Genomic DNA, 54299 nt, shown 5'->3' on the forward strand with positions numbered 1-54299 from the left:
CGAAGGTTCGAATCCTTCCTCCCCAGCCAAATAAAAGCGTGTAAGTTTTCTTACACGCTTTTTTACGCTAAGGGAAAAATAACGCTGAAAAACTTTTTTTTACCCGTCTTTACGCGTATAATCGCGAAATTAGTGTCTTGGACATAGGGCAAAGGGAAGCGTAATGTTTTCTGAGCGTAAATCAAATCTAGAATCAGGTGAAGATATGGCTGCTTATGACAGTTTAATGGTGTTTACCGGTAATGCAAATCCGGAATTGGCGCAACGCGTTGTCAAACATTTGGATATTTCACTCGGCGAAGCCACCGTTTCCAAATTTTCAGATGGCGAAGTGGCCATTGAATTGTTGGAAAATGTACGTGGTCGCGACGTGTTTATTTTGCAACCTACTTGTGCGCCTACCAATGACAACCTGATGGAAGTTTTGACTATGGCCGATGCACTCAAACGTGCTTCTGCTGGTCGTATTACTGCCGCGATTCCTTACTTTGGCTATGCGCGTCAAGATCGCCGTCCACGCTCTGCCCGTGTACCGATTTCCGCTAAATTAGTAGCGAATATGTTGTACTCAGCCGGTATTGACCGTGTGTTGACTGTTGACTTGCATGCCGACCAAATTCAAGGTTTCTTTGATATTCCGGTAGATAATATTTACGCTACCCCGATTTTGTTGAACGACATTAAGCAACAACGTATTGACAATCTGACTGTTGTCAGTCCTGATATCGGTGGTGTTGTACGTGCACGTGCTGTTGCTAAATCTTTAAATGCTGATTTGGCCATTATCGATAAACGCCGTCCTAAAGCCAACGTGGCTGAAGTGATGAACATCATTGGCGACATTCAAGGCCGTACTTGCTTGATCGTAGATGATATGATCGATACGGCAAATACTTTGTGTAAAGCAGCTGTTGCCCTGAAAGAGCGTGGTGCAGATCGTGTATTGGCATACGCCAGCCATGCAGTATTCTCCGGTGAAGCAGTGAATCGAATTGCTTCTTCCGAAATTGACCAAGTAGTTGTAACAGATACAATTCCGTTGTCTGAAGCAGCTAAAAAATGTGAACGCATCCGTCAAGTAACTATTGCCGGTTTGCTGGCTGAAACGGTACGCCGTATCAGTAATGAAGAATCCGTCTCATATCTTTTTAATGAAGAAGTGATGACAGGCAGCATGTTGCTGCCATAACCCCATGTCGTCTTAAGCTGGTCGCGGCCGATGACGACGATTTTATCTAAATTGGAGTATTAAACATGACTTACGAAATTCAAGCCTCTGTACGCGAAGCCCAAGGCACTGGTGCGAGCCGCCGCCTGCGTCGCGAAGGCCAAATCCCTGGCATTCTGTACGGTGAAGGTCAAGAGCCTGTTGCTATCGCTGTAGACCACAAAACTGTATTTTACGCATTGGAAAAAGAATCTTTCCATACCGCTTTGATTAAACTGTCTCTGAACGGTGAAACCAAAGACGTTATCGTGCGTGACTTCCAAATGCACCCGTTCCGTCGCGAAGTTCAACACATCGACTTCCAAGCTGTGAAAGCCGATCAACCTGTACGCATCCGCGTTCCTCTGCACATTGTTAACGCTGAAAACTCTCAAGCTGTTAAACTGCAAGGTGGTCGCGTATCTCTGTTGAACACTTCTGTTGAAGTAATTGCTTTGCCTGCAAACATTCCTGCTTTCTTGGAGCTGGATTGTACATCAGTAGTTGCCGGCGACATTCTGCACTTGTCAGACATCAAACTGCCGGAAGGTGTTGAAAGCGTTTCTCTGAAACGTAACGAAAACCTGGCTGTTGCTACTGTTACCGGTAAAAAACGCTAATCGTAGTGAATATAAGAAAACCGTATCAGATAAGTCTGATACGGTTTTTGTTTGATGTAAGCGGTGATAAATTCCAAATAATGGAGATAAATCCAAAGTACCTTATAAAGTCATTTGCTATAAAACTTGGGTATAGCGTAAAGCGATACGTTTTATAAGATTGAAGCAATTTCTTTGCGAAGCTTATTAAGAAAGCGTCCATGCCGTACCCATTGTGCAGCTGATTCATAATCCTGCTGTTCAAATGCTTGTTTCAAATCTTGATATAGGCTGCTTTGTGCATTTTGGATTTCTTGATCCAATGCTCGGATAGCATCATGGTTTTGTTCCATCTGAGCATCCATTAATGTTTCTCGCCATTCCATTTGTTGCATGAGGAATTCTGGAGAGAAAGAAGTATGTTCAGGTGCGTCAGCATCGATACCTTGCATTTTCAACAGGTACGCAGCGCGGTCAATGGGATTTTTTAAGGTACGGTAGGCTTCGTTGATGGTGGACGACATCATCACTGCCTGCTTTTGCTCGAAGGCGGAGGCTGAAGCGAATTTGTCAGGATGGAAACGGGCAGCCAAGGCGCGGTAGGTTTGCTCCAAGTTTTCGGCGTCGATATCGAAAGCGGGTTCAAGCTGGAAGAGTGTGAAATATTGAGACATAGCGGGATAATTAATGTGAAATTTTCGGCAGAAACCTGATTTTGCCTTATAATCCGCTGATTCTTAATCAAAAGGACTGAATATGAGCAGTAAAGTGCAACACAATAAAGGCAAAATACGCGACAATGCTTTAAAAGCCTTAGTGAAATCCGATTTGTTCCGACACAAGGTGGAACGGAAAAGAAAAGGCAAAGGCAGCTATAACAGGCAGGAAGCGAAAAAATGGCGGGATGGTTTTGATACTGTCCCGCCATTTTTATGTCTTAAACGTGGAAGCTCTCGCCGCAGCCGCAAGAGTCTTTGACATTCGGGTTTTCAAATTTGAAACCTTCCTGCAAACCTTCTTTGGTGTAATCGACTTGCGTGCCGTCCAGATAAACCAAGCTTTTTGGATCGATATAAACGCGCGCGCCGTGTTCTTCAAAAATCAGATCATCCTCGTTCACTTCATCGACAAATTCAAGGTTGTATGCCATGCCCGAGCAGCCGCTGGTTTTCACACCCAAGCGCACACCCAACCCTTTGCCGCGTTTGGTCAGGTAGCTGTTGATGTGTTTGGCTGCGTTTTCTGTGATAGTAATCATGCTTTTTTCCTCATTTCGCAATCATTTTCTGTTTTGCCTGCTTTTTTATTTCAGACGGCATCTTGATTATCAGGCCGTCTGAAAACGCTGTTTTGCCCACTCTATTGCGGCGGCAATGGCAGCTTTAGCCTGCGGACTATTTCTCCAACAGGTCGAGCCGGTTAATTGTGCGCCCCGTTCCAAAATATCGTCTAAATCTGCCGCCGCCAGCTTGGCAATATCATCTAATCCCATTTGCTGCAAACGCTGCAATATGGTTTTACCTATGCCTTCGACAGCAAGTAGGGATTGGACTTCTTCATCAGTAAAAGGCATTTCGCCTCCTTTGATTTTGCAGGTATAACGACTAAATTAAATATAAGCTGCGATTTATTGCCCTCTCCCTAACCCTCTCCCGCGGGGAGAGGGGATAGATTGGCAGGCAGTCCCAAATTTGGCGGCAACTTCAAAAGGATGAAGTTTCTGTGCTCTCAATTCACCCTGTCTGCTTAAGAGGAGAATAAATCACCAGATTTGCTTTTCTCGAAGACTCGCTAGGAGTCTTGGGCACCTGCCGACAAGGGGTCGTTGAATTCGGTTATTTGTTTTCCTGACGTTTGCGATAGTCGGCAACGGCTGCTTTTACCGCATCTTCAGCCAAGATAGAGCAGTGGATTTTAACTGGAGGCAATTCCAACTCTTCGGCAATTTCGCTGTTTTTGATTGCCAGTGCATCGTCAAGGCTTTTGCCTTTCACCCACTCGGTAATCAGGCTGGAAGAAGCGATGGCGGAGCCACAACCGTAAGTTTTGAATTTGGCGTCTTCGATGATGCCTTCATCGTTTACTTTGATTTGCAGGCGCATGACGTCGCCGCAGGCGGGTGCGCCGACCATGCCGGTGCCGACAGACTCGTCGTCTTTGTCGAATGTGCCGACGTTGCGGGGGTTTTCATAGTGGTCAATTACTTTATCGCTGTATGCCATGATGTGGTTTCCTTTATGTTTTTTGATGGTTTAAATGGTTTGTTTGCCGGTTTTCAGACGACCTGAAATTCAGATTTTGCACGCGCCGCCTTCGCAGCCGTCATCGTTTTCCGAATCGACGCCGCCTTCCACGGTAACGCCGTCAAAATCTCCAAGCAGGCTGTCGAGATTGTCGAGGTCAAGTTCTTGTTCGTTCATGGGCTGTATCCTTGATTTTAATGTGGTGGCTTTTAGGTCGTCTGAAAAGGTTTTTTGGGATTTTCAAGACGACCTTTTTATTTATTAGGTAGGTTTAGTTGTTAAGCCCAACATTTCGGGTAGATTGATAGGCTTGTTGGGTTTTCAACCCAATCTACGCTTGCTGATTTAATTTTTTGATATAAGAAATAATCTCACTAAATTCAACTGGCTCATATCCATATGATTTTACAAATTCCACACAAACAGTAACCCACCGACTTTCTCGAAAGAAAGCTAATACAACAGATTTAACCTCTTGATAACCAAGATTTAAATCCTCATTAAAATCTTTTTCCATCAAGGAATGTAGATTACCGTCTAGTCTTCCTTCAAGTATTTTCTTATCATATTTTTCAAATATATCATGGGCTTTATCTAAATCTTCTTCAGACCAATCAAACTCAATAACTAACGATCCGATCGGATTATTCGAATAATTTTGATAGCTATTCAACATGCTTATATGGAATTTAATTTTTGCAATTTCTTCCTTTTGGTTTTCTAGAAGTTTTTGTACGTCAAAATACTGTCTATCGTCTACCATCATAAAATCCTTTTATCTTTTTACCCTATTATTTTATTGCCATTTGAAATCATTAATGCAATATCCGATTGCAAGGCATGTTTAATTTCCAGGATAGACTCTTCCGCACTTTTTTGTTCATAATAGCGATTGTATTTAGAGAGAGTATTCTTCCAACCATTGATCTTTTGTCCCAGCACAGGATTCGAAAATTTATCATCACTAGCAATAGCTAATTGCGATACTGCTGACATAAGTTTCTCAATTTCTGCGATCTCTGCATCAATTTTTACACCTCGTAAATGTCTAGCAGGTAACTTCCCAATTTTTTCATAACAATAGCGTAGATTTAAAACCATATCATGCAAATCTCTACGATTAGATATTTCATCTCTTAATTTCTCTGTTTGTTTTTTCAATCCCCATGCTTTAACAGCCGATACAATGCTGACAATACCTGCAATAATATTGATAAAAGTATTTATTTTTTCCATTTGTAATCTGTGTTCAAAAAATTTTGATTCAAAATTAGTCTATTTTCAGACGACCTGTATAGGCCTATATGTTTAGAGATCGTCTGAAGTTTAGTCAGCTAAATATTTGTACCTTTATCAATGCGCCGCCCATTCAATCGAATTCAAATCAATCCCATCTTTGAACATTTCCCACAGGGGCGACAGTTCGCGCAGTTTGCCGATTTTGGATTTGATTAGTTCAGCGGCGAACTGCACTTCTTCTTCGGTGGTCATGCGGCCGAAGGTGATGCGCAGGGATGAGTGTGCCAATTCGTCGTTGCGGCCGAGTGCGCGTAAAACGTAGCTTGGCTCAAGGCTGGCGGAGGTACAGGCGGAGCCGCTGGATACGGCGAGTTCTTTCACTGCCATAATCAGGCTTTCGCCTTCGACGAAGTTGAAACTGACGTTTAGGTTGTTCGGGGCGCGGTGTTCGAGGTCGCCGTTGATATAGACTTCTTCGATGCCTTCGATACCTTTGAGGAAGATGTCGCGCAGTTTGCGGTAGTGCGCCATGTCTTGCTCGAGTTCTTCTTTGGCGATGCGGAAGGCTTCTCCCATGCCGACGATTTGATGGGTCGGCAGGGTGCCGCTGCGGAAGCCGCGTTCGTGGCCGCCGCCGTGCATTTGGGCTTCGAGACGCACGCGTGGTTTGCGGCGTACATACAGGGCGCCGATGCCTTTGGGGCCATATACTTTGTGACCGGACATGGACAGCAAATCAACTTTGGCGGCTTCAACGTCGACAGGCACTTTGCCGCATGCTTGCGCGGCATCGACGTGGAAAATGATTTTGCGTTCGCGGCAGATTTCGCCGATGGCGGGAATGTCTTGCACCACGCCGATTTCGTTGTTTACCCACATTACGGAAACGAGAATGGTGTCTTCGCGGATGGCGGCTTTCAGTACGTCTAAATCAACCAAGCCGTTTTCTTGTACGTCCAGGTAAGTTACTTCAAAGCCTTGGCGTTCGAGTTCGCGCATGGTGTCGAGCACGGCTTTGTGCTCGGTTTTGACGGTGATGAGATGTTTGCCTTTGGTTTTGTAGAAGTTTGCCGCGCCTTTGATGGCGAGGTTGTCGGATTCGGTCGCGCCGCTGGTGAAGATAATTTCTTTGGGGTCGGCGTTAATCAGGGCGGCGATGTCGGCGCGGGCTTTTTCGACTGCCTCTTCTGCTTCCCAGCCGAATGCGTGGCTGTTGGAAGCGGGGTTGCCGAAGGTTTCGGTCAGGTAGGGAATCATTTTTTCGGCAACGCGTTTGTCAACGGGGGTTGTGGCGGCGTAGTCGAGGTATACAGGGGTTTTGACGGTCATGGTTTGCTCTTTCGTTGGGTCATCTGCCTGCGGTCTTTGCCGTAGGTCGGTTTAATGAATGTGTGTAAAGGTAACGACATGACTGCTGTCGCTGCAGTTTTTTTGTTCAATGATGCTTTGCAGCGTAACGCCGCTGAGGTAATCATTGATGGTTTTGTTTAAGTTTTCCCAAAGGTCATGGGTCAGACAGGGGGCGCCGTGGTGGCAGTTTGCTTTGCTGCCGCATTGTGTGGCATCCAGTCGGTCTTCGGCTGCGGAAATGATTTGTGCAATATTGATTTGCTCGGCGGGCGCGGCAAGGATGTAGCCTCCGCCTGGGCCGCGTAGGCTTTCAACCAATCCGGCACGGCGCAGCTTGCTGAATAATTGTTCGAGATAGGAGAGCGATATGCTTTGTCGTTCGCTGATGGCACTGAGTTTGACAGCACCGGTTTGCGCGTTCATCGCCAAATCTATCATGGCGGTTACTGCAAATCGCCCTTTGGTAGTCAGTCTCATGGTGTGGTTGCCTGTGTGGGCGTTTTTATTAGTGGGGGAATTGTCTAATATCTGAGTGTTTCAGTCAAGTATGTGGCGGCTCGGTTTGATTGTTTGTTTAAATGGTGGCATGGGTTGATTTTTAAATCGGAAAATATTTTCTTTATTTTTCTGTAATTTGGATTTGAGGCCGTCTGAAAAAAGGCTATCAACCCTACAAATATCAGGGTTAAAATGTTTTGATTTAATATTGATAGTAATATAGATTATCAAAATTATTCTTAAAATTTAGTTGTTTTGATGGAGCAAAGTGAAGGGTTGTTTGAAATGTTCAGACGGCCTGAACCATCCGTCTTTACCTTAACAGAGGCAATCGACAATGAAATGTGATTTAAGCAAAATAACCTGTATCGAAGACTTGCGCCTTATTGCCAAACGTAAAATGCCGCGTATGTTTTATGACTATATTGACTCAGGCTCTTGGACGGAAACCACTTATCGTGAAAATACTTCGGATTTTAAAGACATCCGTTTCCGTCAAAAAGTATTGGTTAATATGGAGGGACGCAGCCTTGAGACCAAAATGATCGGGCAGGATGTGAAAATGCCGGTAGCGATTGCACCGACCGGTTTCACGGGTATGGCGCACGCCGACGGCGAAATCTTGGCGGCGCGGGCGGCGGAAAAATTTGGTATTCCGTTTACGCTGTCGACCATGTCCATTTGTTCGATTGAAGATGTGGCTGAAAACACCAGCGCGCCGTTTTGGTTTCAGCTTTATGTGATGCGCGACCGCGAGTTTATGGAAAACCTGATTAAGCGTGCGAAAGATGCTAACTGCTCGGCTTTGGTTTTGACAGCCGATTTGCAGGTTTTGGGTCAGCGCCACAAAGACATCAAAAACGGCCTGTCTGCGCCGCCGAAACCGACCATCGCCAATTTAATCAATTTGGCGACCAAACCGGAATGGTGCATGAAAATGCTGAATACGGAACGCCGCACCTTCCGCAATATTGTCGGTCATGCGAAAAACGTGGGCGATTTGTCTTCGCTGTCTTCATGGACTTCCGAACAATTCGACCCGCGCCTGAGCTGGGACGATGTGGCGCGCATTAAGGATTTGTGGGGCGGCAAGCTGATTATCAAAGGCATTATGGAACCTGAAGACGCGGAAAAGGCAGCGAAAAGCGGTGCGGACGCATTGGTTGTTTCCAATCATGGCGGCCGTCAGCTTGATGATACCGTATCCGCCATCAAAGCTTTGCCTGATGTAGTCAGCGCGGTGGGCAGCGATATCGAGGTTTGGATGGACAGTGGCATTCGCAGCGGTCAGGATATTTTGAAGGCTTGGGCTTTGGGTGCAAAAGGTACGATGATAGGCCGGGCGTTCCTGTATGGTTTGGGTGCGTATGGTGAAGAAGGCGTAACCCGTGCGCTGGAAATCCTGTATAAAGAAATGGATATTTCCATGGCGTTTACCGGTCACCGCAATATTCAAGATGTGGATTCCAGCATTTTGCGTTCTACGCGTTGGACTCAAGATGAATTTTAATTTTTAAACATAAGAAAAGGCCGTCTGAAAATCTGTTTTCAGACGGCCTCTTTATAGACTGCTATTTCTCGTTTTTGCGATACCATTCGATGAAGGCATCAGGTTTGACAAAGCCTAATAAGGCTTCGCTATGACTGCCGTCGGCGCGGACAACAAACACGCCCGGAGGGCCGAAGAGGCCGTATTCTTTCAGTAAGGCCTGATGGCCGGGAGTATTGGCAGTCACGTCGATTTGGAAGAAGCGCTGCATATCGACCGCTTCGTGTACCTGCGGCTGGTTGAGCGTGTAGGCGGCCATTTCTTTGCAGGATACGCACCAGTCGGCGTAGAAATCAATCAGCACGGGCTTGCTTGGATCGGCTTTCAAGGCGGCATCCATAGCGGCTTTGAGTTCGCCGACATCGGTAAACATCTTGCCGTGGTCGGTTTCTTGTCCGTCTTCTGATGGAGGAACCAGCGTTAGGAAGTGGTGCAGGGCGGTGGTTTGTTTATTGAAGCTTTGCCAGCCAAACCACGAGCCGCCAATCAGCAGTAAAAAGCCCAATACGGCGGCAACTGTTTTCAGACGGCCTTTTTGTTTGCCTGATTTTGCCAAAAGCATCAGGGCGGGAACAATCATCAGCAAGGTGTAGAGGCCGACTACTGCGAAATAGGGCAGATGCGGCGTGGCGAGATATACGGCAACGGCCAGCAAAATGAAGCCGAATGCGTATTTGATGCCGTTCATCCAGTCGCCTGCTTTAGGCAGGATATGGCCGCCGAATGTGCCGATGATAATGAGCGGTACGCCGGTGCCAAGTGCCAAGACGTAAAGCGCGAGGCCGCCCAACACGGCATCGCCGGTCTGGCCGATATAGCCCAAAGCAAATGCCAGCGGAGGCGCAACGCACGGGCCGACAATCAGCGCAGACAAAATACCCATGATGAAGACGGAAACGATTTTACCGCCGGAGAGTTTGCTGCTTTGATTTTGGAAATAGGATTGGACGGAGTTGGGCAGCTGGATATTGAAGAAGCCGAACATCGACAGCGCCAATACCACCATCAACGCAGCGGCGGCAAGTACGACCCAAGGTTGTTGCAGCCATACGGTCAACAGCGCGCCGGTCAAACCGGCAATCACGCCGACCAAGGTGTAGGTCAATGCCAAACCTTGTACATAAACCATAGACAAGGTAAACGCGCGGCCTTTGCCGGCTTTTTTATCGCCCACGACAATACTGGAAACAATCGGCAGGAGCGGATACATGCAGGCAGTAAAGCTTAAGCCCAAACCTGCGACAAAAAACGCCAACAGGTTGGCGTTTAAAGTATCCCAAGAGAGCTTGAAGCGGCTGCTGTCGGGATTGTTTGCACTAGGCTGGGCAGGCATTGGGCCGTCTGAAGAGGTGGACGGTTGTAAAAAGCGGTCTTTGGCAGAAACCGGCTCATCGCTTTGCGGCTGGTAAACCCCGTTGCCTTTTACGTCAAACTCAGTATCCACCGGCGGATAACACACACCGGCCTCGGCGCAGCCTTGATAAGTCAGCGTCAGTTTGTATTGCGGCGCGGCTTGTTTGTAAGGCAGGTCAACCTGTGCGGTATGGTGGTAAACCGTTTGTTTGCCGAAGAATTCGTCTTCTTTTTCTTCGCCTTTGCTGAATTTGGGTTTACCCAAGACTTTGTCCGGATCGGTTGCTGCAACGATTTTGGACTGGTACATATAGTAGCCGTCAGCGATTTTGAACTGCACGCTGACGCCTTGATCAGTTACATTGACTTGAGGCACAAAGGCTTGCTCGGGAGGCAGCAAATCATTGGCATCTACTGCGAATGCGAAGCTGCTCAAGCCTAAAAATGCAATGAGGAAATAAAGGAATTTTTTCATAATATCCACGGATATGCCGTTGAGAAACCGTCATTATAAATGATGGGAAAACAATCGGCTTAATTTAAGTTAAAGATTACGCGAGTTGTCTAATTCTTTTGAATTATATCGGATTACAGTTAACCGTACATGAGCGATAGTCTCATGTTATCGTTCAATTTATGCCAAAGGCCGTCTGAAACGTTCAGACGGCCTTTGTTGCTATTCGGCTTAACTTTAAGGATAAGCGATATAAGCGTAAGCGGAATGGTTGTGTATCGATTCGAAGTTTTCGCTTTCGACGACGAATGATTCAATGCGTTTGTCGGCTATTAACACCGTGGCCACATCACGAACCATGTCTTCGACAAACTTCGGATTTTCGTATGCTTTTTCCGTTACATACTTTTCGTCAGGGCGTTTGAGCAAGCCGTAGAGCTGGCAGCTTGCCTGTGCTTCAACGTAATCGATGATTTCTTCAATGCCTACATCCGCATTCGCAATCAGACTGACGGTTACATGCGAACGTTGATTGTGCGCGCCGTATTGGGAAATTTCTTTGGAGCACGGACACAAGGAAGTAACCGGAACCATCACTTTCAAGCTGTGGCTGTATGTACCGTTTTTGGTTTCGCCGGTCAGGGTAACATCATAGTCGAGCAGCGATTGGATGCCGGAGACCGGCGCGCTCTTCTTGCGGAAAAACGGGAAGGACACGCTGATTTTGCCGGAATGCGAATCCAGCAGGGCAACCATGTCGGCAGTCAGCTTGTGCAGCGTATCGAAATCCAAAGCATCGGTTTGTTTTTCCATCAGGGCGACAAAGCGCGACATATGCGTGCCTTTTTGGTCGGCAGGCAGGAAAACCGTCATGGTCAGGCGGGCGACGGTGGATTGTTCGCCTTCTTTGCTTTTGAGGGAAATCGGAAAGCGCAGGTCTTTGATGCCGACCTGATTAATCGGCAGGTTGCGTAAATCGCGGCTGGATTGCACGTCTGCAATGGCGTTCATGCGTTGTATGTCCTTCATGATAGGATTGTTGAGATGCGTGTAGGGGAATCGGCTCGTGTCGGCCGATTTGCAAATGCGAGATTATATCACTTGCTTTATCCGCCTGCATTGATTGTTTCTATTTTTCAGATAGTGATAAAATCTTCGATTATTCACATCTACATAGGCAGAGACCCAATGAAATTCGCCACGAAAGCCATCCATTCCAGCTACGATTGCGACGAACACAACCGTGCGCTGATGCCGCCGATTTATCAAAACAGTATGTTTGCGCTGCACGAAATCGGCGAGCAGGTTCCTTACCGCTATTCGCGTCTGAGCAACCCGACCCGCCAAGTCTTGGAAGATACCGTTGCCGATTTGGAGCACGGTGCGGCCGGTTTTGCGTTTTCCAGCGGCATGGCGGGGATTGATGCCGTGTGGCGCACTTTCCTGCAACCTGGCGATACCCTTGTTGCCGTCGCCGATATTTACGGCGGCGCTTATGATTTATTGGTCGATGTTTATCAAAAATGGGGTGTGAACGTTATTTTTGCCGATTTGGGCAATCCGGATAATTTGGACGAGCTGCTCAAAGCACACAATGTCAAACTGGTTTGGTTGGAGACTCCGTCCAATCCGCTTTTGCGCTTGGTAGACATCAAAGCGCTTGCCGAGAAAGCCAAAGCGGCCGGCGCGCTGGTCGGCATCGACAACACCTTTGCCACGCCGTATCTGCAACAACCCTTGGATATGGGTTGCGATTTTGTGTTCCATTCCGCTACCAAATATTTGTGCGGCCATTCCGACGTATTGATGGGCATCGTTGTGGCCAAAACCAAAGAACTGGCACAGCCTTTGCACGACATGATGGTGCATACCGGCGCGATTGCAGGTCCGATGGACTGCTGGCTGGTGTTGCGCGGTATCAAAACACTGGCTCTGCGCATGAATGCCCATTGCCAAAACGCACTCGAAATCGCGCGCCGTTTGGAAGCTCATCCTGCCATTGAAAAAGTGTTCTATCCCGGCCTGCCGTCGCACGAATATTACGAACTCGCCAAAACACAAATGCCCAAAGGCATCGGCGGCGTGGTTACGGTTTATCTCAAAAACGACACGCGTGAAGCGGCCAATAGCGTGATTAAAAACATGAAACTGGTCAAAATGGCTTCCAGCCTCGGCGGCGTGGAAAGTCTGGTCAACCATTGCTATTCCCAATCCCACAGCGGCGTGCCGCATGATGTGAAAATGGAAATGGGCATCAAAGTCGGCCTGCTGCGTTTCTCTGTCGGTATTGAAGATGTGGACGATATTTGGAACGATATTTCCAAAGCATTGGATACGACTTTGTAAATAAGGCTTAAAGGCCGTCTGAAGGTGGATGGTTTTTCAGACGGCCTTTAGCAATAAATTAGGAATGGATATGAAAACATTATTCGGCGCATTAATGAGTATGGTGGTTTTGGCAGCTTGTACATCTCCTTCAGCGTCTCAGGCTGAACAAGCCTCTAAAGTGCAGGTGCAAACTCAACAAATGGCGCAGCCTACTTTAGCTGCCAAATGGCGTGTTGTTGCTTTCAATAAATTCACTGAAAAAGAATTGGCCGGTACTGATGCCTATCTGGATTTGAGCGAGATGCCTAAGGCGTATGGCAAGATGGGTTGCAACGGTATGATGTTTCAAGCCAATACGATTGGTTCGGACAAAATTGATTTTGGCCATATTGCGGTAAACATGATGCTGTGTGAAGACATGAAGTTGGAAGATGCGTTTTTGCGCAAACAAAGCGTGTGGAACTATCGTTTTGACGGTAACGATTTGATTTTGGAACAAAAAGGCATCAGTATCCGTTTGCGCCGTGAATAATCTTAAAGGCCGTCTGAAAATAAATATTTCAGACGGCCTTTTGAATCTTTATAATAAGCCCTATTTGAAACTGATACCGCATATCAAGGAAACCTATTATGGCAGCTTCTCCAGAAGCCAAGTTTACCGAAGAAAAAGTCTTGTGGGTCAAACACCATACGCCTAAGCTGATGACTTTTGCCATCAGCCGCCCCGAGTCCTACCGTTTTTCGGCAGGGCAGTTTTCGCGCCTTGGTTTTCGTGACGGCGAGGGCTTTATTTGGCGCGCGTATTCTGTCGTTTCTGCCGAATACGCCGATACGCTTGAGTATTTCGCGGTGTTAATCGAAGGCGGCCCGATGTCGGCACGTTTTGCTGCGATGAAAGAGGGTGACACTATTTTGCTGGATAAAACGGCTACCGGTTTCCTCTTGCCCGAGCGTTTCCCCGACGGTAAGGATTTGGTCATGCTCTGCACGGGTTCCGGCATTGCGCCTTTCCTCTCCATTATCGAGCAGCCTGAAATTTGGCAGCGTTTCGACCGTTTGGTTTTGGCGCATTCCGTCTCTTATGCCGACGAGTTGATTTTCAACCAACGCCTTGCCGATTTGAAAGAGCATCCGCTGATTGAAGAATATTTCCATAAATTCACTTTTGTTCCGGTTACCACGCGTGAAGAAACGGAAGGCGCATTGAGCGGCAAACGGATTCCCGAATTGCTGAAGAATGGCGGTTTGGAAGCAAAAATCGGCTTTAAGTTCACCAAGGCCGATACGCGCTTTATGGTTTGCGGCAATCCGGCAATGGTCAAAGACACTTTCCAAGCCCTGATGGATTTGGGCTATGCCATGCACCGCAACCGCATCCCCGGCGAAATCATGATGGAAAATGGTTTTTAACAGATAAATGGTCAAAGGCCGTCTGAATATTTCAGACGGCCTTCAATATTAAATATAAACCGAAAAACAGAGAAAATATGAATATCAAACAACTTATCCAAGCCCTGCCCAAAGCCGAGCTGCACGTCCATATCGAAGGGACGTTCGAGCCGGAATTGATGTTTGAAATCGCCAAGCGCAACCGTATAGCGATTCCTTATGAAAATGTCGAAGCGGTACGGCAGGCTTATGATTTTCACAATTTGCAGTCGTTTTTGGATATTTATTATGCCGGTGCCGGCGTATTGTTGCAGGAGGCGGATTTTTACGATTTGACCCGCGCGTATCTTGAGCGTTGCCGTGAAGACAATGTCGTGCATACGGAAATATTTTTCGATCCGCAAACCCATACTGCGCGGGGCGTGGCGTTTGAAACCGTGATTAACGGCATTGTTCGCGCCTGCCGTGAAGCCGGGCAGCAATGGGACATAAGCACGCGTTTGATTATGTGTTTCCTGCGGCATTTGTCGGAAGAAAGCGCATTTGAAACCTTAAATCAGGCTTTGCCGTATAAAGAACACATCATCGGCGTAGGCTTGGATTCGAGCGAACTGGGGCATCCGCCGTCCAAGTTTGAACGCGTGTTTGCACAGGCGCGGACGGAGGGTTTGTTGACAGTGGCGCATGCCGGAGAAGAAGGCCCGCCGGAATATGTTTACGAGGCTTTGGACTTGCTGCATGTCCGCCGTATCGATCATGGCGTACGGGCGGAAGAAGACGAGGCATTGATGACGCGTTTGATTAAAGAGCAAATGCCCTTGACCGTGTGCCCGTTGAGCAATTTGAAATTGAAAGTATTTCCGGAGATGGCAAAACACAATTTGCGCCGTATGTTGCAACGCGGCGTGTTGATAACCGTCAATTCCGATGATCCGGCGTATTTCGGCGGCTATATGAACCGCAATTTTGAAGCGCTTGCCGAGGCATTGGATTTGAGTGCGGAAGAAATCAAAACCTTGTGCGCCAATTCGTTCCGCGCTTCGTTTTTGAACGAGGCGGAAAAGGAAGAATGGATACGGAAGATTGAAGGTTTTCATGTTGAATCATGATAAAAGGCCGTCTGAAAGTTTCAGACGGCCTTTTATCATGACGGTTAATAGTCGACTTTGATTTTAGGCGTTTCCTGCGCGGCTTTGTATTCTTCTTCCAATTCAAAGCGCAGTGGATACAAATTCAATTTTTCCATCAGCAGGCGGTCGCCGTCTTCGTCCGGATTGCCCGTAGTCAGCAGCTTGTCGCCGTAGAAAATCGAGTTTGCGCCAGCCATGAAACACATGGCCTGCATGGATTCCGGCATATTGCTGCGGCCTGCGGAGAGGCGGACGTAGCTGTGCGGCATGGTAATGCGCGCGACGGCGATGGTACGGACAAATTCCGTCCAGTCCAAATCTTCGGCATCGGCCAGCGGCGTGCCTTCCACTTTGACCAACTGGTTGATCGGCACGCTTTCGGGTTGCGGGTCGAGGTTGGCAAGGCTGGCAATTAGGCCTGCGCGTTCGGCGCGGGTTTCGTTCATGCCGACGATGCCGCCGCAGCAGACTTTCAAACCGGCATTGCGGACTTTGCCCAAAGTATCCATGCGGTCTTCGTGTTTGCGGGTGTGGATGATGTCGTTGTAGCGTTCGGGGTCGGTATCGAGGTTGTGGTTGTAGTAGTCCAGGCCGGCTTTTTTGAAGTCTTCCGCCATGCCGTCTTCGAGCATGCCGAAGGTGCCGCACACTTCCATGCCCAAGCTTTTTACCGCGCTGATGATTTCGGAAACGACAGCCACGTCTTTGGGTTTGGGGCCGCGCCATGCCGCGCCCATGCAGAAACGGCTGGCGCCGCGCGACTGGGCAATTTTGGCTTTTTCGACGATTTCATCTACATCCATCATCTGCTCTTTGCCCAGATTAGTGTTGTGGTGTGCCGATTGCGGGCAGTAGGCGCAGTCTTCGGGACAGCCGCCGGTTTTGATGGAGAGCAGGGTGGAGAGTTGGATTTCGCGCGGATTGAAGTTTTGGCGGTGGATTTCGGCGGCTTGGAAAACGAGGTCGAGAAAAGGCAGTCCAAACAAAGCCTCGACATCGCATTTTTTCCAATAACGCGCAGTCGGATGCGGCTTGCGCTCGGTTTGACGGCGCAAGGCTACGGGAGATACGGTCATAGTGTGTTCTTTCGTGTTTACAGCGGCGCAGTGTCGCTGACGGCTTGACTGCCGGCGCAATGACGGCAGCAGCAGGTTTGAAATCAATATAAAAGGCCGTCTGAAACGGCGCAGCAAGTGTAACGCTTTTGATAATGTAGAGCAAATGTTTCAGACGGCCTGAAATATGGTCTGCCCGGGTTTGCTATAATCGCATTTTTAATTTTTCCGTTTTCTTATGAACGCGCCCAAAGCTTTCGCCGTACTCGGCCCGACTGCCGGCGGTAAAACCGCACTGGCCTTAAATATTGCCCGATCGTTGCCGGTGGAAATCATCAGTTTGGACTCCGCGCTGGTGTATCGCGGCATGGACATCGGTACGGCCAAGCCGACTGCCGAAGAGCTTGCCGCCGTACCGCATCATTTGATTGATATTATCTCGCCGCTGGAAAGTTACAGTGCGGCGGATTTTGTCGGCGACTGCGTGCGCTTGGTGAACGAAATACATGCGCGCGGACGCTATCCGCTGATTGTCGGCGGCACGATGATGTATTTCCACGCGCTGACGGAAGGCTTGAACGATTTACCCGGCGCGGATGCGGCGGTGCGCGCACAGCTTCAGGCGGAAAAGAACGAACACGGTCTGGCAGGCCTGTATCGCCGTTTACAGGAAGTTGACCCGATTACGGCAGGCCGTCTGAAAGCCAATGACAGCCAGCGTATTGAACGCGCTTTGGAAGTCTATCTTCTGACCGGAAAGCCTTTGAGCAAACATTTTACAGAGCAGAAGCAGGCCGCGCCTTTATTGGATTTATGTACGGTTGCCCTGATTCCCGAAGACCGTCATTTGTTACACCGCCAAATCGAAAAACGCTTTTTAAATATGCTGGAACACGGTTTCCTCGATGAAATGCACACCTTGCGCCGCGATTATCCGCAACTGCATGCGGATATGCCGTCTATGCGCTGCGTGGGCTACCGTCAGGCTTGGGATTATCTCGTAGGCGAAACCGATTATGAAAGCTTTGTCGAAAAAGGCATTGTTGCCACGCGCCAGCTTGCCAAACGCCAGTTGACCTGGTTGCGGAAAATTCCTTTGGCGCACACGTTAGATCCTTACGCAGACAGCGATTATGTTCAGACGGCCTTAGCCTTGGCGCGACGGCATTTTCAGGAATAATCCATGCTGACCACGCCACCACTTTCGCCTAAAACATTGACCGCGCTAAAAGAATTGGGTATTTGTACACTGGAAGATTTACAAAAAATCGGCGCAGTCCGCGCATTTCTATTGCTGAAAGCATCGAGTTTGACCGTAACCAAAAGCACCTTGTGGCAACTGGATGCGTTGGTTTCAGGTGTGGATGTCCGGCATATTTCCGAGGAGGGAAAGACGGAGCTGGGCGAGGCTTTGAAAAACCATCCGCCTGTTGCCGTTTTCCCTTTGCAAAACGATATGGAAGCCTTTATGCGGCTGGCGATAGAACAGGCCAGACAATCAGCGGCATTGGGCGAAGTGCCCGTTGGCGCGGTCATCGTATATCAAGGCAAGGCAATCGCAGCGGCACACAATACCTGCATTGGCGACCACAATGTCAGCCACCATGCCGAAATCAACGCGCTTGCCGCCGCAGGCAAAGCCTTACAAAACTACCGCTTGGAAGATTGCGACGTATACATCACCTTAGAACCTTGCGCCATGTGCGCCTCTGCCTTGATACAGGCACGGGTCGGGCGCGTGATTTATGGTGCGGCCGAACCCAAAACCGGCGCGGCAGGCAGCGTGGTCGATTTGTTTGCCGACAAACGTCTGAACAAGCATACCGCAATTTTAGGCGGCATATTGGTAGAAGAATGCCAAAGCGTATTGCAGGATTTCTTTGCGGCCAAACGGAAGGCCGTCTGAATTTCAGACGGCCTGTCAGCAAAAATACTTTATTTTAAATTTTCGGATTTCCCATGTCAGTCAATCATTACGAAAACTTCCCAGTCGGCTCCATTGTGTTGCCACGCCGTTTGCGTAAGCCGGTTCACGCCGTTTACGCTTTTGCGCGGACGGCGGACGATATTGCCGACGAAGGCAACGCCGAAGCAGCCGAGCGCCTGCACCAACTGGACGAACTGAAATCAGAGTTAGACCGCATTGCAAAAGGTGGGAAACCGCAAACGGCTTTGATGCAACGTTTATATAACGAAGCGATTGTGCCGTTTCAATTGCCGTTGCAGCCGTTTTATGATTTGCTGGCGGCGTTCAGTCAGGATGTGGTCAAAACCCGTTATGAAAACTTTGGCGAATTGATTGCCTATTGCCGTTTGTCCGCCAATCCGGTGGGACGTATTATGCTGCATTTGTACGGGCAAACCGATGAAGTGAGCATGGCGCAAAGCGACGGCATTTGCACTGCCTTGCAGCTGATTAATTTCTGGCAGGACGTGGCGGTAGATTGGCAAAAAGGACGCGTGTACATCCCTCATGAAGATTTGCAGAAGTTCAAAGTCAGTGAAGAGCAGATTGCGGCCGGCAAAGCCGACTTTGCTTTCCAACGATTGATGGCGCACGAGTGCCAACGTGCTTTTCAAATGCTGAAGGCCGGCTCGCCGTTGGGCAAAACCCTCAAAGGACGAATCGGTTTTGAGTTGCGCATGATTATTGTCGGCGGCCAGTTGATTTTGCAGAAGCTGGACGGTTGCAAATATGATGTGTTTAACCAGCGGCCGTTGTTGGATAAGAAAGACTGGATAATTATCATCAAACGGGCTTTGCTGAAGAAATAAAAAAAAGGCCGTCTGAACTTAATGTTTCAGACGGCCTTGATGTTTTCGATTAGCGGTTTTTCAAACGGCTGATACGGTTGTCCAATGAAGGATGGGTGCTGAACCAAGAGTCTTTGGCATCGCTGGCAATGCCCATTGCCGTCATGGTTTGCGGCAAATCGCTGGGGTTGCCTTTCAAGCGTTGCAGGGCGGCAATCATTTTCGGCGCGCCCACCAGTTTTGCAGCACCCGCATCGGCACGGTATTCGCGTTGGCGGCTGAACCACATCACAATAATGCTGGCAAGGAAGCCGAATACAACCTGCAAGACCATGCTGACCATGAAATATGTGCTTTGAGAAGTGCTGCCGTCATTGTTTCGCGCCACCATGCTGGAAATGATACGCGCCAAGAAGACGACAAAAGTATTCACAATACCTTGAATCAGCGTCAGCGTTACCATATCGCCGTTGCCGACGTGTGCCATTTCATGCGCCAAAACGGCTTCGACTTCATCGCGGGTCATGTGGTCGAGCAGGCCGGTGCTGACGGCGACGAGCGAGCTGTTTTTGGTCGCGCCGGTTGCAAAGGCGTTAGGCTCGGACGAGTTGTAAATGGCGACTTCCGGCGTTTTCAGATTCCATTGGCGGGCTTGCGCTTCAACAGTTGCCAACAGCCAAGCTTCTTCTTCGCTTTGGGGCTGGTCGATGACGACGGCGCCGACCGAATGTTTGGCAATGGTTTTCGACATCAGCAGGGAGACAATCGAGCCGCTGAAGCCGACGACTGCGGAATAAGCCAACAGACTGCCGACTTGGTTGGTACTGTTGATGCCCAAGATGGCCAAAACAACACGGATGACAACCAAAACGGCGATATTGGTTGCGATAAATAAGAAAATGCGTTTCACCGATTATTCCTTTTTAGTGCGGTTTGTGAGGTGATTTTTATATGGGCGCATTGTCTCAAAAACTCTATAGAGATGAAACAGCATGATAGGCAAAGGTATGCAAATTCAAAGCAATTGAAGCAAAGGCCGTCTGAAAAGGTAGTCTCAACCAGTGAGAATCGCTTTTCAGACGGCCTTTTATAGGTAAAACTATCTACCGGCTTCTTTTAGCCAGTTGCGCGGTATGAGGAATTGATTGAGGCGTGCTTCGGGCGAACCTTCTTCCGGCGCATATTGATACTCAAAGCGCACCAAAGGTGGCATGGACATCAAAATGCTTTCCGTGCGTCCGCCGCTTTGCAGGCCGAACAGCGTGCCTCTGTCCCAAACCAAGTTAAATTCAACATAGCGTCCGCGACGGTAGAGTTGGAAGTCGCGTTCACGTTCTCCATAAGGCGTGTTTTTGCGTTTTGCCACAATCGGCAGATACGCTGCGATATAGCCTTCTCCGACTGCCTTGATAAAATTCAGGCAGGTATCGAAATCCCAGCGGTTTAAATCGTCAAAAAACAGGCCCCCCACGCCGCGTGTTTCGTTACGGTGTTTCAAGTAGAAATATTCGTCACACCATTGTTTGAATTCAGGATAAACCGATTCGCCAAATGGCGCGCATACGTCTCGCGCTACGGTGTGCCAATGCACAATATCTTCTTCAAAAGGGTAAAACGGCGTCAAATCAAAGCCGCCGCCAAACCACCAAACCGGCTCGGCATTTTCAGGATAGGCAATAAAAAAGCGCACGTTCGCATGGCTGGTCGGTACATACGGATTTTTCGGATGAATGACCAGCGACACGCCCATGGCTTCAAACGCTGCGCCCGCCAGTTCAGGACGGTGCGCCGTCGCTGAAGCAGGCATTTTGCTGCCTTTCACATGAGAAAAATTCACACCGGCCTGCTCGAATACTGCGCCGTTTTTCAATACGCGTGTTTCGCCGATGCCCAATTTCCCTGTCCATGCTTCATGCACAAATTCGGCTTCGCCATCTTCTTGCTCCAACGCGGCGCAGATTTGGTTTTGCAGGGTTTTGAGGAGGGTTAGAACGGATTCTGTGTGCATGATATATCCTTGATGGTGTTTGTTATGGGCAAATTTTTGCACAGGCCTATCTTGTAACCAAGCTTCATTCATCAGCAATAGATTGAAAGGTATCGATGATATTGCGATACCTTTCAGACGGCCTTGATTTATTCAGTAAAAAAAGTATGTGCGCCCAAATAGTTTTTGGCGTAAAACGGGGTGGAAAGTTTTTCGGTTTTGATGGTTTTGCCGCTGCTGGGGGCGTGAATAAATTCGCCGTTGCCGATGTAGAGGCCGACATGGGAATATGTGTGTGCACCGCCGGTATTGAAAAAGACAAGATCGCCGGCTTTCAATTTGCCGTCGGGAATTTTCCGGCTGGCTGCGGCCATATCGCGTGCGGTGCGTGGCAGATTGACGTTGAGGGCGTTTTTATAGACGTATTGGATCATGCCGCTGCAGTCAAAGCCTGTGGCTGTGGTGCTGCCGCCCCATTTGTAGGGTGTGCCGATCAGGCCTAGGCTGTGAAGCATCAATTCCTGCGAACCTTGGGTGTGGTCGATATGGGAAATACGGACAGGTTGGACCGTTCTGGCGGTTGTTTGCGGCTTGTGGGATTTATGCTTGCCAGTGGTGCCGCAGGAGGCCAACAATAGGCCGGTGGTACAAACAAATAGGGTTTTGCAGATGAGTCGAGACATGGTGAATTCCTCCGGCCGCATGATTTTTGTTTTCAGACGGCCTCTATAATAATCCTTCTATGGGCAGAATGGACAGGATTTTTGAAGTCATCCGTTTCCAGAACTTGGCTTCGGGCTCGTGTGCGTAAGTTCGTTTTTCGCTCGGGTCATACCAGTATAGTTTATTGTAATTGCCAAGCGTTACCTGATAGGCGTAGCTTGGGGTGGTCGTTACGAGGGTGCGCTGCATTTGGCCTGCGATTTCGGGGCTTTCGATGACGACACCCATTTCGGTATTGAGGCGTGCGGAGCGTGGGTCGAGGTTGAATGAGCCGATGAAAATGCGTTTCTCGTCCACGATGAATGTTTTGGCGTGCAAGCTGGTGGCGGAGCTACCGGTCAAGCCGCGGTCTTTGGAGGTCGGAACGGCGTGGTTGGGCTGGAGCTCGTAAAGTTTGACCCCGGCTTTAAGCAAGGGCTTGCGGTATTTGACGTAGCCGGAATGGACGGCGGCAACGTCGGTCGCCTGGAGGGAATTGGTCAGGACGGTAACGTCCACGCCGTTGTGTATCAGCTTTTCTATGGCTTTGACACCTGATTTTGTGGGTACAAAATAGGGCGAGACAAGGTAAACGCTTTTTTCGGGTTGCTTGAGGGCGTCTTGTAGGCGTTCGGAAATAGGCGGTTTATGCCGGTCGCGGTCTAAGCCTTTGGCCGGATCGTCGCTGATTAAACGTGTGCTGACGCTTTGCCACTCTATAAGGTTGCTCTGCATTTTTTGATAGAGGCTGGAGTGTTCGATGCTTTGGCGATAGCGGATGAGCGTTTGATTTTTATCTTGGTCGGTGTAATTAAGTTCGGCCAGTCCTTTTTGCAGGTTTCCCCGTTTGATGACGCTGGTCGCATTATAGGCGGAATGGCTTGCCCAATAGCGGTCGAAGTCTTGGGAAACTTCGGTTACTACGCGGCCTGTGGCGAGGATATCGAGGTCGGCAAAGATGGTATCGTCGTTAACCTTAAAATATTCGTCGCCGATATTGCGGCCGCCTAAAATGGTGGCACGGTTGTCGGCGGTAAACGATTTATTGTGCATTCGGCGGTTAAGTCGCGGAAAGTCGGCAATATAGCCGAGTGCACGCCATTTTCTGAAAATAAAGGGATTAAACAGACGGACTTCGATATTGGGATGATTGTCAAGTGCCAGCAGGAGATCATCCATGCCGTTGGTGTTGTTGTCGTCCAAAAGCAAACGCACACGGACGCCGCGTTCGGCCGCGCGATGAATCAGGTTGAACAAAAGCTTGCCGGAGATGTCGTTGTGCCAGATATAGTACTGTAAATCAAGGGTATGGTCGGCGGCTTCAATTAAGGCTGCTCGGGCGACAAAGGCTTCATGGGCATCGTTCAGCAGATAGATATGGGAAATATCGGCCTTGGAGGGGGCGGAAGGAATACCTAAGGTGCTGTCCAGCCGCGGCGTTGAAGGGATGTCAAGATAACTGCTTTGGGTGCGTTCGTCCAATGATGGCAAAAACGCGGCGCAACCGCCCAATAGCAGAGTATAAAGAAGAGGAAGATGAAATTTCATGGGAAACCGGTACAAACAATCCCTACCTAAATGACATTTAGGCAGGGATTGAAGTGAAATTAGGTTGCTTGAATCAGCTTAGAAGGCAACATAATTTGCCGGATTGACCGGTTTGCCGTTTTGACGGATTTCAAAGTGCAACTGGGTGCGAGATGCATCGGTATTACCCATGTGGGCAATGGTTTGGCCGCGTTTCACGGTTTGGTTTTCATTAACCAGCAGGCGTTGGTTGTGGCCGTATGCGCTCAAGAATGAGGAGTTGTGTTGGATGATGACCAAGTTGCCGTAACCGCGCAAGCCTGAGCCTGCGTAAACGACTTTACCGTCTGCCGCTGCAACGACAGGCTGGCCTTGAGTACCTGCGATATCCACGCCTTTGTTGCTGCCGCCGAAGTTGGCGATAACGTTACCGGTAGTCGGACGCTGCCATGTGATGCCGCTGACGTTGCGGCTGCTGCCGGTAGATACGGTTGGTGTATTGGCAGGCGTGCTTGGGACCGGAGCAGTGGTTGTAGTTGTTGGCGTCGAAGGTTTGCTTGCAGAAGCTGCAGGTGCAACGTAGCCTTCAGGTTTCACGCGCAGGGTTTGACCAATGCTGATGGTGTTGTCGGCCAGGTTATTCCATGCACGCAGATTGTCTTGGGTAATGTTGTAGCGTTTGGAGATGTTGTAAACGGTATCGCCACGAACAACAGTATGTGTCGCTGCATTGATATCGACAGGCGCATAAGAAGGCGTGTAAGTGCCGGTGCTGCCGCTGTTGTACGTTGGGGCAGGTGTACTTGCCGGCGGAGTGTATGGCGCATCTGCCGCAGGGCTGGTGTTGGTATTGTAAGGCGCGGCACCGTAAGGATTGTCAGCGGTAGAGCTTGTTGTTGAACCACCGCTTTGTGTGCCGACGACTACAGGAGCCGGTTGTTGGCTGGCACAGGCTGCAAGTAATAAAACCAAAGCTGCCGATCCGGCATAAGATACACTTTTTTTCAACATGTTAATGACTTTCGTATTCGGGTAATTGTTCTCGTCGGGGCATATCATAATAAAAATATGCTTGATTCTCAAGTGTTCGGCTGTTAGGGACTGTTAAGGCGCAGGGATTTCTGACCAAAAGGAAGCGGTTTGCTCCATTTGTCCGTAGGCAGTCAAATCGACTTGCAGGGGGGTAATCGTGATGAAGCCGGCCGCGCATTCGCCAAAGTCGGTACCTTCTTCGCTGTCGGAAACATCGCCGACCGGCCCAATCCAATAAATTTGTTCGCCACGTGGATTATACATGGGAACAATGCTTTGTTCATGATGGCGACGGCCGAGCCGTGTTATTTTTATGCCTTGGATATCTTCAGGTGCGACGGCAGGGATATTGATGTTCCATAAGATGGGTTTGGAAATAGGGCGTTTGAGAAAGTAGGAAAGCAGCATCCAAGCGGCTTTTTCTGCGGTTTCCCAATAACGGCCGCTGGAATCGGCAAGCGAAAAGGCAATAGCGGGAATGCCCATCAGATAGGCTTCCGTCGCGGCGGCAACCGTACCGGAATAAAGCGTATCGTCACCCATGTTTGCGCCGTTGTTAATGCCGGATAAGACTAAGTTGGGTTTGAAATCGGCAAGGGCATGCTGGCCGACATGAATGCAGTCGGTGGGCGTGCCATTCACATAATAAAACCCGTTTTCCGCCTGTTTCAGTTGTAAAGGACGGTCTAAAGTCAGGGAATTGCTGACGCCGCTGCGATCGCGTTCAGGCGCAACCACCCTGACATTGGCAAATTCTGCACATACTCTTGCCAAAACTGCCAAACCGGGCGCAAGATAACCATCGTCGTTTGAGATTAATATGTTCATGTGACAATATTGTGTCTATCGGTAAGATGGACGGTATTGTACTGGTTTGCTTGAGCGATTGTCCATGAATCGGCAACGTTTGGGCGGAAAGGATAATAATGAAACATTATGAATTAGACCCCAAAGCTTTATTGGGCGGCGTGATTGCTTCAGACGGCAATCAGGAGATTGTTCAGCTTTCACTGCAGAAAAATAATGAAATTCCGGCATATGAGACGGATGCGATTATTTTGCTTTTGGTTTTAAACGGCAAAGCCGAAATCAAAACGGTGGACGAAGTTTTGCAAACCGAAGGCTTGCAAGTTATCCGACTTGAGCCGATGGAGGCGCACAGCATTCGCGCGTTGTCCGATAACACCAATATTTTGGTTATCAAACAATTGATTCATGAAGCCGGTCTCAGCAAACGTTTGAGATTTGGAAGTTGCTGTCTGTAATGTAATAAAGGCCGTCTGAAAAATTTCAGACGGCCTTTTTAAAATCAGCTAGGTTTATTTCAAACCTTTTTTCACTAAGTCTTCATAACCGCCGTGGTTGGTTACATTGGTGTAGCCGGCTTTTTTCAGTTCGGTCAGTGCGGCTTCTGCTCGGCGACCGCTGCGGCAGTAGAGGTTGACCGGTGCGTTTTTATCCGGGCTGACGGATTTGATGCGTTCAACGATTTGGTCGTGCGGAATATTGAGCGCACCTTGCAAATGGCCTTCTTTGAATTCTTCGGCAGAGCGGACATCAATCCAAACGCCTTTTGCTTTTGCAGGTTGTGCCGCGCTTTTTTCAACTTTAGGCATAGAGGCAGCGGAAGCGGCCAAAGGAGTGGCGATAGCGGCGGCAAAAAGTACGGCGGTCAGCAGTTTCTTCATGATTCAATCTCCTGTTAGATAGAAAATAATATAATAACTATATTAGTTTAGCATTTCATCAGGCCGTCTGAAAGGGGAGTTGTCTTTCAGACGGCCTGATTTTACAAGCTGATTAGCGTTGGGTTTCTACTGCTTCTAAGGCGCGCAAAGCATATGTATAAGCAGCACCTGCGTTTAGAGAAATAGCGGTGGCCAATGCGCCGGCGATTTCGCTGTCGGTTGCACCTGCTTTGGCAGCGGCGGCTGCGTGCACGCTGATGCAGCTTTCGCAACGTGTGGTAATGGCAACGGCAATGGCGATCAGTTCGCGTGTTTTGGCATCCAGTGCTTCGGCAGCGGCTGCTTGTTCCAGCGCGCCGTAGGCTTGCAGCATTTTAGGATGGTTTTTACCCAGTTCGCCGAATGATTTTTTTACCAAGGCGGTATGTTCAGGCCAGTCTTTAAACATGATATGTCCTTTCTTAATGTGAGTGGATAAGATAAAAAATCCTATCCGTTTGTGTTTGGTGTGTGTATTATTGCAATAATTGGAAGATTTTAATCGTCAAAACATCTCATTTATTGGTAAAAAAACACTATGGATATTTTAGATAGGCTGGTCGAATTGGCGCAGATAAAGGGCAGTGTGGATGTTCAGTGCCTGTTTCAAGGGGAGTGGTATGTGCGGCATGAGCCCAAGCGTGCGCATGGTTTGGTGCATATCGTAACTGCCGGTTCGGGCTATATCCGAATTGATGGAGAGAAAGAGGCCAGGCTGCTGAGTGCGGGGGATATTATTTTCTTCCCGCGCAGCGTTGGGCATACTTTGAGCAGCGACAGCAGTTGTGAAAATTTCGGTGTTCGCGTGCTGACGGCTGAGAATGGTGCATTTAAAGTCAAGCAAAGTCATGCCGGTGGAGAGGCGGCTTTGCATCTTTTTTGCGCAAGGTTTGAATATGAAGCGCAGGCGGATATGATGACGGGGCTGCCTGATACCGTTTTATTGAACATCAACCATCCGTCTTTGCAGTATTTGGTGACCTTATTGCAATATGAGAGCAGTCAGGCTTTATCCGGCTCGGTAGCGGTTGTGAATGCATTGGCTTCGGTATTGCTGGTCTTTCTGCTTCGTGCCTGTTTGGAGAAAAATGAGGAAGCGCAATTAAGCGGTTTGCTGAATGGTTGGCAGGATAAACGTTTGCGGAATTTGCTTCAGGCAGTCGTCGAAAAACCGGAAGAAGAATGGAATATTGAGAAAATGACTGCGATGGCCAATTTGTCCCGCGCCCAATTGATGCGGGTATTTAAACAGCAGACGGGAACAAGCCCGCATGCCTTTGTTAACAGCATCCGCTTGCAGCAGGGGGCGTTATTGTTAAAGCAGACGGCGGATTCGGTTTTATCGGTTGCGCTTTCGGTCGGTTTTCAATCGGAAACGCATTTTGGTAAGGCATTTAAAAAGCAATATGGGATATCGCCGGGGCAATATCGTAAAAATGACCGACCTGATGAAGCGGCGGTGCAGGCGGAAGAAATGTCGATTTACTTTATTTAAACAGATGATAAAAGGCCGTCTGAAAGTGTAAAAGTGAAATCTAGGATTTCCAAAACACTTTTCAGACGGCCTTGATTTTAAAGTATGTCAATCAAACAGGATTAGTCCAGTTTTTTGAAATGGCGGCGACGTTCCAACTCGCTCAGGTAACGTTTGCGCAGGCGGATGGATTGTGGCGTGATTTCAACCAGTTCGTCATCGTCGATAAACTCAACTGCGCCTTCCAAAGTCAATTTAATAGGCGTGGTCAGGCGGACGGCTTCATCTGTACCGCTGGCGCGGATGTTGGTCAGTTTTTTGCCTTTCAGAGGGTTTACCACCAAGTCGTTATCACGGCTGTGGATACCGATAATCATGCCTTCGTAGACTTTATCGTTTGGAGAAACGAACATACGGCCGCGGTCTTCCAAGTTCCACAGGGCGTAAGCAACGGCTTCACCTTGCTCTTGAGAAACCAATACACCATTGTGTCGGCCTGGCATATCAGGTTTAACCGGAGCATAGTCGTCAAAAACGTGGCTCATCAAGCCGGTACCGCGGGTCAAGGTCATAAATTCACCTTGGAAACCGATCAGGCCGCGTGCAGGAATATGGTATTCCAAACGCGTACGACCGTTACCGTCGCTTTCCATATTGGTCAATTCGCCGCGGCGGCGGCCGAGTTCTTCCATGACCGCGCCTTGGTTTTCATCCGGTACGTCCACAGTCAGATTTTCGTAAGGCTCGCATTTTTGACCGTCAATTTCACGGAATACCACGCGCGGTTTGCCGACCGCCAATTCAAAGCCTTCGCGGCGCATGTTTTCCAACAAAATGGTCAAGTGCAATTCGCCGCGGCCGGAAACGCGGAAGACATCGGCATCGGCAGTATCTTCAACACGCAGGGCAACGTTGGTCAGCAATTCTTTTTGCAGGCGGTCGCGGATTTGGCGGGAAGTTACGAATTTGCCTTCAGTACCGGCCAGAGGGGAAGTATTGACCATAAAGTCCATGGTCAGTGTCGGCTCGTCCACGCTCAACATCGGCAAGCCTTTGGGATTGTCTTTGTCGGTAATGGTTACGCCGATACCGATGTCTTCGATACCGGAAATAATCACGATGTCGCCGGCTTCAGCTTCTTCCAAAGGTACGCGTTCCAAGCCTTGGAAGCCCAACAGCTGGTTGATGCGGCCTTGGGCGACTTGTTCTTCATGATTCATGACGGCAACGACTTGGCCGGGTTTGATGCGGCCGTTCAGGATGCGGCCAATACCGAGGCGGCCGGTGTAGTTGTCGTAGTCCAGTTGGGAAATTTGCAATTGCAGCGTTTCGTCCGCGCTGCCGCTTGGTGCAGGCGTGTGTTTTAAGATGGTCTCAAACAGAGGACGCATATCGTTGCTCTCGTCGGTTTCTTCCAATTTGGCAAAGCCGGAGAGGCCGGAAGCATAAACAATAGGGAAGTCCAATTGTTCGTCTGTTGCACCTAAGCTGTCGAACAATTCGAATGTTTGGTCGATAACCCAGCTTGGACGGGCGGACGGTTTGTCGATTTTATTGATGACGACGATCGGTTTCAGACCCAAAGCCAAGGCTTTTTTGGTCACAAAACGGGTTTGCGGCATAGGGCCTTCTTGTGCGTCAACCAACAGTACGACGCAGTCGACCATGCCCAATACACGTTCCACTTCGCCACCAAAATCGGCGTGTCCCGGGGTATCTACGATGTTGATATGGTAGCCTTCGTATTCGATGGCGGTATTTTTAGCGAGAATGGTAATGCCGCGTTCTTTTTCAAGATCGTTGCTGTCCATGACGCGTTCTTCGACTTGCTGGTTGGAACGGAATGTACCGGACTGGCGCAGCAATTGGTCAACTAATGTGGTTTTGCCATGGTCGACGTGGGCGATGATGGCAATATTGCGGATTTGTTTCATGATAATTTATAAGGTTTAGCTGGTTGCTTAAAAAAAAGATAACTGGCAATTATAGCACGATTCGCAAGTGATGACGGAATGGGTGATTCAAAAAAATAAGGCAAAAGCAGTTGAGAATAATTCATAATTAAATTTGATTGATTTTGTCGGATTATTTGCTTTTATTTATGGTTAACGAATGTAAATGTTTTTGAATAATGCAATGGATTCTTAATACTAATGTCAAAAAAATATTATTAAAAACAGGGGATTAATTTTTCAGACGGCCTTTTGGGTGGGTTAAATTTTTTGATAATTGTTTGTATTTTAAATAAAAAATTTGTCAAAACCGCTACTTGTGCATACAATTCACTCATTCCGTAACAACACACGAATCTTCATTTCGTCATCATCAATTTTTAAAAGAAAGAGAAAGAATTATGCAAGGCAACCAAGCAGTTATTGATTACATGAATGAATTGTTGTCCGGTGAGCTGGCTGCTCGCGACCAATACTTTATCCACTCTCGTCTGTACTCTGAATGGGGTTACAACAAACTGTTCGAACGTTTGAACCACGAGATGGAAGAAGAAACTACTCACGCTGAAGATTTCATCCGTCGTATCCTGATGTTGGGCGGTACTCCTAAAATGACTCCTGCTCCAGTAAACGTAGGTACTGACGTTATTTCTTGCCTGAAAGCAGACTTGAACACTGAATACGAAGTACGCGATGCGTTGAAAAAAGGCATCAAACTGTGTGAAGAAGCTCAAGACTACGTTACCCGCGACCTGATGATTGCTCAGTTGAAAGACACTGAAGAAGATCACGCTCACTGGTTGGAACAACAATTGCGTCTGATCGAGTTGGTTGGCGAAGGCAACTACTACCAAAGCCAAATGTAATTAAGCGTTTAACTGAATAAGGAGCTGAATATGAAAGGCGATCGCTTAGTTATCCGCGAATTAAACAAAAACTTAGGTTTGTTGCTGATTACCATTAACCAATACTTCCTGCATGCCCGCATTTTGAAAAACTGGGGCTTTGAAGAATTGGGTAGTCATTTCTACAAACAGTCCATCCGCGAAATGAAATCCGCAGACGATTTGATCGAGCGTATTTTGTTCTTGGAAGGCCTGCCTAATCTGCAAGAATTGGGTAAATTGTTAATCGGTGAATCTACCGAAGAAATCATTGCCTGCGACTTGAAAAAAGAGTATGAAAAACATGATGCTCTGGTTGCAGCCATCGCCCTTGCAGAAGAGCAACAAGACTACGTCAGCCGTGATTTGTTGGAAAAACAAAAAGACATCAACGAAGAACACATCGACTGGCTTGAAACCCAGCAGGAATTGATTGGCAGAGTTGGTCTGCCAAACTACCTGCAAACAGGGGCGCAAGAGGACTAAAACACAAACCACTGCCAAATATAGCAGTCCCTGCTGCTCCCATCGACGGCATATCTTTACGGATATGCCGTTTTCTTTTATAAAAATGCTTAAAGGCCGTCTGAATGTTCAGACGGCCTTGATTTTATTTTGTTTTCAAACGGTACAGATAGGTAGTTTCCTTATTTCTGGCAAATGCCAAAGGATCGGATTCATCAATTGCTTTTTTATGTTGCGGCTTGGTTTTCAGAATATCGACGACATCGAGTGAGGCCGTTTGAAAGCATTGGTTTAAGAAGTCTTTATCGCGTAAATGCAAGTGTTCTGCCAAGTCGGAAATAATCAGCCAGGCTTCGCCGTTTGGATTTAAGTGGTGACTTACGCCGTTGAGGAAGGCTGTCAACATGGCATTGTTTGGGTCGTAAAGTGCAATTTCAATGGCGGAGGTCGGTTTTGCCGGCAGCCAAGGCGGATTGCAGACGATAAGGTCGGCACAAGTTTCGGGAAATAAATCAATCGATTGGATGTTGACAGCTTTATCTAAGCCTAGACGCTCAAGGTTTGCTGTGGCGCAGGCTATTGCTTTTGGGTTGGTGTCTGTGGCGATGATGTCGGGTATGCCTCGTTTGGCCAAAATTGCGGCAATAACGCCTGAGCCGGTGCCGATGTCAAAGGCCGTCTGAATATTGGGAGCGAGTGGCGCTTGTGCGATTAAATCCAAATACTCGCCGCGCAGTGGAGAGAATACGCCGAAAGGAACATGGATTTTTCCGTCTAGCTGCGAAATGTCTATGCCTTTTTTGTGCCATTCGTGTGCACCGATAAAGCCCAGTAATTGATTCAGCGGCAAAAGAAACGGTTTGTCGTTTGGTGTGTCGTAAACATTGTGCAAGGCGGCGTAGATATCGGGTGCACGCGCATTGTCCAGTTGAAAATTAGGTTGGATTTCGATGGCAAGCATATTGAGCAACCGGCTTTGTTGCGCTTGTTTCATACGGTGGGCATGAAAGGCCGTCTGAATATCGGCAGGTGCGCCTTTCTTTTTTTCAGACGGCCTGCGGATACGTTTTTTCATTGCAGATAAGACTTGCTTGGCATTATGAAAATCACCAGTCCAAACGGTTGCAGTTTGCGCGTGGGCATTTTTTAAGATTTCTGCTGCGCCTGCTTCTTGTATGTAAACAGCCTGCTTAGGCGGCTTTTGTGTGCTTTCGTTGCGCCATTCGATGTCGGAACGGTCGGTAGGGATGGTGTGGGGCATAGTGTGTTTTAAATCGGGGAAATAGGGGATTAGTTTACTATATTTAGGATGTGTTCGGTTTGAGAGGGGCTTTTAATAGTTCAAATTAGACAAAATGTATAAAAATTTCTCAATTTTTAAAATTTACACCAATTTTTTGATAAAAATAGATTGTCGTTTTGTCTAAAATAAGTATAATGCAAAACCTAAACACAATAATCTTAATCAGATTTGGACAAGGAACATCATGCAATTAGACATTGACCGTTTGGTTGCCTATTTTGGCGGCGTAAACGCGCTGGCCGAAGCCCTGAAACAGCATGACCCGGAAAATGCTGCAACGACGGCGGCTATCTATAAATGGCGTACACGCGGTTCCCTGCCTTTGGCTCAGTTGCAAAAACTAACCGCTTTGGCGGAAGCGCAAGGCAGACCGCTTGATTTGAATGCTTTTTTACAAAAAAACGAATCTCTGGAGAGAACAGAAATGACACAAACCAACCGCGTTATCATTTTCGATACCACCATGCGCGACGGCGAGCAGTCGCCGGGTGCATCCATGACCAAAGAGGAAAAAATCCGTATTGCCCGCCAGTTGGAAAAGATGGGTGTCGATGTGATTGAAGCAGGTTTTGCCGCAGCCAGTCCGGGCGATTTCGAGTCGGTTAATGCGATTGCCAAAATCATCACCAAATCTACAGTCTGCTCGTTAGCGCGTGCCGTTGAAAACGATGTGCGTAAAGCAGGCGAAGCTGTTTCCCCCGCGCCAAAAAAACGTATTCACACTTTTATCGCCACCAGCCCCATCCACATGGAGCACAAACTGAAAATGAAGCCGCAGCAAGTCATCGATGCGGCGGTCAAAGCGGTGAAAATCGCCAAAGAATACACCGATGATGTGGAATTTTCCGCCGAAGACGCCGTGCGTTCGGATTTGGACTTCCTCGCCAAAATCTTTACGGCGGTTATCGAAGCGGGCGCAACCACCATCAATATTCCCGATACTGTCGGCTACTCCATCCCTTCCGTATGGTACGAGCGTATCAGCAACATCATCAAAAGCGTGCCCAACGGCGACAAAGTAGTCTGGTCGACCCACTGCCACAACGACTTGGGTATGGCGGTTGCCAACTCGCTGGCTGCTGTTCAGGCAGGCGTGCGCCAGGTGGAATGTACCATCAACGGTTTGGGCGAACGCGCAGGCAATGCCAGCCTTGAAGAAATTGTGATGGCGTTGAAAGTGCGCCACGACCTTTTCGGCTTGGAAACCGGCATTGATACCACGCAAATCGTGCCGGTATCCAAACTGGTGTCCACCATTACCGGTTATCCGATTCAGCCAAATAAAGCGGTAGTCGGCGCAAACGCCTTTGCACATGAATCAGGCATCCACCAAGACGGCGTGTTGAAACACCCTGAAACCTATGAAATTATGACGGCCGAATCAGTCGGCTGGTCAACCAACCGCCTGACTTTGGGCAAATTGTCCGGTCGCAGCGCATTCCGCAGCAAGCTGGCAGATTTGGGCATCGAGTTGGAAAGCGAAGAGGCGTTGAATGCGGCATTTGCACGCTTCAAAGAACTCGCCGACAAAAAACGCGAAATATTTGATGAAGATTTGCACGCTTTGGTGTCTGACGAAATGGGCAATATGAATACCGAAAGCTACAAATTCATTTCTCAAAAAATCAGCACTGAAACCGGCGAAGAACCGCGCGCCGATATTGTGTTCAGTATTCGCGGTGAAGAAAAACACGCTTCCGCTAGCGGCTCAGGCCCTGTTGATGCCATCTTCAAAGCTATTGAAAGTGTGGCGCAAAGTGGCGCAACCTTGCAGATTTACTCTGTCAATGCGGTAACTCAAGGTACAGAAAGCCAAGGTGAAACTTCCGTCCGCCTGCAACGTGGCGACCGTGTGGTCAACGGCCAAGGTGCAGATACCGACGTGTTGGTGGCAACCGCCAAAGCCTATTTGTCTGCGCTGAGCAAACTGGAATTCGGCCAAGCCAAGCCAAAAGCGCAAGGCAGAGGCATGATTTAATGTTTTGAACAAGTAAAAGGCCGTCTGAAAACGTTGTGATGCGTTTCAGACGGCTTTTTTATTAGTCCGAAGAACCAGCTCGATTATTGAAGTTTCAGCAGCCTATCTTGTTCGACGGACAATACGCCGTTTACCTTTTTGAAATAGGCAATGGAATCTTCAATCTTGGTCTTGGAAGACGGACGAATAGCAATGCCGTTCAGGTTTTTGTATTCATAAATCAAACTTGCGCCGGAGGCTTTCACTGCTTTTAACAATGGCGCAGAACCGGTCTGTGTATCATAGAAGATAATCAGGTTGCCGGTAGTATCTTGAGCTTTTTGCTGAGATGGAATGGCGGTTGATTGAGCAGGAATACTTGGGCTTTGGCAGGCACAAAGTAGGGTGGAGAGTAGGACGAATAGCGGCGTTTTCATGATGTTGATTTAATTTGATCAATAAACAAGGCCGTCTGAAAAGCGTAAAACGAAATCTAAGTTTCCTTTTACAACTTTCAGACGGCCTTAGTCCGTTATGCTTCAGGCAATTCCATGGCTAAAACGGTTTGTTCTTGTTTGGCACGGAAAGCCGCCAATTTTTCAGCCAATTCAGGATTTTCGTTGGCTAAAAGTGAAATGGCAAACAGCGCTGCATTGGCCGCGCCTGCTTCGCCAATGGCAAATGTGGCAACTGGAACGCCTTTAGGCATTTGTACAATCGAAAGCAGGGAGTCTTCGCCGCGCAGATATTTGCTGGGAACGGGTACGCCCAAGACGGGGACGGTGGTTTTGGCTGCGACCATGCCCGGCAAGTGCGCTGCGCCGCCTGCACCGGCAATAATGGCTTTGATGCCGCGTTCGCGTGCGGTTTCGGCGTATTCAAACATCAAATCAGGCGTACGGTGTGCAGAGACGACACGCGCTTCGTATTCAACGCCGAATTCTTTGAGAAATTGTGCTGCCTGCTGCATCACCGGCCAATCGCTGTTGCTGCCCATAATAATGCCGACTTGGATCATGAGGAGTTCCTTTTGCTTGAATGGATTAAGGGTAAAAAATATTCAGACGGCCTTGGGGATGACAAGGCCGTCTGAACGTTTATCTTTGTTTAAGACTGATGGAAGCGCGTTTTGCCGCTTCGCTGTTGGGGAAGCTTTGCATCAGTTTGCGCCATGTGCTGCGGGCAATGTCTTTTTGTTGCAGTTTGTATTGGCACTGGCCGATGCTGTACATGGCGTCAGGGGCTTGCGGGCTGTTGCGGAATCGATTCGCATAGCGGTTGCCGATTTCGATAACGGATTCGCAGTTGCCCAGACGCTGTTGGCTTTGCAGAAGTAGATACATATTGCGGCGGGCAATTTCGCTGCCGTTGCCGCCGTCGGCTTCTTTCAAAATGGCCACTGCGGCGGAGAAGTTGTTGCGCTGATAGTATTTTTGCGCCTGGTTATAAAGGCGCAATTCATTTTGTGCGGCTGAGTCTGTTTCAGACGGCACGCCGCCGCCATTGGCCAAATAGTTCATTTTCAGCTTGCGGTCGTCCAAACGCTGGGCTTTGGGTTTGGGAGCTAAAGGAGTTGGACGTTTGATGGTTCGCTGTTGTTCCAATGTGTGCAGGCGTTGGTTTAATTCTTCAACGGTGCGTTCCAGTCGGGCGATTTGTATGCCCAAGTGGTCAATCTGGGTTTGTTCATCCAAGCGCGGATAGGGAATATTTTTTTCAGGCAAAGGCTCGCGCGGAATATCCGGCAGGACAAAGTTGGCATTGTCGGCAGGTTGATGGGGATGGGAAACGGCGCATGATGCGGCCAATAGAGTAAGCAGTAAAAGAAACAGGGAATGTGATAATGTTTTCATCAGATTGTGTCGTTTTATTTTTTTAGCAGCAGTGTCAAACCGTCGCCGATAGGCAGGGTAATGGGAATAATGCGTGTATCATGCGGCAGGTTTTGGTTGAAATGGCGCAGGATATCCAGGCTGGGCGGATCGTTTTCGGCAGCTTCATTCATGACGCGCCCACCCAATAAGATATTGTCGATGGCAATCACGCCGCCACTCCGTACTAGTTGTAAACAGCGTTCAAAATATTTCGGCGTAGGCGGTTTGTCGGCATCGATAAGCGCCAAGTCGTAGCTTTCAGATTCGCCTTGCGTTATCAAATCGTCCAAAGTCAGCAAAGCCGGCTGCAGATGAAGCGAGATTTTATGCGCTATGCCTGCTGCCTGCCATGTTTCGCGGGCAATATCGGTAAAGGTTACATTGATGTCGCAAGCCATGATTTTGCCGTCTTCGGGGAGGGCAAGCGCTATGGCGGTGCTGCTGTAACCGGTAAAGACGCCAACTTCCAAATATTTTTTGGCATTCAATAATTTGGCCAACCACACCAACATGGCTGCCTGCTCTTGGGCGATGGCCATCTTTCCCAGACGATGTGATTGGGTACGCTCGCGCAATGCGGTCAAAACGGGATGTTCGGATTGACCGATGCTGTTGAGGTAATGTTGTAATGCCGGATCGGTATTGTGCGTGTTGGTCGTCATGCCGATGCGGGATTAGTCTTGATAGTAGGTGTAAGGTTTTTTGTTGACTTTGGCCGCTTCAAATTCAGCCTGTTCGGCCGGATTAAGGGTTACATCCCACAGTAAATGGCGGTTTTCGAGGCGTTGCGCTTCTAATTCGGGATGATCGGCCATGAGTTTGTCGAGGAATTGGGTAGCTTCGGATTTGTAGTGGTACATGATGTTTTGCCTGAATCGTTGTCAGACCGTCATTATAGCCGATATTTTTTGTCAATACGCTAATTAATCGAACTTCCATAAGGTATAATGGCACGTCTTTTTTAGGCCGTCTGAAGCCTTTGCTCAATGTTTTGTCTTTATCTACGGCAGGATATTGTGCAAAGGCTTAAGCCGGACAAGTTTCAGACGGCCTTTTTTATTGTGAAAAGAGCTGCTTATGTTAAAAAAATGGCTGCATAAAGTGTTGCCTAAAAAACACGTCAAGTCGTTGCCCGAAAAGGAGATTATTCCGCTTGAGCAACATGGTATCCATGCGGATATGTTGAGCTTTGCCGCTGAGAAAATTGCCAAACGCCTGCATGAAGCCGGTTTTCAGGCTTATGTTGTAGGGGGAGCCGTTCGGGATTTGTTGCTCGGGGTTGAGCCCAAAGATTTTGATATTGCAACCGATGCCACACCGGAGCAAATCCGTAAAATATTCCGCCGCAGCCGCATTATCGGCCGCCGCTTTCAAATCGTTCATGTGATGATTGGTCCTGAAACTATTGAAGTGACGACGTTTCGCGGTGGCGATAAGGTTCAGCAAAATGCGCAAGGCCGCATTATGAAGGACAATACTTACGGCAGCATTGAAGAAGATGCCATGCGCCGCGACTTTACTTGCAACGCGCTGTATTACGACCCGATTAAAGAGGAAATTTGGGATTTCCATCAAGGCGTGGCTGATGTTGCCGATAAGAAATTGGTGATGATAGGTAATCCTGCCGAACGCTATCAGGAAGATCCCGTCCGTATTCTTCGCGCCGTCCGTTTGTCGGGCAAGTTGGGCTTTGAAGTGGAAGAGCAAACGGCTTTGCCGATTGCCGAATACGCAGGCCGTCTGAAAAATGAGCCGGTGGCCCGTCTTTTTGACGAAATCATGAAAATCCTGTTTTCCGGCCATTCCCGTGCCTGTTTGAAACGGTTGAACGAGTTGGGTATTCCCGAAGGCATCCATCCGCTTTTAGATGCCTTGAAAACTGCCGAAGCAGCCGACAAACGTATGATTATGTTGGCCTTGAAAAATACCGATGAGCGTCTTCGTGCGGATAAGTCCGTTTCCGTCGGTTTTGTATTGGCGGCGGTATTATGGCCGACACTAAACGCCATTTGGCAACGCAATCAAAGCCATGGTCAAAAACCTGTCCCTGCGCTGATGGATGCGATGAACACCATGCGCGATACGGTGGAGAAAGGTTGGGGCGTACCGCAAAGATTCTCTGCAACCATGCGTGAAATCTGGCAATTTCAGCCGCAATTCGACAATATGCGCGGCGCGCGCCCGTATCGTCTGTTGGCGCAAGCCCGTTTCCGTGCTGCTTATGATTTCCTGATTTTGCGTAGTGAAGTTGGCGAGGTTGATAAAGAGGTGGCTTCTTGGTGGACAACTTTCCAACATGCCGATGAGGAAACCCGCCAGCAAATGACTGCGGCCAATGATCACAAACGTCAGAAACAAAGTGGATCAACCGATGGCAAACCTAAACGCCGCCGACGCCGTCCGAAAAAGAAAACCACTGAAGCTGAATAAAATTTAAGGCCGTCTGAAACGATTAAATCTTTTGAGATTTGGTTTTCAGACGGCCTTTTCGTATTCCAATAAAAACCGCAGGCTTTTCAACCTGCGGTTTGCTTTTATGATTTGTTTTCTTCGCTGTCGAGGAAGCTGCGGAGGCGGTCGCTGCGGGTCGGATGGCGCAGCTTGCGCAGGGCTTTGGCTTCGATTTGACGGATACGTTCGCGGGTTACGTCAAATTGTTTGCCGACTTCTTCGAGCGTGTGGTCGGTATTCATATCGATACCGAAACGCATACGCAACACTTTGGCTTCGCGCGGTGTCAGGCTTTCGAGGATTTCTTTGGTTACTTCGTGCAGGCTGGTGTACATCGCAGCTTCTGCCGGCGCAACATTGTTGGCATCCTCGATGAAGTCGCCCAAGTGCGAATCGTCGTCGTCGCCAATCGGTGTTTCCATGGAAATCGGCTCTTTGGCGATTTTCATGATTTTGCGGATTTTGTCCTCCGGCATTTCCATCAACTCGGCCAGTTTGGCGGAATCAGGTTCTTCACCGGTTTCTTGCAGGTATTGGCGCGAGATACGGTTCATTTTGTTGATGGTTTCAATCATGTGAACCGGAATGCGGATGGTACGTGCTTGGTCGGCGATGGAACGGGTAATCGCTTGACGGATCCACCATGTGGCGTAAGTCGAGAACTTATAGCCGCGGCGGTATTCGAATTTGTCCACCGCTTTCATCAGGCCGATATTGCCTTCTTGAATCAAATCAAGGAACTGCAAGCCGCGGTTGGTGTATTTTTTGGCAATGGAAATAACCAAACGCAAGTTGGCCTGAATCATTTCCTGTTTGGCGGCTGAGGTTTCTTTTTCGCTCAACACCATGTTTTTGTTGATTTCTTTCAACTCTTCAATGGAAATGCGGGTTTCGGTTTCCATATTGGCCAGCTCGGCTTGTTTTTCGAGGATGGCATGGCGGAAACGATCTAAAGCATTTGCCCACACTCGGCCTTTGGCTACTTCTTTTTCAACCCATTCCAAATCGGTAATGGCAGGCAGGAAGTTTTCGATGAAGTAGTCGCGTTCCATACGCACGCGGTCGATGCAGATATCGCGGATTTCGCGTTCGAGTTTGCGGATGTTTTCAACGCGGCTGCGCAGGTTGCTGCTCAAATTTTCAATTTGGCGTGTGGCAAAACGGACTTCCAGCAGTTTGTTGGCAATGGCATCGCGGTGTTTTAGGTAGTTGGCGTGTTGGCTGCCGTGTTTTTCCAGCTGCTTGATCATTTTGCCGTATTCGCTCTCGATAAAGGCGAAATGTTCCAACACTTTTTGTTTCAGTTCGGCCAAATGGGCGGCGGACATGGCTTCGGAATCACTGCCGGAGTCATCTTCATCATCTTCGTCGTCATCTTCGACTTCGCTGTCGGTCTCGCCTTCTTCATCGTCAGGTTTGGCATTTTCCAAATGACCCAGACCCAATTCGTTTAACAAAACTTCATTAGGGTCGATGATGGCTTCAACCACTTCATCTACGCGAATTTCGTCGTTGCGGACTTGTTCGATCAAAGCCAAAATCTCGGCAATCGAACCCGGACAGGCGGAAATGGCCTGCACCATGTTTTTCAATGCATTTTCGATTTTTTTGGCAATGATGATTTCGTCTTCGCGTGTCAACAAATCGACTTGGCCCATTTCACGCATATACATGCGCACAGGGTCGGTTGTACGGCCGAATTCGGAATCTGCGCTGGAAAGTGCCGCTTCGGCTTCTTCAACGGCATCGTCGTCGGTCAGGGCGGCGGCATTGTCGCTCAAGAGGATGTCTTCAGCATCGGGAGCCTGCTCGGTTACCTGGATACCCAGGCCGGAAATCATGCTGACGATGTTGTCGATTTGCTCGGCGTCGGACATATCGTCGGGCAGCGCGTCGTTAATTTCGGAATAAGTGATGTAGCCGCGTTCCTTACCCATAATAATGAGTTGGCGCAGGCGGGCGCGCTGCTCTTCGATACTCAAGGGACGGTTGTCATCTTGGTCTTGGTATTCTTCGTAGTTTTGATTTTTAGACATGGATTGCTCTCTAGGTTGATAGGATGCCGACGGTTTACGGTGATGTGGCCGTACCTGAAGGCGGAGCAGAGCTTTTTGTTGTGAAATCAGATTTCACTTTAATACTCTGAGGCCGTCTGAAAATATTACGGATGGAGTGTTCTGCGTGTCATGCTTCGCAGCGTGTGTTTAGATTGTTCAGACGGCCTGAGGGGTTAGTTTTGCTTTGCCGTCAAAAGCGACAGCAATAGTCTTTTTTCATTTTCAGTCAAACCGGTTTGAATACTTTTTTGCTTTAAAGTTTCGATTTGACTGTATTTTAATTCATTTAACAACTTTTTCATGCCGATTTGGAAACTTTCGCAATCTTCTTCGTCATCCCCTTCTATTTCTTCAGAGTGAAGGGTCGATAAAAAGATTTGATTGACGGTTTCCTCATAGGGCGAACCGCGCATATATTCAAGCACTTGTGCCGTTGCCGGAATCGTGGCGTGATTCTTGATGGTTTCGGCCAGATTGGCAAGGCAGGCAAAGTCGCCGCTTAAAGCCAGATAATCGGGCAGGTCTATATATGAAGCCCAAGCCGGATTTATCAAGAGGCTGCGTATTTGCCTTTGCACCAGTGTCAGCATGGTTGGCTGTTTGACAGAAATGGGCGGCAGTTTGTAACTTTTTTGTTTGACGTGCCGCTTGGGCGCTTCTTGTCCGAGTAACTGGGCGAGGTTGTCAGGATCAATGCCCACCAACTCGCTGAGTTTTTGTTTCAGGAGATAGCCCAATGCCGGCGCGGTAATTTGCGCTAAAAGCGGGGAACTGGTTTTGACCAATTCTGCTTTGCCTTCTTGTGTATTGAGGTTGAGGCCGTCTGAAAGATGTTCCCAAAAATATTCGGATAGGGGCTTGCTTTGGTTTAACAAGGCATCTTCAAACTGCGTCTTGCCATAGGTGCGGATGTAGCTGTCGGGGTCGTGTTCTTCGGGCAGGAAGAGAAAATGCAGCGATTTATCGTCTTTTAATTGCGGCAACGCATTTTCCAGCGCGCGCCAAGCCGCTTTACGTCCCGCGCCGTCGCCGTCAAAACAAAAATAAATACTGTCGGCCTGACGCATCAGGATTTTGACATGTTCCGCCGTGGTTGCCGTACCTAGAGCCGCTACGCCGTAGCCGATGCCGAACTGCGCCAATGCGACCACGTCCATGTAGCCTTCGACCACCAAAATCCGTCCGGCCTCTTTTACGGCAGCACGCCCTTCATATAGCCCGTAAAGGTTTTTCCCTTTATCGAACAAAGGAGTGTCGGGAGAATTCAGGTATTTGGGTTTCGAGTCGTCCAATACGCGGCCGCCAAAGCCGATGACCTGCCCACGCGGATTACGGATAGGGAACATAATCCGATGACGAAAGCGGTCGTAATGTTTGCCTTCGTTATCAATGACCATGCCCGTATCCACCAACGCAGTATTCGGATAGGGCTGAAATACTTGCGCCAAAGGCTGCCAACCGTCGGGCGCATAGCCCAAACCGTAATGCGCGATGACTTCCGCACTCAAGCCGCGTTTGTCTAAATAAGCCTTCGCTGCCGGATTGAATTTCAACTGTTGCGCGTAAAAATCCGCTGCCGCCGCCGTTGTTTCTTCCAAAGTCTGCTGTTTTTTCTTACGTTCGGCACGGATTTCGGGATTGTCTTCCTGCCCGCGCACTTTAGGCACCGTCATACCGACGCGATCAGCCAAAAACTGCACCGCCTCCGGAAACGACAGCCCCTGATGCTCCATCACAAAACCAATCGCCGAACCATGCGCCCCGCAACTGAAACAATGGTAAAACTGCTTGGTCGGACTGACCGAAAACGACGGCGTCTTTTCCTTGTGAAACGGACAGCAGGCCATATAGTTCGCCCCGCCTTTCTTCAGTGGAACCTGCTCGTCGATAATATCGACAATATCGACTTTGGACAAAAGCTCGTCAATGAAATCAGATGGAATCATGGTTCGGCAGAAGAGGATGGACGGAAAACATTTCAGACGGCCTTATAAACAGACAAAGGCCGTCTGAAAATGGAATTTCGAATGAGGGTTAAAATGAGTTTTGTATTATAGCAAATTGTTGTCATACATGTGTCCTATCCTTTTGAGGTAGAGTATCAATCATCTTATTTTATTCGTTATTAAGATAGATATGATATAGCTAAAGCAAAGGCCGTCTGTAAGATATTCAGACGGCCTTTGCTGTTGTCTTATTTTGCGATTCAGTTGCGCTTTCATGGTATGAATATGATAATGAACACATATTCCAGATTTTAGAAAGCTAGTTTCTCATGAAAGATTTTGTCCGCTTGCTCAACCATTCCGATATTTCCTTTTCTCCGATTCCAAATGCTATTAAAGTTGATAATCCTGCAACAGGTGAGGCTTTGGCGTTTGTCCGTAAGACCGATTCAGACGGCCTGAAGCTTCTGATTCAGAAGGCGGAGGCGGCACAAAAATTGTGGGCGGCAAAAACTGCGTTAGAGCGCGCCGATGTGTTGTGGCGTTGGTATTTTCTGATGAAGGAAAACAAAGAAGAACTGGCGCGCATCATGACGATGGAGCAGGGCAAAAGCCTGACCGAGGCGCGCGGCGAGATTGATTATGCGGCTTCATTTGTACGCTGGTTTGCGGAAGAGGCGCGGCGGATTGACGGCGATGTGCTGACGAGTGTGAAAGCATCGCAAAAACTGGTCGTGTTGAAACAGCCTATCGGTGTTACCGCCGCGATTACGCCGTGGAATTTCCCATCCGCAATGATTGCGCGTAAGGCTGCACCTGCTTTGGCGGTAGGCTGCGCGATGATCGTCAAACCTGCATCGCTCACGCCTTTGAGTGCGTATGCATTGGTCGTTTTGGCTTATGAAGCCGGCGTGCCGCAGGATTTGTTGCCTGTTGTCAGCGGTAGTGCTTCGGAAATCAGTCATGAATTTGCCACGAATCCGACCGTGCGCAAAATCAGCTTTACCGGCTCAACCGAAGTCGGCGCGAAAATTTTTGCCGACAGTGCGGCGGACATTAAAAAACTCAGCTTGGAACTGGGCGGCAATGCGCCGTTTATCGTGTTTGACGATGCCGATTTGGACAAAGCTGTCGAAGGTGCACTTGCCAGCAAGTTCCGTAACAGCGGTCAGACCTGCGTCTGCACCAACCGCGTTTACGCCCAATCCGGCATTTACGACGAATTTTGCCGCAGATTGAGTGAAAAAGTGGCGGCGCTCAAATTGGGCAACGGCTTGGAAGAGGGCGTAAACCAAGGGCCGTTGATTGAGAAAAAAGCGGTGGAGAAAGTCGAGCAGCACATCGCCGACGCGCTTGCTAAAGGCGCAAGTTGCCTGACCGGCGGCAAACGCAGCGCATTGGGCGGAACGTTTTTTGAGCCGACTGTTTTAAGTGGTGTTACGGCGCACATGGCGGTAGCTCGCGAGGAAACCTTCGGGCCGTTGTGTCCGGTGTTCCGTTTTGAAACCGAAGCCGAAGTCATCGTAGCCGCCAACAATACGGAATACGGTTTGGCAGCTTACCTTTTCACCTCCGACACCGCCCGCCAGTGGCGCGTCGGCGAAGCCTTGGAATACGGAATGGTCGGCATCAATACGGGCTTAATCAGTAATGAAGTGGCACCGTTTGGCGGCGTGAAACGCAGTGGTTTGGGACGTGAAGGGAGCAAATATGGTGCGGATGAGTATTTGGAATTGAAATATTTATGTATTGATGTAGCGGAATAAGGCTTACACAGTAAAGGCCGTCTGAAATTCGGTTTTCAGACGGCCTTTTTTAAACGCAGAAAAGGTATCGGATAATTTTCATATTGTGAGAACGATCTTTATAAAAAGCAAAACCATAAGAAACAAAGTTGCAAAAATTTTGTCACATGTTTATAAAATTAGTTTGATAACTATTTTGATGTTTTTAATCTTGTTGGATGTGTATTTCAAGTTTCTAGCTGTAGTTTTTTGAGTGATGGCAGCGGAAATTTTGGATAATACAACCGTGAGCAAGGAAGGATTGTTTTTTTGCTCACACAGTGTGGCTCATATCGATAGCGTGGGAACTTTATCTAGGCTGCAATTTTGTGGTGTGACTTTTATAAAAAAGGTGATGTGAATGTTGAAGAAATTTTTAATCCTGTTTTGCGTAGCTTTTATCGGCGCATGCAGTTCCTTTAATGGGGACGGTTTGTCAAATGGCTCATATTCTCAAGGGAAACGGCTTGATCCGAATTGTGATCATTATGCTGTCGGCGGTAGTGGCGGCGGTTGTACACCGGCAGGTCAATGGCATCTTAAAGATAAATAAGGACAAAGAGTTCCATTCTAGCTTTTAAAAATGATTGTAGAATGGGCATTTAATTATTTAGGCCGTCTGAAATTTGGTTTTCAGACGGCCTTTGTTTTAGAGTAGATCTTGGATGGCTGAACGCTCTTCTTCCAATTCGGCCAGCGTGGCTGCAATACGTTTTTGGCTGAATTCGTCCGACAAATCTAAGCCTTGGACGATGCGGTAGCTGCCTGCGTCGCAAATGACGGGGAAGCCGAAAACCAAACCTTCGGGAATGCCGTAAGAGCCATCGGATGGAACGCCCATCGTTACCCATTTGCCGCTGCTGCCGAGCAGCCAGTCGCGCAGGTGGTAGATGGCGGCATTGGCGGCGGAGGCTGCGGATGATGAGCCGCGTGCGGCGATAATGGCTGCACCGCGTCCGGCGATTTTCGGCATGAAGACTTCGGTGTTCCAGTCGGGTTCGGTAATCATGTCTTGGACGGACTCGCCGTTGCTGGTGGCGTAGCGGTAGTCGGCGTACATGGTCGGGCTGTGGTTGCCCCAGACGCACATTTGCTCGATGGAAGGAATCGGGCGGTTGATTTTTTCGGCAATTTGGCTGACGGCGCGGTGGTGGTCGAGGCGCATCAGGGCGGTGAAGTTTTCCGGCGGGATGTCGGGTGCGGACTTCATGGCGATGTAGGCGTTGGTATTGGCCGGGTTGCCGACGACGAGGACTTTGACGTTGCGATGGGCAACTTTGTTCAACGCCGCGCCTTGTATTTTGAAAATTTCGGCGTTGGCATGCAGCAGGTCGGCGCGTTCCATGCCTTGCGTACGCGGGCGCGCACCAATCAAGAGGGCGATGTCGGCATCTTTGAAGGCGACTTCGGGATCGTCTGTAGCGAAGATGTCGGCTAAGAGGGGGAAGGCGCAATCCTGCATTTCCATAATCACACCGCGCAATGCTTGTTGCGCCTGCGGCAGGTCGAGCAGTTGCAGGATAACGGGTTGGTCGCGTCCGAGCATGATGCCGCCGGCGATACGGAAGAGGGTGGCGTAGGCGATTTGCCCTGCCGCGCCGGTAACGGCGATTCGGACGGGTGGCTTGAGGGTCATATTTTTCCTTTTGAAGTCGTTGTTTTACTTGGTTTTCGGATTATAGCAGTATTATGTGCCGAATGATGTAGGAAGGCCGTCTGAAATTTGATTTTCAGACGGCCTTCAGTGTTTGAAAAGATTATTCGTCGTTTTTCTTTTCAGCTTGTTCTTCGGCAGCTTCATAGGCTTCGACGATTTTCTGTACCAATGGATGGCGGACAACGTCTTCGCTGGTGAAGGTGTGGAAATACAGGCCTTCTACGTCGCGCAGTTTTTCGCGTGCATCTTTCAAGCCGGATTTGATGTTGCGCGGCAGGTCGATTTGGCTGATGTCGCCGGTAATGACTGCTTTGGCACCGAAGCCGATACGGGTTAGGAACATTTTCATTTGTTCGGGCGTGGTGTTTTGCGCTTCGTCCAAGATGACATACGCGCCATTTAAGGTACGGCCGCGCATATAGGCCAGCGGCGCAATTTCAATCAAACCTTTTTCCATCAGTTTGGTTACGCGGTCAAAGCCCATCAAGTCATAAAGCGCATCATAAAGCGGTCGCAGGTAGGGATCGACTTTTTGCGCTAAATCGCCCGGCAGGAAGCCTAATTTTTCGCCTGCTTCGACTGCAGGGCGCACCAAAACGATGCGTTCGATTTGGTGTTTTTCCATGGCATCAACTGCGGCGGCAACGGCAAGATAGGTTTTGCCTGTACCGGCAGGGCCTAAACCGAACACGACATCGTGGTTGAGCAAGGCGCGGATATAGCCGTTTTGGCGCGGTGTGCGGCCGCCGATGCTGCCGCGTTTAGTGCGGAAATAGTATTGTTGGTCGTGGTGTTTTTCTTCGTGTTTTTCATCTGCGGTTTTGGCTTCAACGGCCGCGAGGCTGATGGCGTTGTCGTCCAAGTCGCCTTTTTCTGCGGCTTCGGCAAGCGATAGCAAGGCACGGCGGCCGGCGTGTGCCAGTTCGCCCATGAAGGTGAAATGTTCGAAGCGGCGGCTGATTTGGATATCAAGGGCTTTGCCTAAGGCTTCGAGATTGCTGTCGAGCGCGCCGCACAGGCGTTGCAACACGGTATTGTCAATTTCTTCAAACTGCAGATGGACGGTGTGGGTCATATCGGTTTCCGTAAATAAATCTATTTTTCCGTATTATACCCTTGTTCAGACGGCATGCTTTATAATACGTCGCTTCTTTTTGATAAACCGTTTCAATTAAAATGAGTCATACTATTTCCCCGCAGTCTGAGTTTCTGCGCGGCATTAAAGAATGTTCCCCTATGCTGATCGGCCTGTTGCCGTGGGCGCTGATTTTGGGTATGCAGGGCGGGCAGAAGGGCATGAGTTGGCTGGAAATGCTGCTGATGACGGGCATGAATTTTGCCGGAGGTTCGGAATTCGCCGCAGTCAATTTATGGGCAAATCCTTTGCCGATTCTGCTGATTGCAACGGTAACGTTTATGATTAATTCGCGCCATATCCTGATGGGTGCGGCGATTGCGCCGTATATGAGGGATATGCCGTTGAAAAAGGCGATGCCTGCGCTGTTTGTGATGTGTGATGAAAGCTGGGCAATGGCGTTTGCTGAAATTCAAAAGCGTAAGGCGGCAGGTTTGCCTGCGTTCAACATGCCGTTTTATGCCGGCGTGTGCTTTATTTTGTATGTAACTTGGATTGGTTTTGCGGCGTTTGGCGCGGCAGTCGGTCCGATGTTCGGCGATGTGGCGGCATGGGGCTTCGGCATGGCGTTTCCTGCGGTGTTTTTGGTGTTGCTGCGCGGTATGTGGAAGAGCTTTGCGGCTTCACGCCCTTGGTTTGTCAGCCTGATTGTGGCGTGCGCAACTTATTTGACCGTGGATGGCGCATGGTATGTTCCGGCTGGAGCGTTGTCGGGTTTGTTGGCGGCGTATTTTTTGGGAGAGCAAAAATGAAGGATTTGTTGTCGCTGCAATCGTTTTTGCTGTTTTTAAGTATGTTGGCCGTAACCTATTCGACCCGATTAATCGGCTTTTTTGCATTGCGCAACCGTACGTTGAGCCGTCGCGCGCAAGTAGTTATGGAGGCCGCGCCGGGCTGCGTGTTGATTTCCGTGATTGCGCCTTATTTTGTATCGGACAAACCGCATGAGCTGATTGCCATTGCTTTGACGGTATTGGCCGCCAGCCGGTTTTCGATGTTGGTGACGGTATTAATCGGCGTTGGTGCTTCGGGCATACTCGGTTATTTGATGAAATAAAAAATTTTCAGACGGCCTTACTTGTTATAATGGCCGTCTGAATTTTTTGATAAAGCAAAAACATGGCAAACCAACGACTCATCTATGGCTTTCACGCCGTCAATGCCCGTTTGTGGCAAAACCCGAAATCGATTACCGAACTCTATATCCAAGAGGGCAAATCCGATGCGCGCACCCGCGATGTATTGGATAAAGCAGCCTCTGAAAACGTACGCGTGCATTTTGCCGATGCCGACCGCTTGAATGCCATCAGCAAAGGGGCGCGTCATCAGGGCGTGGTCGGGTTTATCGATGCTTCCAAAAACCATGTTCACTTGGAAGATGTGTTGGAAAATCTGAGCGAACCGCCGTTTTTGCTGGTATTGGACGGCATTACCGATCCGCACAACCTCGGCGCGTGCCTGCGTACTGCCGATGCGATGGGCGTGCATGCCGTGATTGCACCCAAAGACAAAAGCGCCGGCCTGAATGCGACCGTCAGCAAAGTTGCCTGTGGCGCAGCGGAAACCGTGCCGTATATTACTGTAACCAATCTTGCCCGTACTTTGCGTGAGCTGAAAGAATACGGCATTTGGATTGTCGGTACGGACATGGGCGGCGACTCAGACCTTTACCACTGCGATTTACCCGACAGCGCGGCATGGGTGATGGGCAACGAAGGCGAAGGCATGCGCCGTCTGACGCGCGAACATTGCGATATGCTGGTATCGATTCCGATGTTTGGCACAGTCGAGAGCATGAATGTTTCCGTCAGCGCAGGCATGGTATTGAGCGAAACCCGCCGTCAACGTGTGTTGAAATCGGAAAAATAAAAAGTGTAATTAAAAGGCCGTCTGAATGTTTTTCAGACGGCCTTTTTCAGGTTTTATTCTTTAACCAAAGGACCTGATTGCTTTTCATTACCGGCGGCAATGCGAACCAATTGGAGAAATTCCGATTTCAGCTCAAACGGATCATCGCCTTGGACTTGCTGTACCATTTTTTCAATGTCGCTCCAGCCAAGTTTGCCGTTGTATTCGCCGCCGCGCAGGGCTTGGGCATAGGAAGCCGCGGCAAGGGCGAGCAGGGTGTCTTTATCGGCTTGCTCCAGCGGTTTGCTGCCAACGGGAATTGCTTGTTCCATCAGCTTGCTGTCTTTTTCCCCAGGCAGTTTGTAGCGGACTTTGACAAAGGCGTATTCGTTTTTACTGCCTTTGGCGGCAGGGGCTTTTTGATAGCGTGATTCGTTCAGCCAGCCGGTTTTTCCTGCCGGAATGATTTCATAAATGGCGGTCACGCTGTGGCCTGAGCCGATATCGCCCGCATCTACTTTGTCATTATTGAAGTCTTCATTGCGCAGGGTACGGTTGGTGTAGCCGACCAAGCGGTATTCTTTGACAGTGGCAGGATTGAATTCGACTTGGATTTTGACATCCTGCGCTACGGTGGCGAGCGTGGAAGTCAGTTGTTGCTGTAAAACTTTTTTCGCTTCTTTTTCGTTGTCGATATAGCTGTAATTACCGTCGCCTGCATCAGCAATTTGTTCCATCATGTCTTCGTTGTAATTGTCCGTACCAAAGCCTAGCGTACTGAGTGAAATACCGGTTTTACGTTTTTCGGCAACCATGGATTTGAGGGTTTCGGTATCAGATACGCCAACGTTAAAGTCGCCATCGGTCGCCAGCAGGATACGGTTGATGCCGTTAGGTACAAAGGCTTTTTGCGCTTCTTCGTATGCCATGCGTAAAGCGGATTCGCCCGAAGTCGAGCCTTCGGCTTTCAGCTTGTCGATGGCCTTCAGGATGGTTTCTTTATCTGAACCTGATGTGGGCGGAAGCACCAGCTCTTCGCCTGATGAATAGGTAATCAGTGTAACCTTGTCCTGCGGGCGTAATTGTTGGGTCAAGATACGCAACGTTTTTTGAACCAACGGAAGTTTATTTTCTTCATCCATACTGCCGGATACGTCCACGAGGAACACAAGATTGGCGGGCGGCAGGTCTTTCTTTGCCGTGTCTTGTGCTTGAATGCCGATTTTGATCAGCTTGGCTTCCGGTTGCCATGGAGAATCAATGGTTTCAGTGTGAACGGCAAATGGGCGGCCGTCAGTAGGCAGTGGGTAGTTGTAAGGGAAATAATTGATGATTTCCTCAATGCGCACGGCATCTTTGGGCGGCTGTTTGCCGCTGTTCAGAAATCGGCGGACGTTGGCGTAGCTGCCGGTATCGACATCGATGCTGAATGTGGAAACAGGTTCTTGGGCAACGGATTTGACCGGTTGATCGGGTTGGTCTTGGTAGCGTTCGGTGTTTTCTGTAAGAGACAGATTTTCTTCAGCAACGGCAGTAGCAGGCAATGCTGAGTCCGGTGCGCCATGAAGATTTTCGGTTGACGAGTCTGAACGGTCGAGTGGGCCGGAACACGCGGTTAAAGCTGCCAAAGTGAGTATGGAAACGGTTTTTAGGAAAAAACGGGGCATGATTCGAGCTCCATAGAAATATCTCTTGCTGATTGTTAAAAGTGTTGATGGCAGTGTATTGGCAGAGTTAACGCTGGTGCTGAGTCACTTTTTTTGAATTTTAATGTGTGAATAGTGGGTTAAGTTTAAATCAGGACAAGGCGGAGCAACGCGGTACTGGTCTAAACTTAACCCACTATTTTTATGACTTAGGCAAGATTTTGTCGGGCTGAGACGATTTTGTAAAGGCCTCAGCCCCGATTTATCTTACATTAACTTTTCTTCCGGCGACGTTCACCCGGCAGCAGCATGTCCGCCCATTTGATGATGTTGGCGACTTCTGCCGGATTGAGTTCGTAGAACTGGCCGCGTTTGAGGCGGTTTGGCAGGCCGATAGGGCCGAAGCCTACGCGGACGAGGCGGCTGACGGTCAGGCCTTGGCTTTCAAAAATGCGGCGTACTTCACGGTTGCGACCTTCTTTGATGACGACGTTGTACCATTTGTTTGCGCCTTCGCCGCCTTGTTCGTAGATGCGTTCGACTTTTGCCAAACCGTCTTCGAGCATGACGCCTTCTTCGGTCAGGACGCGCATTTGTTCGGTGGTCAACTCGCCCAATACGCGCACGGCGTATTCGCGTTCGACTTCAAAGCTGGGGTGGGCAAAGCGTTGAACGAGTTCGCCTGAAGTGGTTAGAATCAAAAGGCCGCTGGTATTGATGTCCAAACGGCCGATAGCCACCCAGCGACTGCTGGCTGCTTGCGGCAGGCGGTCGAAAATGCTGATGCGGCCTTGCGGGTCGTCGCGGGAAACGATTTCGCCTTCTTGTTTGTAGTAGAGGATGATGCGCGGCAGGCGGTCTGCCCATTTGAGTTTGATAATGCTGCCTTTGACGGTAACGTGGTCGTCGGGGGTGACTTTGTCGCCCAGTTGGGCGACGCGGCCGTTGACCGTTACCCAGCCGTTGCTGATCCATTCTTCCATTTCGCGACGAGAGCCGACGCCGGAAGCGGCCAGGACTTTTTGCAGGCGCTCGGGTTCGAAGCGGGAAAGGTCGCTGCGGCGTTCTTTCAAATCGCGGGCGTGCTCCATGATTTTTTGGTTGGGATTGCGGACAACCAGTTTTTTGGCTTTGGCGGCACGTTGTTTTGGCGCGGTATTTTGAGCTTTAGGGCCGTCTGAAACTTTTTGGCCGTAAGGTTTGCCTGATGTTTTGCGTTCGTTGTCTGGACGTTTTTTATTGGCGAAGGATTTGGCCGGTTTGGAAGGTTTCTTGGCGGCAGATGATACGCCGTCGCGCCATTGGCGTTTGCTGGAAGGCTGTTTGGACATGATTTTTCCTAACTCGCTTGAAAAAGCGGTTCTTCTGCGGCAGTTGCGGCAGGGGTTGGATTGGGGGAAAAGGCCGTCTGAAAATCAGATTCAGACGGCCTGCCGATGAAAGGCTGTATTGTAACTCAACCAGTAAATTTTTGTTTGAAAATCCGAAAATTATGGCGAAAGGCGTTCGCGTATCCAGTTGCCGTCAACCAGGCGGTATTGGATGCGGTCATGCAGGCGGCTGGGGCGGCCTTGCCAGAATTCGATGCGGTCGGGAATAACGAGGTATCCGCCCCAATGCGGAGGACGGGGAACATGCAGGGGATGTTTGACGCCGACGGCTGCGGCTTTGGCCACCAAAACGGCTTTGCTGGAAATCACTTCGCTTTGCGCGCTTGCCCATGCGCCGATACGGCTGGTATACGGGCGGCTTTCAAAATATTCGTCCGAAGCGGCGGCGTCGAGTTTTTCAATGCGTCCTTCAATGCGCACTTGGCGCTCGAGTTCCGGCCAGAAAAAAGTCATGGCGGCAAAAGGGTGTGCCGTATAGGAGCGGCCTTTGCGGCTGTGGTAATTGGTAAAGAAAACAAAGCCTTTGGGGTTGACTTCTTTTAGCAGCACCATGCGGCTGTTGGGCCTGCCGTCTTCGCCCACAGCGGCAACGTTGACCGCGGTCGGCTCGTTGACTTCGGCGTGAATCGCTTCGTTCAGCCATTGCTCGAATTGGACAATCGGGTCGGCGTGGCATTCGGCTTCCGACAGCTCGCGTTTGCTGTAATCTTCGCGGATATTGTGCAGATCCATGATTTTTCTCCTTAGGTTTGACCGAATCATACTCCGTTTTTTCAGACGGCCTCAAGGGCATTGTGTATAATCGTAGCCCTTTCCAATATAGAACAATACGGAGTCCTGTCATGCAAACCGAAGTCGAACTGAAAATCTTAAATCCGAAAATGGCCGATTCCCTGCCTGCTTATGCAACGCCTGGTTCTGCCGGTTTGGACTTGCGTGCCTGCTTGGATGAAGCCGTTGTATTGCAACCGGGCGATGTGTATCTCGTGCCGACCGGTTTGGCTGTGCATTTGGCCAACCCTGCGTATGCAGCCGTTTTGCTGCCGCGTTCCGGTTTGGGTCATAAACACGGTATTGTTTTGGGCAATTTGGTCGGTTTGATTGACTCGGATTATCAAGGCGAATTGAAGGTTTCCTTGTGGAACCGTGGTAAAGAAGCGTTTACCATCGAGCCGATGGAGCGTATCGCGCAAATGGTGATTGTGCCGGTTGTCCAAGCCGCGTTTAAAGTCGTGGACGAGTTTGCCGCCAGCGAGCGCGGCGAAGGCGGATTCGGCAGCACCGGCAAAGCCTGATGATTTGAAAGGCCGTCTGAAACAGGATAAATTGAAATATTTGATTTCGGTTTGCCGTTGTTCAGACGGCCTTTTTGTTGTGCCAACCTTTGCATAATCACACACAAGATTGCATTTTTATATCTTGTCTGTATGACCGGCGCACCCAATAATACAGGCCGTCTGAAACCTTTACGGAGCGTTGTTATGTCCCGTCCTTCACTTTTTCTGCCTTTATTTTTGATTATCTTTGGCGCAGTTTGGTTTTTACGCGCCACGGATATTTTGCCTGCGACATCGACAATGATTGCCGGCGCATTAATTATTTTGGGCTTTGCCGTGTTGATTATGGACGGCATCAACAAACAGTCCATCGTTTCCGGACCGATGCTGGTTTATATCGGTACAGCTATTTATCTGCACATGAGCTACTGGATTTACCTCTCGCCGTTGCTGGCCATCGGCATGGTCGTGTTGGGTTGTCTGCTGTTGCTCTCGCGCAGCGATATGATTCCTGAGAAACACACAAAATAGAAAGATGAGAGATTTAGGTTTTACCCTATAAAGGCCGTCTGAACAATGGTATAATCCGCCGATTCAGACGGCCTTTTTTATTGTGGTTTAAATTTGAAATTTACCCTCCCGGCCGCACCGTTTTCTTACATTTTGCAAAGTTTCCGCCATGACCCAAGACAAAATCCTCATCCTCGACTTCGGCTCGCAAGTTACCCAGCTGATCGCCCGCCGCGTGCGCGAAGCCCACGTTTACTGCGAACTGCATTCTTTCGACATGCCTTTGGAAGAAATCAAAGCCTTCAATCCAAAAGGCATCATCCTCTCCGGCGGCCCCAATTCCGTTTACGAATCCGATTATCAAGCCGATACCGGTATTTTTGATTTGGGTATTCCGGTTTTGGGCATTTGCTACGGTATGCAATTTATGGCGCACCACTTGGGCGGCGAAGTTAGCCCGGGCAACCAACGTGAATTCGGTTATGCGCAAGTGAAAACCATCGACAGCGAGCTGACACGCGGCATTCAAGATGATGCTCCTAATACGCTCGACGTTTGGATGAGC

59 protein-coding genes (1 of these 59 running past the window's edge) are annotated in these 54299 nt (G+C 49.0%); 25 read left to right on the forward strand and 34 right to left on the reverse strand.

Features of this window, described 5'->3' with window-relative positions; all coding sequences use genetic code 11:
- The first annotated feature begins 205 nt into the window (after nucleotides 1–205).
- The gene (locus tag HMPREF2711_RS06995; RefSeq protein WP_107831933.1) at nucleotides 206–1189 is read left to right on the forward strand and encodes a ribose-phosphate pyrophosphokinase; all 984 of its coding nucleotides are present in this window, start codon (nucleotides 206–208) and stop codon (nucleotides 1187–1189) included.
- A 65-nt stretch (nucleotides 1190–1254) separates the two neighbouring features.
- On the forward strand, nucleotides 1255–1827 hold the full coding sequence (locus tag HMPREF2711_RS07000) for a 50S ribosomal protein L25/general stress protein Ctc (RefSeq protein WP_049349632.1): 573 nt from the start codon (nucleotides 1255–1257) through the stop codon (nucleotides 1825–1827).
- Between the two features lie 152 nt (nucleotides 1828–1979).
- Here HMPREF2711_RS07000 and hscB read toward each other — a convergent pair whose 3' ends face one another.
- On the reverse strand, nucleotides 1980–2480 hold the full coding sequence (gene hscB / locus HMPREF2711_RS07005; RefSeq protein ID WP_003746465.1) for a Fe-S protein assembly co-chaperone HscB: 501 nt from the start codon (nucleotides 2478–2480) through the stop codon (nucleotides 1980–1982).
- 82 nt (nucleotides 2481–2562) lie between these two features.
- Here hscB and HMPREF2711_RS10865 point away from each other — a divergent pair, with 82 nt between their 5' ends.
- Nucleotides 2563–2784 carry an alternative ribosome-rescue factor A gene (locus tag HMPREF2711_RS10865; protein WP_003746467.1) on the forward strand — a complete coding sequence of 74 codons (222 nt, stop codon included), beginning with the start codon at nucleotides 2563–2565 and terminating at the stop codon, nucleotides 2782–2784.
- Here HMPREF2711_RS10865 and iscA read toward each other — a convergent pair.
- The 8 genes from iscA to iscR all read right to left on the reverse strand — a co-directional run bounded on the left by iscA (nucleotide 2744) and on the right by iscR (nucleotide 7115).
- On the reverse strand, nucleotides 2744–3064 hold the full coding sequence (gene iscA, locus HMPREF2711_RS07010) for an iron-sulfur cluster assembly protein IscA (protein ID WP_003685774.1): 321 nt from the start codon (nucleotides 3062–3064) through the stop codon (nucleotides 2744–2746). The genes HMPREF2711_RS10865 and iscA overlap by 41 nt on opposite strands.
- Nucleotides 3065–3133: 69 nt before the next feature.
- The gene (locus HMPREF2711_RS07015) at nucleotides 3134–3379 is read right to left on the reverse strand and encodes a recombinase RecA (RefSeq protein WP_003746468.1); all 246 of its coding nucleotides are present in this window, start codon (nucleotides 3377–3379) and stop codon (nucleotides 3134–3136) included.
- Between the two features lie 262 nt (nucleotides 3380–3641).
- Nucleotides 3642–4028 (reverse strand): Fe-S cluster assembly scaffold IscU, encoded by a 387-nt coding sequence (iscU, locus tag HMPREF2711_RS07020; protein WP_003746470.1) that lies wholly within the window; start codon nucleotides 4026–4028, stop codon nucleotides 3642–3644.
- Between the two features lie 69 nt (nucleotides 4029–4097).
- Nucleotides 4098–4226 carry a hypothetical protein gene (locus HMPREF2711_RS11300; protein WP_269208296.1) on the reverse strand — a complete coding sequence of 43 codons (129 nt, stop codon included), beginning with the start codon at nucleotides 4224–4226 and terminating at the stop codon, nucleotides 4098–4100.
- Between the two features lie 154 nt (nucleotides 4227–4380).
- On the reverse strand, nucleotides 4381–4815 hold the full coding sequence (locus HMPREF2711_RS07025) for a hypothetical protein (RefSeq protein ID WP_003746472.1): 435 nt from the start codon (nucleotides 4813–4815) through the stop codon (nucleotides 4381–4383).
- A gap of 17 nt (nucleotides 4816–4832) precedes the next feature.
- Nucleotides 4833–5285: a hypothetical protein gene (locus HMPREF2711_RS07030; protein ID WP_036493614.1), complete on the reverse strand. Its 453-nt coding sequence runs from the start codon at nucleotides 5283–5285 to the stop codon at nucleotides 4833–4835.
- A gap of 117 nt (nucleotides 5286–5402) precedes the next feature.
- Nucleotides 5403–6617 (reverse strand): IscS subfamily cysteine desulfurase, encoded by a 1215-nt coding sequence (locus HMPREF2711_RS07035; protein WP_003746474.1) that lies wholly within the window; start codon nucleotides 6615–6617, stop codon nucleotides 5403–5405.
- Between the two features lie 51 nt (nucleotides 6618–6668).
- Nucleotides 6669–7115, reverse strand: a complete 447-nt coding sequence (iscR, locus tag HMPREF2711_RS07040; RefSeq protein WP_003746476.1) for a Fe-S cluster assembly transcriptional regulator IscR — start codon at nucleotides 7113–7115, stop codon at nucleotides 6669–6671.
- A 358-nt stretch (nucleotides 7116–7473) separates the two neighbouring features.
- On the opposite strand from iscR, the gene HMPREF2711_RS07045 reads away from it, so the two are divergent.
- Nucleotides 7474–8646 carry an alpha-hydroxy acid oxidase gene (locus HMPREF2711_RS07045; protein WP_070615897.1) on the forward strand — a complete coding sequence of 391 codons (1173 nt, stop codon included), beginning with the start codon at nucleotides 7474–7476 and terminating at the stop codon, nucleotides 8644–8646.
- Between the two features lie 61 nt (nucleotides 8647–8707).
- Here HMPREF2711_RS07045 and dsbD read toward each other — a convergent pair whose 3' ends face one another.
- Nucleotides 8708–10513, reverse strand: coding sequence for a protein-disulfide reductase DsbD (dsbD, locus tag HMPREF2711_RS07050; protein WP_036493616.1), 1806 nt, complete (start codon nucleotides 10511–10513; stop codon nucleotides 8708–8710).
- 216 nt (nucleotides 10514–10729) lie between these two features.
- Nucleotides 10730–11503: a GTP cyclohydrolase FolE2 gene (gene folE2, locus HMPREF2711_RS07055; RefSeq protein WP_003746484.1), complete on the reverse strand. Its 774-nt coding sequence runs from the start codon at nucleotides 11501–11503 to the stop codon at nucleotides 10730–10732.
- Nucleotides 11504–11680: 177 nt separating this feature from the next.
- Here folE2 and HMPREF2711_RS07060 point away from each other — a divergent pair, with 177 nt between their 5' ends.
- The 4 genes from HMPREF2711_RS07060 to HMPREF2711_RS07075 all read left to right on the forward strand — a co-directional run bounded on the left by HMPREF2711_RS07060 (nucleotide 11681) and on the right by HMPREF2711_RS07075 (nucleotide 15318).
- Entirely contained in the window at nucleotides 11681–12838 is a 1158-nt protein-coding gene (locus HMPREF2711_RS07060) for a trans-sulfuration enzyme family protein (RefSeq protein ID WP_003746489.1), read from the forward strand.
- Nucleotides 12839–12908: 70 nt separating this feature from the next.
- The gene (locus tag HMPREF2711_RS07065; RefSeq protein ID WP_036493619.1) at nucleotides 12909–13352 is read left to right on the forward strand and encodes an META domain-containing protein; all 444 of its coding nucleotides are present in this window, start codon (nucleotides 12909–12911) and stop codon (nucleotides 13350–13352) included.
- 98 nt (nucleotides 13353–13450) lie between these two features.
- A complete protein-coding gene (locus tag HMPREF2711_RS07070) occupies nucleotides 13451–14230 on the forward strand; it encodes a ferredoxin--NADP reductase (protein ID WP_003746492.1) in 780 nt (259 codons plus the stop codon).
- A 77-nt stretch (nucleotides 14231–14307) separates the two neighbouring features.
- Nucleotides 14308–15318 (forward strand): adenosine deaminase, encoded by a 1011-nt coding sequence (locus HMPREF2711_RS07075; protein ID WP_003746493.1) that lies wholly within the window; start codon nucleotides 14308–14310, stop codon nucleotides 15316–15318.
- Nucleotides 15319–15362: 44 nt separating this feature from the next.
- Here the strand turns inward: HMPREF2711_RS07075 and bioB are convergent, their stop codons facing one another.
- Complete coding sequence (gene bioB, locus HMPREF2711_RS07080) at nucleotides 15363–16415, reverse strand: biotin synthase BioB (protein WP_003746495.1); 1053 nt, start codon at nucleotides 16413–16415, stop codon at nucleotides 15363–15365.
- A 217-nt stretch (nucleotides 16416–16632) separates the two neighbouring features.
- On the opposite strand from bioB, the gene miaA reads away from it, so the two are divergent.
- From miaA to hpnC, 3 genes are read left to right on the forward strand one after another with little or no spacing between them, the layout of a single operon-like run.
- Nucleotides 16633–17574 carry a tRNA (adenosine(37)-N6)-dimethylallyltransferase MiaA gene (gene miaA / locus HMPREF2711_RS07085; RefSeq protein WP_003746497.1) on the forward strand — a complete coding sequence of 314 codons (942 nt, stop codon included), beginning with the start codon at nucleotides 16633–16635 and terminating at the stop codon, nucleotides 17572–17574.
- 3 nt (nucleotides 17575–17577) lie between these two features.
- Nucleotides 17578–18300, forward strand: a complete 723-nt coding sequence (gene tadA, locus HMPREF2711_RS07090; RefSeq protein WP_003746499.1) for a tRNA adenosine(34) deaminase TadA — start codon at nucleotides 17578–17580, stop codon at nucleotides 18298–18300.
- Between the two features lie 53 nt (nucleotides 18301–18353).
- Nucleotides 18354–19169 carry a squalene synthase HpnC gene (gene hpnC, locus HMPREF2711_RS07095; RefSeq protein ID WP_070615899.1) on the forward strand — a complete coding sequence of 272 codons (816 nt, stop codon included), beginning with the start codon at nucleotides 18354–18356 and terminating at the stop codon, nucleotides 19167–19169.
- Nucleotides 19170–19218: 49 nt separating this feature from the next.
- Here the strand turns inward: hpnC and htpX are convergent, their stop codons facing one another.
- The 6 genes from htpX to surE form a co-directional block, all read right to left on the reverse strand.
- Nucleotides 19219–20058: a protease HtpX gene (htpX, locus tag HMPREF2711_RS07100; RefSeq protein ID WP_003746502.1), complete on the reverse strand. Its 840-nt coding sequence runs from the start codon at nucleotides 20056–20058 to the stop codon at nucleotides 19219–19221.
- A gap of 189 nt (nucleotides 20059–20247) precedes the next feature.
- Nucleotides 20248–21156, reverse strand: coding sequence for an oxygen-dependent coproporphyrinogen oxidase (hemF, locus tag HMPREF2711_RS07105; protein ID WP_003746503.1), 909 nt, complete (start codon nucleotides 21154–21156; stop codon nucleotides 20248–20250).
- A 128-nt stretch (nucleotides 21157–21284) separates the two neighbouring features.
- A complete protein-coding gene (locus HMPREF2711_RS07110; RefSeq protein WP_003746505.1) occupies nucleotides 21285–21818 on the reverse strand; it encodes a C40 family peptidase in 534 nt (177 codons plus the stop codon).
- A 43-nt stretch (nucleotides 21819–21861) separates the two neighbouring features.
- Nucleotides 21862–23385 carry a phospholipase D family protein gene (locus HMPREF2711_RS07115; RefSeq protein WP_003746508.1) on the reverse strand — a complete coding sequence of 508 codons (1524 nt, stop codon included), beginning with the start codon at nucleotides 23383–23385 and terminating at the stop codon, nucleotides 21862–21864.
- A 78-nt stretch (nucleotides 23386–23463) separates the two neighbouring features.
- Entirely contained in the window at nucleotides 23464–24375 is a 912-nt protein-coding gene (locus HMPREF2711_RS07120; RefSeq protein WP_003746510.1) for a peptidoglycan DD-metalloendopeptidase family protein, read from the reverse strand.
- A gap of 93 nt (nucleotides 24376–24468) precedes the next feature.
- Nucleotides 24469–25224, reverse strand: a complete 756-nt coding sequence (gene surE / locus HMPREF2711_RS07125) for a 5'/3'-nucleotidase SurE (protein ID WP_003746512.1) — start codon at nucleotides 25222–25224, stop codon at nucleotides 24469–24471.
- 98 nt (nucleotides 25225–25322) lie between these two features.
- Here surE and HMPREF2711_RS07130 point away from each other — a divergent pair, with 98 nt between their 5' ends.
- Nucleotides 25323–25661 (forward strand): cupin domain-containing protein, encoded by a 339-nt coding sequence (locus tag HMPREF2711_RS07130; protein ID WP_003746515.1) that lies wholly within the window; start codon nucleotides 25323–25325, stop codon nucleotides 25659–25661.
- 54 nt (nucleotides 25662–25715) lie between these two features.
- Here the strand turns inward: HMPREF2711_RS07130 and HMPREF2711_RS07135 are convergent, their stop codons facing one another.
- Both HMPREF2711_RS07135 and HMPREF2711_RS07140 read right to left on the reverse strand, forming a co-directional pair.
- A complete protein-coding gene (locus tag HMPREF2711_RS07135) occupies nucleotides 25716–26084 on the reverse strand; it encodes a rhodanese-like domain-containing protein (RefSeq protein ID WP_003746517.1) in 369 nt (122 codons plus the stop codon).
- 112 nt (nucleotides 26085–26196) lie between these two features.
- Nucleotides 26197–26532, reverse strand: a complete 336-nt coding sequence (locus HMPREF2711_RS07140; RefSeq protein WP_003746520.1) for a carboxymuconolactone decarboxylase family protein — start codon at nucleotides 26530–26532, stop codon at nucleotides 26197–26199.
- A gap of 129 nt (nucleotides 26533–26661) precedes the next feature.
- Between HMPREF2711_RS07140 and HMPREF2711_RS07145 the strand changes: the two genes are divergently transcribed.
- The gene (locus tag HMPREF2711_RS07145; RefSeq protein ID WP_003746522.1) at nucleotides 26662–27618 is read left to right on the forward strand and encodes a cupin domain-containing protein; all 957 of its coding nucleotides are present in this window, start codon (nucleotides 26662–26664) and stop codon (nucleotides 27616–27618) included.
- Between the two features lie 101 nt (nucleotides 27619–27719).
- Here the strand turns inward: HMPREF2711_RS07145 and typA are convergent, their stop codons facing one another.
- Entirely contained in the window at nucleotides 27720–29531 is a 1812-nt protein-coding gene (typA, locus tag HMPREF2711_RS07150; protein ID WP_003746523.1) for a translational GTPase TypA, read from the reverse strand.
- Nucleotides 29532–29950: 419 nt separating this feature from the next.
- On the opposite strand from typA, the gene bfr (HMPREF2711_RS07155) reads away from it, so the two are divergent.
- Both bfr (HMPREF2711_RS07155) and bfr (HMPREF2711_RS07160) read left to right on the forward strand, forming a co-directional pair.
- Nucleotides 29951–30415, forward strand: a complete 465-nt coding sequence (gene bfr / locus HMPREF2711_RS07155) for a bacterioferritin (protein ID WP_003746527.1) — start codon at nucleotides 29951–29953, stop codon at nucleotides 30413–30415.
- Between the two features lie 30 nt (nucleotides 30416–30445).
- The gene (gene bfr / locus HMPREF2711_RS07160) at nucleotides 30446–30919 is read left to right on the forward strand and encodes a bacterioferritin (RefSeq protein WP_003746529.1); all 474 of its coding nucleotides are present in this window, start codon (nucleotides 30446–30448) and stop codon (nucleotides 30917–30919) included.
- A gap of 124 nt (nucleotides 30920–31043) precedes the next feature.
- On the opposite strand, the gene HMPREF2711_RS07165 is transcribed toward bfr (HMPREF2711_RS07160), so the two are convergent.
- Nucleotides 31044–32159, reverse strand: a complete 1116-nt coding sequence (locus HMPREF2711_RS07165; protein WP_003746530.1) for a methyltransferase — start codon at nucleotides 32157–32159, stop codon at nucleotides 31044–31046.
- A gap of 226 nt (nucleotides 32160–32385) precedes the next feature.
- Between HMPREF2711_RS07165 and HMPREF2711_RS07170 the strand changes: the two genes are divergently transcribed.
- Nucleotides 32386–34179 (forward strand): 2-isopropylmalate synthase, encoded by a 1794-nt coding sequence (locus HMPREF2711_RS07170; RefSeq protein WP_003746532.1) that lies wholly within the window; start codon nucleotides 32386–32388, stop codon nucleotides 34177–34179.
- A gap of 83 nt (nucleotides 34180–34262) precedes the next feature.
- Here HMPREF2711_RS07170 and HMPREF2711_RS07175 read toward each other — a convergent pair whose 3' ends face one another.
- From HMPREF2711_RS07175 to HMPREF2711_RS07195, 5 genes are all read right to left on the reverse strand, one after another.
- Nucleotides 34263–34595 (reverse strand): hypothetical protein, encoded by a 333-nt coding sequence (locus tag HMPREF2711_RS07175; RefSeq protein ID WP_070615901.1) that lies wholly within the window; start codon nucleotides 34593–34595, stop codon nucleotides 34263–34265.
- Between the two features lie 95 nt (nucleotides 34596–34690).
- Complete coding sequence (purE, locus tag HMPREF2711_RS07180) at nucleotides 34691–35176, reverse strand: 5-(carboxyamino)imidazole ribonucleotide mutase (RefSeq protein ID WP_003686478.1); 486 nt, start codon at nucleotides 35174–35176, stop codon at nucleotides 34691–34693.
- Nucleotides 35177–35255: 79 nt separating this feature from the next.
- A complete protein-coding gene (locus tag HMPREF2711_RS07185; RefSeq protein ID WP_070615902.1) occupies nucleotides 35256–36011 on the reverse strand; it encodes a tetratricopeptide repeat protein in 756 nt (251 codons plus the stop codon).
- Between the two features lie 14 nt (nucleotides 36012–36025).
- Nucleotides 36026–36694 carry a class I SAM-dependent methyltransferase gene (locus tag HMPREF2711_RS07190; protein WP_003746540.1) on the reverse strand — a complete coding sequence of 223 codons (669 nt, stop codon included), beginning with the start codon at nucleotides 36692–36694 and terminating at the stop codon, nucleotides 36026–36028.
- A gap of 12 nt (nucleotides 36695–36706) precedes the next feature.
- A complete protein-coding gene (locus HMPREF2711_RS07195; RefSeq protein WP_003746542.1) occupies nucleotides 36707–36892 on the reverse strand; it encodes a DUF3460 family protein in 186 nt (61 codons plus the stop codon).
- A gap of 217 nt (nucleotides 36893–37109) precedes the next feature.
- Here HMPREF2711_RS07195 and HMPREF2711_RS07200 point away from each other — a divergent pair, with 217 nt between their 5' ends.
- The gene (locus tag HMPREF2711_RS07200) at nucleotides 37110–38462 is read left to right on the forward strand and encodes a polynucleotide adenylyltransferase PcnB (protein WP_070615905.1); all 1353 of its coding nucleotides are present in this window, start codon (nucleotides 37110–37112) and stop codon (nucleotides 38460–38462) included.
- A gap of 104 nt (nucleotides 38463–38566) precedes the next feature.
- On the opposite strand, the gene rpoD is transcribed toward HMPREF2711_RS07200, so the two are convergent.
- Both rpoD and dnaG read right to left on the reverse strand, forming a co-directional pair.
- The gene (gene rpoD / locus HMPREF2711_RS07205; RefSeq protein ID WP_036491012.1) at nucleotides 38567–40519 is read right to left on the reverse strand and encodes an RNA polymerase sigma factor RpoD; all 1953 of its coding nucleotides are present in this window, start codon (nucleotides 40517–40519) and stop codon (nucleotides 38567–38569) included.
- 194 nt (nucleotides 40520–40713) lie between these two features.
- Nucleotides 40714–42486, reverse strand: coding sequence for a DNA primase (dnaG, locus tag HMPREF2711_RS07210; protein ID WP_070615907.1), 1773 nt, complete (start codon nucleotides 42484–42486; stop codon nucleotides 40714–40716).
- A gap of 329 nt (nucleotides 42487–42815) precedes the next feature.
- Here dnaG and HMPREF2711_RS07215 point away from each other — a divergent pair, with 329 nt between their 5' ends.
- Entirely contained in the window at nucleotides 42816–44252 is a 1437-nt protein-coding gene (locus HMPREF2711_RS07215) for an NAD-dependent succinate-semialdehyde dehydrogenase (RefSeq protein ID WP_003746550.1), read from the forward strand.
- A 379-nt stretch (nucleotides 44253–44631) separates the two neighbouring features.
- A complete protein-coding gene (locus HMPREF2711_RS11125; protein WP_155811697.1) occupies nucleotides 44632–44823 on the forward strand; it encodes a hypothetical protein in 192 nt (63 codons plus the stop codon).
- A gap of 96 nt (nucleotides 44824–44919) precedes the next feature.
- Here the strand turns inward: HMPREF2711_RS11125 and HMPREF2711_RS07220 are convergent, their stop codons facing one another.
- Together HMPREF2711_RS07220 and HMPREF2711_RS07225 are read right to left on the reverse strand one after the other, a co-directional pair.
- Nucleotides 44920–45906, reverse strand: a complete 987-nt coding sequence (locus tag HMPREF2711_RS07220) for a malate dehydrogenase (protein ID WP_003746555.1) — start codon at nucleotides 45904–45906, stop codon at nucleotides 44920–44922.
- A gap of 121 nt (nucleotides 45907–46027) precedes the next feature.
- Complete coding sequence (locus tag HMPREF2711_RS07225) at nucleotides 46028–47002, reverse strand: PhoH family protein (protein WP_003746557.1); 975 nt, start codon at nucleotides 47000–47002, stop codon at nucleotides 46028–46030.
- Nucleotides 47003–47103: 101 nt separating this feature from the next.
- On the opposite strand from HMPREF2711_RS07225, the gene HMPREF2711_RS07230 reads away from it, so the two are divergent.
- The 3 genes from HMPREF2711_RS07230 (at nucleotide 47104) to rlmB (ending at nucleotide 48931) form a co-directional block, all read left to right on the forward strand.
- Nucleotides 47104–47814, forward strand: coding sequence for an AzlC family ABC transporter permease (locus HMPREF2711_RS07230; protein ID WP_003746558.1), 711 nt, complete (start codon nucleotides 47104–47106; stop codon nucleotides 47812–47814).
- A complete protein-coding gene (locus HMPREF2711_RS07235) occupies nucleotides 47811–48119 on the forward strand; it encodes an AzlD family protein (RefSeq protein WP_003746560.1) in 309 nt (102 codons plus the stop codon). The genes HMPREF2711_RS07230 and HMPREF2711_RS07235 overlap by 4 nt, the downstream gene beginning before the upstream one ends.
- 62 nt (nucleotides 48120–48181) lie before the next feature.
- Nucleotides 48182–48931: a 23S rRNA (guanosine(2251)-2'-O)-methyltransferase RlmB gene (rlmB, locus tag HMPREF2711_RS07240; RefSeq protein ID WP_003746563.1), complete on the forward strand. Its 750-nt coding sequence runs from the start codon at nucleotides 48182–48184 to the stop codon at nucleotides 48929–48931.
- A 53-nt stretch (nucleotides 48932–48984) separates the two neighbouring features.
- On the opposite strand, the gene HMPREF2711_RS07245 is transcribed toward rlmB, so the two are convergent.
- From HMPREF2711_RS07245 to pdxH, 3 genes are all read right to left on the reverse strand, one after another.
- On the reverse strand, nucleotides 48985–50577 hold the full coding sequence (locus HMPREF2711_RS07245; RefSeq protein WP_003746564.1) for a vWA domain-containing protein: 1593 nt from the start codon (nucleotides 50575–50577) through the stop codon (nucleotides 48985–48987).
- Nucleotides 50578–50828: 251 nt separating this feature from the next.
- Nucleotides 50829–51887, reverse strand: a complete 1059-nt coding sequence (locus HMPREF2711_RS07250; protein ID WP_003746566.1) for a pseudouridine synthase — start codon at nucleotides 51885–51887, stop codon at nucleotides 50829–50831.
- A gap of 159 nt (nucleotides 51888–52046) precedes the next feature.
- Nucleotides 52047–52679, reverse strand: coding sequence for a pyridoxamine 5'-phosphate oxidase (gene pdxH, locus HMPREF2711_RS07255; RefSeq protein WP_036493623.1), 633 nt, complete (start codon nucleotides 52677–52679; stop codon nucleotides 52047–52049).
- Nucleotides 52680–52789: 110 nt separating this feature from the next.
- On the opposite strand from pdxH, the gene dut reads away from it, so the two are divergent.
- The 3 genes from dut to guaA form a co-directional block, all read left to right on the forward strand.
- Nucleotides 52790–53242 carry a dUTP diphosphatase gene (gene dut / locus HMPREF2711_RS07260; protein WP_003680707.1) on the forward strand — a complete coding sequence of 151 codons (453 nt, stop codon included), beginning with the start codon at nucleotides 52790–52792 and terminating at the stop codon, nucleotides 53240–53242.
- Nucleotides 53243–53428: 186 nt separating this feature from the next.
- Complete coding sequence (locus HMPREF2711_RS07265; RefSeq protein ID WP_036493628.1) at nucleotides 53429–53755, forward strand: hypothetical protein; 327 nt, start codon at nucleotides 53429–53431, stop codon at nucleotides 53753–53755.
- A 148-nt stretch (nucleotides 53756–53903) separates the two neighbouring features.
- On the forward strand, nucleotides 53904–54299 hold the start of the coding sequence (gene guaA / locus HMPREF2711_RS07270; RefSeq protein ID WP_003746573.1) for a glutamine-hydrolyzing GMP synthase. Its footprint extends 1170 nt past the window's final position; 396 of the gene's 1566 nt are visible here — the first part of the coding sequence; it begins with the start codon at nucleotides 53904–53906; its stop codon lies off the right edge, out of view.

Origin of the sequence: Neisseria sp. HMSC070A01, assembly GCF_001810165.1 — a bacterium.
GTDB lineage: Bacteria > Pseudomonadota > Gammaproteobacteria > Burkholderiales > Neisseriaceae > Neisseria.

What these genes read in the sequence shown, in the direction of transcription:
- HMPREF2711_RS07140 (WP_003746520.1), bottom strand. Translation starts at nt 26,532, where the DNA reads ATGTTTAAAGACTGGCCTGAACATACCGCCTTGGTAAAAAAATCATTC.
- iscA (WP_003685774.1), bottom strand. Translation starts at nt 3,064, where the DNA reads ATGATTACTATCACAGAAAACGCAGCCAAACACATCAACAGCTACCTG.
- miaA (WP_003746497.1), top strand. Translation starts at nt 16,633, where the DNA reads ATGAACGCGCCCAAAGCTTTCGCCGTACTCGGCCCGACTGCCGGCGGT.
- HMPREF2711_RS07235 (WP_003746560.1), top strand. Translation starts at nt 47,811, where the DNA reads ATGAAGGATTTGTTGTCGCTGCAATCGTTTTTGCTGTTTTTAAGTATG.
- dut (WP_003680707.1), top strand. Translation starts at nt 52,790, where the DNA reads ATGCAAACCGAAGTCGAACTGAAAATCTTAAATCCGAAAATGGCCGAT.
- folE2 (WP_003746484.1), bottom strand. Translation starts at nt 11,503, where the DNA reads ATGAACGCCATTGCAGACGTGCAATCCAGCCGCGATTTACGCAACCTG.
- HMPREF2711_RS07170 (WP_003746532.1), top strand. Translation starts at nt 32,386, where the DNA reads ATGCAATTAGACATTGACCGTTTGGTTGCCTATTTTGGCGGCGTAAAC.
- dnaG (WP_070615907.1), bottom strand. Translation starts at nt 42,486, where the DNA reads ATGATTCCATCTGATTTCATTGACGAGCTTTTGTCCAAAGTCGATATT.
- HMPREF2711_RS07030 (WP_036493614.1), bottom strand. Translation starts at nt 5,285, where the DNA reads ATGGAAAAAATAAATACTTTTATCAATATTATTGCAGGTATTGTCAGC.
- HMPREF2711_RS07225 (WP_003746557.1), bottom strand. Translation starts at nt 47,002, where the DNA reads ATGACCCACACCGTCCATCTGCAGTTTGAAGAAATTGACAATACCGTG.
- typA (WP_003746523.1), bottom strand. Translation starts at nt 29,531, where the DNA reads ATGAAACAAATCCGCAATATTGCCATCATCGCCCACGTCGACCATGGC.
- HMPREF2711_RS06995 (WP_107831933.1), top strand. Translation starts at nt 206, where the DNA reads ATGGCTGCTTATGACAGTTTAATGGTGTTTACCGGTAATGCAAATCCG.
- tadA (WP_003746499.1), top strand. Translation starts at nt 17,578, where the DNA reads ATGCTGACCACGCCACCACTTTCGCCTAAAACATTGACCGCGCTAAAA.
- HMPREF2711_RS07135 (WP_003746517.1), bottom strand. Translation starts at nt 26,084, where the DNA reads ATGAAGAAACTGCTGACCGCCGTACTTTTTGCCGCCGCTATCGCCACT.
- bioB (WP_003746495.1), bottom strand. Translation starts at nt 16,415, where the DNA reads ATGACCGTATCTCCCGTAGCCTTGCGCCGTCAAACCGAGCGCAAGCCG.
- HMPREF2711_RS07230 (WP_003746558.1), top strand. Translation starts at nt 47,104, where the DNA reads ATGAGTCATACTATTTCCCCGCAGTCTGAGTTTCTGCGCGGCATTAAA.
- surE (WP_003746512.1), bottom strand. Translation starts at nt 25,224, where the DNA reads ATGAACATATTAATCTCAAACGACGATGGTTATCTTGCGCCCGGTTTG.
- HMPREF2711_RS07060 (WP_003746489.1), top strand. Translation starts at nt 11,681, where the DNA reads ATGAAATTCGCCACGAAAGCCATCCATTCCAGCTACGATTGCGACGAA.
- HMPREF2711_RS07000 (WP_049349632.1), top strand. Translation starts at nt 1,255, where the DNA reads ATGACTTACGAAATTCAAGCCTCTGTACGCGAAGCCCAAGGCACTGGT.
- bfr (WP_003746527.1), top strand. Translation starts at nt 29,951, where the DNA reads ATGCAAGGCAACCAAGCAGTTATTGATTACATGAATGAATTGTTGTCC.
- HMPREF2711_RS07075 (WP_003746493.1), top strand. Translation starts at nt 14,308, where the DNA reads ATGAATATCAAACAACTTATCCAAGCCCTGCCCAAAGCCGAGCTGCAC.
- HMPREF2711_RS07035 (WP_003746474.1), bottom strand. Translation starts at nt 6,617, where the DNA reads ATGACCGTCAAAACCCCTGTATACCTCGACTACGCCGCCACAACCCCC.
- dsbD (WP_036493616.1), bottom strand. Translation starts at nt 10,513, where the DNA reads ATGAAAAAATTCCTTTATTTCCTCATTGCATTTTTAGGCTTGAGCAGC.
- HMPREF2711_RS07265 (WP_036493628.1), top strand. Translation starts at nt 53,429, where the DNA reads ATGTCCCGTCCTTCACTTTTTCTGCCTTTATTTTTGATTATCTTTGGC.
- HMPREF2711_RS07070 (WP_003746492.1), top strand. Translation starts at nt 13,451, where the DNA reads ATGGCAGCTTCTCCAGAAGCCAAGTTTACCGAAGAAAAAGTCTTGTGG.
- hpnC (WP_070615899.1), top strand. Translation starts at nt 18,354, where the DNA reads ATGTCAGTCAATCATTACGAAAACTTCCCAGTCGGCTCCATTGTGTTG.
- HMPREF2711_RS07190 (WP_003746540.1), bottom strand. Translation starts at nt 36,694, where the DNA reads ATGACGACCAACACGCACAATACCGATCCGGCATTACAACATTACCTC.
- hscB (WP_003746465.1), bottom strand. Translation starts at nt 2,480, where the DNA reads ATGTCTCAATATTTCACACTCTTCCAGCTTGAACCCGCTTTCGATATC.
- pdxH (WP_036493623.1), bottom strand. Translation starts at nt 52,679, where the DNA reads ATGGATCTGCACAATATCCGCGAAGATTACAGCAAACGCGAGCTGTCG.
- iscR (WP_003746476.1), bottom strand. Translation starts at nt 7,115, where the DNA reads ATGAGACTGACTACCAAAGGGCGATTTGCAGTAACCGCCATGATAGAT.
- HMPREF2711_RS07110 (WP_003746505.1), bottom strand. Translation starts at nt 21,818, where the DNA reads ATGTCTCGACTCATCTGCAAAACCCTATTTGTTTGTACCACCGGCCTA.
- HMPREF2711_RS07025 (WP_003746472.1), bottom strand. Translation starts at nt 4,815, where the DNA reads ATGATGGTAGACGATAGACAGTATTTTGACGTACAAAAACTTCTAGAA.
- HMPREF2711_RS07215 (WP_003746550.1), top strand. Translation starts at nt 42,816, where the DNA reads ATGAAAGATTTTGTCCGCTTGCTCAACCATTCCGATATTTCCTTTTCT.
- HMPREF2711_RS07065 (WP_036493619.1), top strand. Translation starts at nt 12,909, where the DNA reads ATGAAAACATTATTCGGCGCATTAATGAGTATGGTGGTTTTGGCAGCT.
- HMPREF2711_RS11300 (WP_269208296.1), bottom strand. Translation starts at nt 4,226, where the DNA reads ATGAACGAACAAGAACTTGACCTCGACAATCTCGACAGCCTGCTTGGA.
- HMPREF2711_RS07015 (WP_003746468.1), bottom strand. Translation starts at nt 3,379, where the DNA reads ATGCCTTTTACTGATGAAGAAGTCCAATCCCTACTTGCTGTCGAAGGC.
- HMPREF2711_RS07195 (WP_003746542.1), bottom strand. Translation starts at nt 36,892, where the DNA reads ATGTACCACTACAAATCCGAAGCTACCCAATTCCTCGACAAACTCATG.
- bfr (WP_003746529.1), top strand. Translation starts at nt 30,446, where the DNA reads ATGAAAGGCGATCGCTTAGTTATCCGCGAATTAAACAAAAACTTAGGT.
- HMPREF2711_RS07130 (WP_003746515.1), top strand. Translation starts at nt 25,323, where the DNA reads ATGAAACATTATGAATTAGACCCCAAAGCTTTATTGGGCGGCGTGATT.
- HMPREF2711_RS07200 (WP_070615905.1), top strand. Translation starts at nt 37,110, where the DNA reads ATGTTAAAAAAATGGCTGCATAAAGTGTTGCCTAAAAAACACGTCAAG.
- iscU (WP_003746470.1), bottom strand. Translation starts at nt 4,028, where the DNA reads ATGGCATACAGCGATAAAGTAATTGACCACTATGAAAACCCCCGCAAC.
- HMPREF2711_RS07220 (WP_003746555.1), bottom strand. Translation starts at nt 45,906, where the DNA reads ATGACCCTCAAGCCACCCGTCCGAATCGCCGTTACCGGCGCGGCAGGG.
- HMPREF2711_RS07165 (WP_003746530.1), bottom strand. Translation starts at nt 32,159, where the DNA reads ATGCCCCACACCATCCCTACCGACCGTTCCGACATCGAATGGCGCAAC.
- purE (WP_003686478.1), bottom strand. Translation starts at nt 35,176, where the DNA reads ATGATCCAAGTCGGCATTATTATGGGCAGCAACAGCGATTGGCCGGTG.
- HMPREF2711_RS07175 (WP_070615901.1), bottom strand. Translation starts at nt 34,595, where the DNA reads ATGAAAACGCCGCTATTCGTCCTACTCTCCACCCTACTTTGTGCCTGC.
- rlmB (WP_003746563.1), top strand. Translation starts at nt 48,182, where the DNA reads ATGGCAAACCAACGACTCATCTATGGCTTTCACGCCGTCAATGCCCGT.
- hemF (WP_003746503.1), bottom strand. Translation starts at nt 21,156, where the DNA reads ATGCACACAGAATCCGTTCTAACCCTCCTCAAAACCCTGCAAAACCAA.
- HMPREF2711_RS07250 (WP_003746566.1), bottom strand. Translation starts at nt 51,887, where the DNA reads ATGTCCAAACAGCCTTCCAGCAAACGCCAATGGCGCGACGGCGTATCA.
- HMPREF2711_RS07115 (WP_003746508.1), bottom strand. Translation starts at nt 23,385, where the DNA reads ATGAAATTTCATCTTCCTCTTCTTTATACTCTGCTATTGGGCGGTTGC.
- HMPREF2711_RS07185 (WP_070615902.1), bottom strand. Translation starts at nt 36,011, where the DNA reads ATGAAAACATTATCACATTCCCTGTTTCTTTTACTGCTTACTCTATTG.
- HMPREF2711_RS07245 (WP_003746564.1), bottom strand. Translation starts at nt 50,577, where the DNA reads ATGCCCCGTTTTTTCCTAAAAACCGTTTCCATACTCACTTTGGCAGCT.
- HMPREF2711_RS07045 (WP_070615897.1), top strand. Translation starts at nt 7,474, where the DNA reads ATGAAATGTGATTTAAGCAAAATAACCTGTATCGAAGACTTGCGCCTT.
- HMPREF2711_RS10865 (WP_003746467.1), top strand. Translation starts at nt 2,563, where the DNA reads ATGAGCAGTAAAGTGCAACACAATAAAGGCAAAATACGCGACAATGCT.
- HMPREF2711_RS07120 (WP_003746510.1), bottom strand. Translation starts at nt 24,375, where the DNA reads ATGTTGAAAAAAAGTGTATCTTATGCCGGATCGGCAGCTTTGGTTTTA.
- HMPREF2711_RS07145 (WP_003746522.1), top strand. Translation starts at nt 26,662, where the DNA reads ATGGATATTTTAGATAGGCTGGTCGAATTGGCGCAGATAAAGGGCAGT.
- rpoD (WP_036491012.1), bottom strand. Translation starts at nt 40,519, where the DNA reads ATGTCTAAAAATCAAAACTACGAAGAATACCAAGACCAAGATGACAAC.
- HMPREF2711_RS11125 (WP_155811697.1), top strand. Translation starts at nt 44,632, where the DNA reads ATGTTGAAGAAATTTTTAATCCTGTTTTGCGTAGCTTTTATCGGCGCA.